A 56,411-nucleotide genomic window follows, 5' to 3' on the forward strand; every position below is an offset into this window, starting at 1 on the left:
GGCGAGGAGGCTGCGACCACCCGCTTGCGGTTGCCAAGCACGATCTCGGCATTGGTGCCGACGTCGACGATCAGCATCATCTCGTCCTGACGATGCGGGCCTTCCGACAGCGTCACGGCTGCGGCGTCGGCGCCGACATGGCCGGCAATGCAAGGCAGCATATAGAGGCGGGCGCCCTGGTTGAGCTTCAGGCCGATATCGGCGGCCTTGATGCGCACCGCGCCCGAGACGGCGAGTGCGAAGGGCGCGCCGCCGAGTTCGGTCGGATCGATGCCGAGGAACAGATGGTGCATGATCGGATTGCCGACAAAGACGGAATCCAGGATGTCGTTGCGCTGGACATTGCCTTCCGCGCAGACCTTGTCGACCAGGCCCGAGATCGCCTCGCGCACGGCGACCGTCATGCCTTCGCGGCCGTCCGGGTTCATCATCACATAGGAGACGCGGCTCATCAGATCCTCGCCGAAGCGGATCTGCGGGTTGGAGGTGCCTGACGAAGCGGCGACGCGGCCCGACAGCAACGACACCAGATGCATGGCGATGGTGGTCGAGCCGATGTCGCAGGCCAGTCCATAGGCCTCGTTCTTGAGGCCGGGCCAGAGTGCTATGACGCGGGCGATGTCGCTTTCGGCATCCTTGTGGATGGCCGCGGTCGCGGTCCAGTTACCCTTGCGCAGTATGCCTTGCACCTGCGGCATCAGGTAGAAGTCGAATTCGAGGTTTTTAAAGCCCCAATCCTTCATCAAGGCGATCTTGAGGCGGTCGAGATCGCCCAGCGGCTTGTGCATGTCGGGCTCTTCGATCTCGACATAGCACATGCGGATCGCCGAATCGCGGGCGATGACGCGCGTGTCGGCATCCTTGCGGATGGTCTGGGCGTTGATGACCGTGTCCTGCGGCACGTCGATGACGAGGTCGCCGCGAATCTGCGCCGAGCAGGACAGGCGCCGCCGCTCGGGCAGGCCGCGGACGCGCTCATAGCGCTCTTCCTTGGCGCCCTTGGGCGAGATGTGGTCGTTGGACGAGACGATCTTGTGCTTGGCGAAATTGCCTTCCTGCACTTCGATCTGGCAGCGACCGCAGGTGGCGCGGCCACCGCAGACGCTCTCGACATAGACGCCGAGCTGACGCGCGGCATCGAGCACCGGTGTGCCGACGGGAAACCGCCCGCGCTTGCCTGACGGCATGAACAGCACGAGCGGATCAGTAATGTTTGCAGGCGAGTTCATATTTTCATTACTCGACTAAGCCGGCACTGGGAAAAGATTTCACATATGCGAGGCTTGCCAGATAGGAAGCGATGAGCGGCAGCGGATACCATCGCAGCCAAAACATGGAGAAATTGTCCAGTCTTTGCCGGTCCAATGTCCTTGCGGGAATTGCCCCGAGCAGAAGTGGAAATGCGATCAGGACAAACATTAGAAAGGCAGTGGCGTAGATACACAGAACAAAATACCGGAGGTATTCATAACTCAGATAGCCGAAGGCATAGGACCCGGCCAAAAGCATAAATACGCTGCAAAAAGCCACTCGCAGAATTACCTGCCAGTTCGGCATTTCAGGCCTTGTGCGGTCTTGATCTGTCAAGAAAACCGTGTCCTGTCTCGCTCTATCCCCTGGCCATGCGGGCTTCACGGCCGCCGCGACGGCGACCGCCATTGCCATTGCCGCCGCCTTCGCCCGGAGCGTTAACCGCGGTGGGCGCTGCGACCGCCTGACCGCCTTCGGCCGGCTTGTAGTCCTTGTAGGTCCTGATCCAGTTGGTGCAGTTCTCGTCGGTGCCGTTGAGCACATTGGCGCCGCGCACGGCTTCCATTTCCTGCGGGCGCACCGGGTTCATGATCGCCGAGGTCATGCCGGCGCCGATCACCATCGGGATGAAGGCGGCGTTGATGCCGTGGCGGTGCGGCAGGCCGAACGAGATGTTGGACAGGCCGCAGGTGGTGTTGACCTTGAGCTCTTCACGCAGGCGGCGCAACAGCGCGAAGACCTGGCGGCCGGCATCGCCCAGCGCGCCGATCGGCATCACCAGTGGGTCGACGACGACGTCATGCGCGGGAATGCCGAAATCGGCGCAGCGCTGCACGATCTTTTTGGCGACGGCAAAGCGCACATCCGGATCCATCGAAATGCCGGTCTCGTCGTTGGAGATCGCGACGACCGGAACATTGTACTTCTTGACCAGCGGCAGGATGGCTTCGAGCTTTTCCTCTTCGCCGGTCACGGAGTTGACCAGCGGGCGGCCCTTGGCGACCCTGAGCGCTGCCTCGATGGCGGCGGTGACCGACGAGTCGATCGACAGCGGCAGGTCGACCAGGCCCTGGACGATCTCCAGCGTCTGCACCAGCAGGCCGGGTTCGGTTTCGTTCGGATTAACGGAGGTGACGCCGGCATTGACGTCGAGCATGGTGGCGCCGCAGGCGGCCTGTTCCAGCGCATCCTTGATGACTGTCTCGAAATTGCCGGCGATCATCTCGGCGGCCAGCTTCTTGCGGCCGGTCGGGTTGATGCGCTCGCCGATGACGCAGAAAGGCTGGTCGAAGCCGATGATGATCTCTCGTGTCGCCGAGGCGACGATGGTCCGGGTCATGAAGTCTCTCCGCCTGATATAAAGATTTCTTTATATCGTTGTCTGGTTTCATTCAAGCGAATGGCTGGCCGTCCGCGCTGTCAGTGCGCGGTCTTCACCATATCCACCTGCGTTTCGGTAATGTCGTCGTGCAGTATGCTCTCGAGCCGGTCGGCGACCATCTGATCGTCGTGGCGGATCTCACGTTTCCATGGCTGGCGGCCTTTCAGCACACCCAATTCATCGACGATCTCGGCGACATATTCCTCCTGGCGGTAGGCCATCACATGGATGCCGGAGACACCAGGAATTTCCTTCACCTCGTTGATGATGTCGGTGCAGAGCTGCTTGCCTTCCTTCTTCTGGTCCTGCGCACCTTCCAGCCGCTTGATGATGGCATCGGGAATATGGATGCCGGGCACGTTGGAGCGGATCCATTTGGCCGTCTTGGCCGAAGCCAGCGGGCCGACGCCGCACAGGATGAAAACTTTTTCCGTATGCCCCAAGTCCCGCGCCCTCTGCATGAAGGTTCTGAACATCGGCACGTCGAAGCAGTATTGCGTCTGCACGAACTGCGCGCCGGCGGCGATCTTTTTGCCGAGATGGATCGGGCGGAAATCGAAGGGTGGCGCGAAGGGGTTGACGGCGGCGCCGAGGAAAATTTGCGGCGGCGTCGTCAACTTGCGGCCGGACAGGAACTTGCCGTTGTCGCGCATAATGCGGCAGGTTTCCAGCAACGACATGGAATCGAGGTCGAAGACAGGCTTGGCGCCGGGCTGGTCGCCGGCCTGGACGCCGTCGCCGGTGAGGCACAGCATGTTGGCGACCCCCATGGCGGCACCGCCCAGCACGTCGCCCTGGATGGCGATGCGGTTCCTGTCGCGGCAGGCGATCTGCATGATCGGCGCGTAGCCCATGCGGGTGAGCAGCGCGCAAATGCCGACCGACGACATGTGGCAGTTGGCGCCGGAGGCATCGACGGCATTGATGGCGTCGACCCAGCCGTCGAAGATTTTCGCCCTGTTGTAGACGTCTTCGGGATCGGCGCTGTCGGGCGGGTTGAGCTCGGTGGTGACGGCGAATTCGCCGCGCCTCAGCACGCGCTCCAGCCGGCCACGTGAGGAGTGGCCGGGCAGGGGATCGAGCGGCAGATGGATGCCGGCCGGGTTTTCATCGCGCTGGCGGCCGATCACGCGGCCGCTCCAGTCTTGGCTTTGGCCGCTGCTTCACGGGCCGCTGCCGACTGGGCCGTCACCCGCAGCCAGGCCGAGGTTTCGCGCAGCGACTGGTCGACCGGCTTCTGCACGGTCAGGATCCTGTCGCCATGCTCCATGTTCCGCGAGCCTTCCCAGGCCTTAACCCAGACGCAAGGCATATCGGGCTCGACCTCGCAATTGCCGTTGGCGCGCACACCGCCGCAAGGGCCGTTGCGCAGCTGCTTGGGGCAGTTCATCGGGCACGACATGCCGGTCGAGGACAGGATGCACTGGCCGCACATGCGGCAGTCGAACATGAAGCCCTTGACGCGCCTTTCGACAAACTTGATCGGCGCCTCGACGCGCCCATAGCCGAGGCCTTTCCAAAGCGGATGAAGAAGCAGGAACATGTCGGCGAACCTGGAGTAGAACCATTCGAGCAATCGCGAGTGCCGAATGGACCACAGCCTGATGGCAAACGACCGCTGCACGCGCCGCTGCGGCGACACGTCGGCCGGCTTGTAGTCGGATTTCGGCGCTGCTTTCTTGACCTGAGTGGCCTGGGTAACCGGCTGGGTAACCCTTGGCCCCTCTTTGGCAGGAGTGGTTTCAGACATTTTCTTTCCCGCCCGCCTTGACCAGAGCGACCAGCCGCTCGCGGTCGTATTTCGCGTCGATGTCGCTGAATGCCTTCTCGACCTCGGCTTCGAGGTCGTCGCCGACCGGGATCGGATCGGCCTTGCGCCATTCGGCGAGGTAATCGTCGGTGCCGCCGGCGCCGGTGCGCATGGCGCACATATCGATCGCCTCGGTGAAGCGCAGCGGCAGTTCGCGCTTGGCGTTCTGCCGGCCCTTCTTGACGATGACCTGGGCGGGGATGTCGCGCCAATAGACGACAATCAGATCGGCCATGAATTCTCTCACTCCCTGTAGAGCGCCGTGCGTCCATGAGGGAAACGACGTTCCACCACTTTATCCAGCTGGTGTGAGCATTGCCGGATGCGCAGTGGGGCTGCTTGTTATGGGACGACGCGCGCGCATTCAAAAGCGACGCTATTGAGAGTCGCAAAAAGAAAGGCGAGATTCCGAGGGAAGGCTGGCTACCAAACCCGCTTGGTCAGGCCGGTCCAGAGATAGAACCAGATCGTCGGGTGGTACCATTGTTTCGAGGGCAGGTCCGGCTTGATCGTGGCCAACTTTCCGTCCAAGGCGTCGCGGACCGCCTCGACGCAGATGTCGCGCGAGAACGCCGCCTGGCGCAACGCATAGCTCGAAATCGTGTCGCCGGGCTCCGGCTTGCCGCGCGCCTGTTTCAACACGCCGCCGGTGTCAACGCCGGCGTCGACCAGATGCACGGTGGTGCCGAAATTCTGGAGATCGCCGGAGGCCAGCGCCCAGTAGCCGCCATTCATGCCGCGGTATTTGGGCGCGATGCCGGCGTGGTAGTTGAGCACCGGGCAGGGCATTTGCGCCAGCGTCTGCCGGGACAAAATCCGGCAGCCGGCGAGCAGCACCACGCCCGGGCGGATGTCGGCGACCGCCTGCAGGCAATCGGGCCCGTCGGCGGAGGAGACGTGGATGATCTTTTGTCCCGGCCTCGGCTCTGTCTGCAGTTTTTGCGCTGCGATCAGCCGCTCCGCGTGCCCGGCGAAGAAGCGTTTGCCGAGCCTGGTCAGCACCATCGTGCCAAGCTGGCCGATGGCCGAAAACAAGCCTTGGCGGCGCGCCCGGCCGAGCAGCAATTGTTTTTTGGATTCAGGGCTTTCGAGGATGACGCTGACAGGACCGAACTGGTCGGCGATGGCGTTGACGATGGCCCAGATGTGCGGCCCGCCTTCGGTGACGATGACGATCGCAGCACTTTTTTCAACCGCTGATGCCATGGCGCGCTTTCTTGCCGGCGCGCAACCATTTGCCGTGCGCTGCCCGGCTCAATTCTGTGCCGGGCGAGGTTAAATCTTGATGACCGCCCGGCCAGCGAGAGACCAACGGATCAGCGCTTGAACTCGATGATGTCAAGTTTCGATTCGTAGTAGGGCGCCGGGAATTCGATGCGCCATTCATTGGCGCTGGTGCGGAAGGCATAGCCGACCTGGTCGCTTTCCGGGCCGCTGCCATAGGGTTTTGGCTTGTTGTCATTGACATAGCCGGAGCCGAGATATATCGCGCGTTTTTCGCTATCGTCGAAGAAACGGCCCTTGGTGCGTTGCGAGCCGCTGACCTTTTCCAGCTGCCAGCCGGAGCCATCGTCCGTGACCTTGCACTTGAACCAGCCATAGATGACCAGCGGGCCGGTCAGGCCCACCTTGATGGTTCGGCATTGCCAGTTGCCGCTCAGGTCCTTGTCGGAAAAGGCCACTATCGGCTTTGCCAGCAGCGCGTCGAGTTGGCTGACCTCAGCCGGGTCTCCCGCTTTTGCCTCGGCCAGCGCCGCCTTTCGGGTCTCGCCATATTTGTCGAGGCGAACCTTGTCGGCAGGCGTGATGATCTTCTGCACCTCGCCGTCGGCGCGAGCGGGCAAGACGAGGCAGAGGAGGCCAAGGGCGGCGAGCAGGACGCGAGGGGTCATCGGTGGTATCCATGTTGGCGCGGCTGGAGCAGCCGATTCTATCTTCCAGTGCACACTTACCCATTCGCGGCGGCCTGTCATCCGTGCTTAAACAGCGGTATGTTCCGCGGGAGGTGCGCGTGGGGGTTACAATCCATTTTGAGGGACAACTGCGCGGAGAGGAACAATATGTTGCGCTGTTGCAGGAAGTTGAAGCGCTTGCCATCGCTCGAGACTGGCGATTTCGGCCGATAGACGAGGCCGAAATGGTTCTCAACCGGGTCATCGACGAACGCAGCGTTGACTATATCGGCCCGGTCTTGGGGATAGAATGCCTGCCGCATCCCAAGTCGGATCGCCTAAGGTTCGAGTTCGACAGGGACCTCTTCATGCAGCAATATTGCAAGACCCAGTTTGCGGGGTCGGAGGCGCATATCGAGATCATCGAGTTGCTTCGCAAAGTTGCTCCTTTTTTCGACAAGTTCGACGTCTTCGATGAAGGCGAGTACTGGGAACTGGGCGACCGCACAATTCTGCAGGTCAATCTCGACACAGTCGACGCTCTGCTTGCAGAGGCTTTGCGCAAGGATCCAACTGCAAGAGGGCCGATCCGGTTAGACAACGGCCGCGTTGTCGATTTCGTGTCGGATCCGCAACCGGAGAGCAAATAATCCGAAGTCGGGCGCCTAACGCAATTCTTCTGGATGTGCCGCCACCCGCGCCAATTCAGCCGTCAGGTCGCCATAGCCGGTCGAGCGGCGCTCATAGGCGAGGCCAAGCATCTTCGCGGCCTTCTCGGCGACTTTGTCGAGTTCCGGATCGTCGGTCTGGGCGATGTAGATCAGCTTCTGGTAGTTGCCGAAATAGTCCTTGATCAGCTCCGGGTGCTTGTCGAGGCCGAGCGGCTTCATGAAGAAGGCGTCGAACTGGCGGCACAGGAAATCGGTCATGTAGAACGACATCATGTCGTCGTCGGCGACCTTCGCATAGGCGTCCATGCCCTGGTAGAAGGCAAAGCAGTGCGGCCCGGCCATGCGCTCGACGCCGTGCTTCTCCAGGACCCGGTCGAGCATGCCGCCGGTACCGCAATCGGCATAGCCGACGAAGATGTTGCTATAGCCTTCCGCCTTGGCCTTTTCGATCGCCTTGTCCATCGCCGGTGCGATGCGGTCGGGGTAGAAATGGAACTCCGCCGGCAGGCAGGTCAGGTCGAGATGGTCGAGCTTGAGCTGCTCCTTGACGGCCAAAACTTCGCGCGCAATCATTCCACAGGCGATGACCAGCAGCCTGTCGTCTTGATTCGGTTTCGTTTTTTGCATTCTGGCCATGGAACCCGGTCGAAGCGGCCTTCGTTGCTGTGGGGCGAATCTATCGAGAGAGGGATAAACCGTCCATGAAACTGTTACGCGTTGCGCCGATTGCAATCCTTGCCTGCGTCCTGGCGCTTACGGCCTGTGCCAACACCGTCCGTGGTGTCGGCCGGGATATCAAATCGACTGCCAAAGCCGTCGACGACACCGTCACCAAACCCTGACGCAGCCATCCGTTCCAATAGCTGGGAACAAAAAAGCCGCGCTGCAAGGCGCGGCTTTCGATTGTGGGCCAGACGCCTTACGGAAGAGATCAGGCTGAAGCGCGCATATTATGCTTGCGCTTCATGAAGTCCTTCGCGGTCTCGACCGCCACAGCCGCGTCGCGGCAATAGGCATCGGCGCCGACGGCCTTGCCGAATTCCTCGTTGAGCGGCGCGCCGCCGACCAGGACGACATAGTCGTCGCGGATGCCCTTTTCCTTCATCGTGTCGATGACGACCTTCATGTAGGGCATGGTCGTGGTCAAAAGCGCCGACATGCCGATAATGTCGGGCTGGTGCTGCTCGATGGCGTCGAGGTATTTTTCCACCGCATTGTTGATGCCGAGATCGATGACGTCGAAGCCGGCGCCTTCCATCATCATGCCGACGAGGTTCTTGCCGATGTCGTGGATGTCGCCCTTGACGGTGCCGATCACCATCTTGCCCTGCTTCGGCGCGCCGGTGGCGGCCAGCAGCGGGCGCAGGATGAACATGCCGGCCTTCATGGCGTTGGCCGACAGCAGCACCTCGGGAACGAACAGGATGCCGTCGCGAAAGTCCTCGCCGACGATGCGCATGCCTTCGACCAGAGCTTCGGTCAGCACCTTGTAGGGCACCCAGCCGCGCTCGAGCAGGATGTTGGTGCCTTCCTCGATCTCTTCCTTCAGCCCGTCATAGAGATCGTCGTGCATCTGCTGCACCAACTCGTCGTCGGAAAGCTCGGAGAGGATGATCTCGTCGTCGGCCATTTTTCTCGGGCTCCTTGCCGCACGGGATGCGACCACGGCGGCTTAAAATAATCGCGTCAATACCTAACCCGGCGGGGGCAGGTATCCATAGCTGATTTGCGACTTCCCGCAAAAGGAAAGCGACCGCAAATCTATTGGAATTCTTGTCGATTTTGCGACAGGCGTTGGCGCTGGCGGGCCGTTTCGAATAGGGTGCATGGCTACGATCCGGGCGAGAAGCCGCCATACGCGGCCGCAAACGGTTTTTAGGGAAAAACGATCATGAGTGAAAACGCGTCAGTCGACCAGGAAGCGTCCAATGCGCGACGTGGACGTGCTGCCAGCGGCGGCGCGGCTGCAAGGCGGGCGGCGCGCTCGGGCGGCGGACCGGGCACCCAGCTCACCTATATCAAGCGCAAGATCAACATCTATGAGGTCCTCAACGAGGAAGGCCTGGCGATTATCGAAAACAACACCGATACGGTGCTGGAAGAGATCGGCATCATCTTTCGCGACGACGCCGAGGCGCTGCAGCTTTGGAAAGAGGCGGGCGCCGACGTCAAGGGCGAGCGCGTGCATTTTCCCAAGGGCCTCTGCCGCTCGCTGCTGAAGACCGCGCCGCCCATCTACACCCAGCATGCGCGCAACACCGAGCGTTCGGTGCAGATCGGCGGCAACGCCACGGTCTTCGCGCCGGTCTATGGTCCGCCCTTCGTGCGCGATCTCGACGGTGTCAGGCGCTACGCGACGATCGAGGATTTCCGGAATTTCGTGAAGCTCGCCTATATGGCGCCGTCGATTCACCATTCGGGCGGCACGGTGTGCGAGCCGGTCGACGTGCCGGTCAACAAACGCCATCTCGACATGATCTACAGCCACATCAAATATTCGGACAAACCGTTCATGGGTTCGGTGACGGCGCCAGAGCGGGCCGAAGACACCGTCGCCATGGCCAAGATCGTGTTCGGCGACGATTTCGTCGAAAACAACACCGTGCTGACCAGCCTGATCAACGCCAATTCGCCGATGGTGTTCGACGAAACCATGCTGGGCGCGCTGAAGGTTTATTCGCGTCACAACCAGGCTTGCATCGTCACGCCGTTCATCCTTGCCGGCGCGATGAGCCCGGTGACCGTTGCCGGCACGCTGACCCAGGTTCTGGCCGAGGTGCTGGCCGGCGCCTCTTTCACGCAGTTGATCCGCCCCGGCGCGCCGGTGCTGTTCGGCACCTTCGCCTCGTCGATCTCCATGCAGTCCGGTGCGCCGACCTTTGGCACGCCGGAGCCGTCGCTGGTTTCCTACGGCGCAGCACAGCTTGCCCGCCGGCTCGGCCTGCCGTTCCGCACCGGCGGATCGCTCTGCGCCTCCAAGGTTCCGGACGCGCAGGCCGCCTATGAGAGCGCCAACACGCTGAACTCGACCATTCTTGCCGGCACCAATTTCGTCCTGCATTCGGCAGGCTGGCTCGAAGGCGGACTGGCGTCCTGCTACGAGAAATTCATGATGGACATCGACCAGCTCGGCATGACGCAAAAGTTTTCCGAAGGCGTCGACCTCTCGGAAAACGGCCAGGCGATGGACGCCATCCGCCAGGTCGGCCCGGGCAGCCACTATCTCGGCTGCGACCACACGCAGGCGAATTTCCAGACCGCCTTCTATCGCTCCAGCATCGCCGATAACAATTCCTACGAGCAGTGGCTGGCCGAGGGGGAGAAAACAGCGCCGCAGCGCGCCAACGAACTCGCCCGCCGCTGGCTGGAGACCTACGAGGCGCCGTATCTCGATCCGGGCATCGACGACGGGCTGAAGGACTACATCGCGACGAAGAAGGCGTCGATGGCTGACGCCTTCACCTGAAAGGAGCCCGAGTCAGGCGGGGCTAAAGTCGCCAACATCATCCACAAGGAAGTCTGGCGGAGCGCTTTCTCCGACCCGGACAAGAAGGGATGATTGCGCGGCGCCGGGCTGACGAGATAGCGGCCGCGCTTTCCGCCGACGGCCTCATCCTGCGCGGCGGCTTCAATTTCGCAACAAGCGAAACGCCGCCGCATGGCCCTTCAGCCGCCCCTGCCAAATCCGTGCTATTGGTCGGGCAGGCGGGAGCGGCACCCTGGCCGCATTTCCTGCGCTGGCGCGACCGGCAACCGCAAACCATTGCTAATCCGCTCGACACATGGTCGCGCGAAGTGATCGGTGCGGTGGCGGAGAAATTCGGCGCGCGCGCCGTTTCGCCTTCGGACAGACCTTATCTGCCGTTCCAGCAATGGGCGATGCGAGCGGAGGGGCTGAGACCGTCGCCGCTGGGCATCCTGATGCATCCGCAGTACGGGCTCTGGCATGCCTATCGCGGCGCGTTGCTGTTCGAGGATGAGATCGCGCTTCCTGAACGTCGCGAAGCGATTCACCTTTGCGACGCCTGTGTCGCAAAACCTTGCCTGAAATCCTGTCCGGTTGATGCCTATTCGGTCGATGGTTTCGCCTATGAGTCCTGCCTGGCGCATGTGCGCGGGCAAAACGGCGAACCATGCCGCGGCGGCGGCTGCCTCGACCGCAACGCTTGTCCGTATGGCACGGCCCATCGCTATCCGCTTGAGGTTCAGGCCTTTCACATGACGGCGTTTGCTGGCCTGTAGCGGCGTTGAACGCCTGCACAAAGTGTTGAACGGGATTGTCAGGGAACGGCTTGCCCTGACAATGCCTGCTTATATGTATCGCACGACAATCAATGGGGCGAGCCATGGCGAAGCAGGACATTGAGATAGAGACCGGGGACGGCGTGGCGAAGGCGGGATTGTTCCGTTCGGCGACTGTTTCCCCGGTCAAGGCCGGTACCATTCTCTACATGGACGCCTTCGGTCCGCGACCGGCGCTCGACGCAATGGCGGAGCGGCTGGCGGGTGAGGGCTATGCGGTGCTGGTGCCGGATCTTTTCTATCGCAAAGCACCCTACGGGCCGTTCGAGCCCAAGACCGCTTTCGTCGTGGAGGAGACCAAGGTCGCGCTGACGGCGTTGGTCCACGGCACGACACAGGACATGACCATCCGCGACAGCAGGGCGTTCCTCGACACGCTTACCGCTGAAGGTGTCACCGGACCGGTCGGTGTCGTCGGTTACTGCATGGGCGGGGCGCGGGCCTTGAATGCGGCTGCAACCTATCCCGATCGCATCGTGGCGGCGGCAAGCTTCCATGGCGGCAATCTGGCCAGCGATGCCGCCGACAGGCCGCACCGCAAGGCTGCAATGATCAAGGCGCGGGTCTATGTCGGAACGTCTGGGGTGGACCGCAGCTTTCCGCCGGAGCAGTCGGCGCGACTGGCCGAGGCGCTGCGCGTGGCGGAAGTCGACCACGTCATCGAAAACTATGCCGGCATGGCGCATGGCTGGTGCGTGTCGGACCACAGCGTGTTCAACGCGGCCGGCGCCGAGCGCCACTGGAAGCGACTGACGACGCTGTTCGCCGAGACGCTGATCTAACGAGGCGTTGCCTGAAGTCGCAACGAACGGGTAGAGACTGCACGATTGGCGCGGCCTGTTAAAACAGCGCCAGTCGAGCGGGAACGAACAGCCTGATGCAATCCTATGATGTCGTGGTGATCGGCGCCGGTGCGGCCGGAATGATGTGCGCCATCGAGGCGGGCAAGCGCGGCCGCTCGGTCCTGGTGCTCGATCACGCGGCAAAGCCCGGCGAGAAGATCCGCATCTCCGGCGGTGGCCGCTGCAATTTCACCAACATCCACACCAGCCCGAAGAATTTCATCTCCGGCAATCCGCATTTCTGCATTTCGGCGCTCAGCCGCTACACGCAAGGCGACTTCATCGCGCTCGTCGAACGCCATGGCATTGCCTATCACGAGAAGACGCTGGGACAGCTGTTTTGCGACGGCTTGGCGCGCCAGGTCATCGACATGCTGGTTTCCGACATGCAGGATTGGGGTGTGGAACTGGCGTTGTCGACCGAGGTGAGGAACGTCAGCAAGACCGCGGACGGGTTTGTGCTGACGCTCTCCGCTGGCAGCGTCGCTTGCAGCTCGTTAGTCGTGGCTTGCGGGGGCAAGTCGATCCCCAAAATGGGCGCGTCCGGTTTCGGCTACGAGCTTGCGGCGCAATTCGGCCTTGCGGTGGTGGAAACACGGCCGGCGCTGGTGCCGCTTACCTTCGACGCAAGAACGCTGGAGCGGCTGGCGCCTTTGGCCGGCAATGCCGTCGATGCCGAAGTCGCCTGCGGCAAGACGCGGTTTTCAGAAGCGATGCTGTTTACGCATCGCGGCTTGAGCGGGCCTTCCATCCTGCAAATATCGTCCTATTGGCGCGAGGGCGACGAGATCCGCATCGCCATGCTGCCGGGGAGGGATGTGGCGGAACTGCTTCGCGCCGCCAGGCGCGTCAACGGCAGGCAAGCGGTGCAGACGGTGCTTGCAAACCATTTGCCGAAGCGCCTTGCGCAAGCAGTCGCCGAGCGCAGTGGGATCGATGGCAATCTCGCTGATTTGACAGACCTGCAAATGAAAACCGTCGAAGCCGCCGTCAACGACTGGCGCATCAAGCCGGCCGGCTCCGAGGGTTACCGCACGGCGGAAGTGACGCTTGGCGGTGTCGATACCAATGGGCTCGATCAGAAGACGATGCAGGCGAAATCCGTGCCGGGGCTGTTTTTCATCGGCGAAGTCGTCGATGTCACGGGCTGGCTGGGCGGCTATAATTTTCAGTGGGCTTGGTCGTCCGGCTGGGCCTCGGGCCAGGTGTGCTGATATTCAGGTGAGGCCGGCCTGCAAACGACGGCTTTCTGTGCTTCCGGTGCTCGCGTACCAAAAGTACGCTCCGCTCCGGTTCTCGAAATCCATCGTTTTCGGCTCGGCCTGACCTGAATCTCAGCGCACCTGTTGCGCGTGCATCCGTCGCCTCGGAAAAAAATCTTTCCATAACCCCAAGGATTGGCCATTAGCCTTCGTCCAACAGGCAAATGATGGCGATGATGCTGGATGAAAGCGAAGCCTCCGACGCCGAATTGATCGGGCGGGCGAAGGGCGGAGACAGGGGTGCCTTCGGCAAATTGCTGGAGCGGCACTACGACTTCGTTTATCGCGCCGCCTATCGCTGGTGCGGAAAGAAGGCCGATGCCGAAGACATCGCCCAGGAGGTCTGTGTCCGTCTCGGCAAGGCGATCCGCGACTACCGCGGCGGCGGCGCGTTCACGACATGGCTCTATTCCGTGACGCTGAACGCGGCGCGCGACATGATGCGCAAGACCACGCGCGAAAACGTCAAGACCGAGGCTTTCGGCGCCTACAGCATGATTTCGGGAGAGGCCTCGGCCGAGCCCGAAGATCCCTCTGAGGCGCTCTGGGCAGCGGTGCGGCAATTGCCGGACAAGCAGCGCGATGCAGTACTTCTGGTCTATGGCGAAGGGTTGAGCCATGCGGCCGCCGCCGAGGCGATGGCAATCTCGGAGACGACGGTTTCCTGGCACATCCATGAAGCGAAGAAACGGCTGAAGACGTTGATTCGTTCAGCCGGGGAAGTGTGACCATGGTCGACGACAACGAACTCAACAGGCTGCGCGACGCAGCAGTACCGGCGCCCGGGGAAAGCGCGAAGGCACGCGCCTTCGAAGCCGCCATGCGCGCCTATGATCAGGAAAATATTTCTGCCGTCACCCAAGGATCGGTCGGCGGGCTTCGTCTCACAGAGCGAGCACAAAAGCTCTGGAGCGAGATCATGCAAAAGAAACTCATCGCCACGCCAGCCATTGCCGGGCTCGTCGCCCTGCCGATCGCCGGATACGCCACCTTTCATATGCTGAGGGAACAGCCGTCGCCGTTCGGCAGCGACGAGAAGATCACTGAGACGCTGGCCGACAAGCCGGCAACCAATGGGCCGGCGATCAACGCGCCGGTAAAAGACAAGCAGGCGCCTGAAGGCGACAAGAAGGCCGACGCCGACGCGCGAAGCCGCGACACTACTACGACGCTTACGCCGCCCGCGCCGCCGAAGCCCGAATCGACCGTTGCTGTCGCCCCTGCGCAGCAGGATGCGCTGGGGCGCGGCGTGTTGGCCGAGCCTGCGCCAGTTGAGAGCCGCGAGTTTTCGCTTGACGGCACCGCTGCCCCGGCCGGCGGCGCGCGGGTCGACCGCATGGCCGGCGCGACCGAATCCAAGTACCTGGCGCAGCCCTCTACCATGCCGGCCGACCAGATTGCGCCGCAGGAGCCAAACCGCGACCGCGTCGAGGATTTCAAGACCAATCCGGTGCATGCAGCGCTTCAGGATCCGGTCTCGACCTTCTCGATCGACGTCGACACCGCTTCCTATTCCTTCGTCCGCGGCTCGCTGAAGCAGGGCTACCTGCCGCAGGCCGACACGGTGCGCGTCGAGGAGATGGTCAATTACTTCCCCTATGACTGGAAGGGGCCGGACTCGGCTTCGACGCCGTTCAATTCGACCGTCAGCGTCATGCCGACGCCGTGGAACGGGCACACCAAGCTGATGCACGTCGCCATCAAGGGCTTCGACATCAAGCCGGTCGAGCAGCCCAAGGCCAATCTGGTGTTCCTGATCGACGTCTCGGGTTCGATGGACGAGCCTGACAAGCTGCCACTGCTCAAGTCGGCTTTCCGGCTGCTGGTCAGCAAGCTCAAGGCGGACGACACCATCTCGATCGTCACCTATGCCGGTGACGCCGGCACCGTGCTGATGCCGACCAAGGTTACCGAGAAGGACAAGATCCTCAACGCCATCGACAATCTGTCGCCCGGCGGCTCGACGGCCGGCGAGGCGGGCATCAAGGAAGCCTACAGGCTTGCCCAGCAGTCCTTCGTCAAGGACGGCATCAACCGTGTGATGCTGGCCACGGACGGCGACTTCAATGTCGGCCAGACCGATGACGACGATCTGAAGCGGCTGATCGAGCAGGAGCGCAGGACCGGCGTGTTCCTGTCGGTATTCGGCTTCGGCCGCGGCAATCTGAACGACCAGATGATGCAGACCATCGCCCAGAACGGCAACGGCACCGCCGCCTATGTCGACACGCTGGCCGAGGCCGAGAAGGTTCTGGTCGAGGATGCCTCATCGACGCTGTTCACCATCGCCAAGGACGTCAAGATCCAGGTCGAGTTCAATCCGGACAAGGTCTCGGAGTACCGGCTGATCGGCTATGAAACCCGCGCCTTGAACCGCGAGGACTTCAACAATGACCGCGTCGATGCCGGCGATATCGGCTCCGGTCATTCGGTGACGGCCATCTACGAGATCACGCCGAAGGGCAGTGGCGGCGAGCAGATGGATCCGCTGCGCTACGGCCAGGCAACGGTCAACAATGGCGGCGTCGCCAATGCCGACGAATATGCATTCGTCAAGATCCGCTACAAGCTGCCGAACGAAGACGTCTCGAAGCTGATCACCACGCCGGTGACGTCGGCCAACGAGGTCCAGTCTTTCGACCAGGCCAGCACCGACCAGCGTTTCTCCATCGCTGTCGCCGCCTTCGGCCAGAAGCTGCGCGACGAGGATGCGACCGCGAAGTTCGGCTACGACAAGATCATGGAGATTGCCACCGCCGCCCGAGGAGCCGACCCGTTTGGGTACAGGTCCGAGTTCCTTTCGCTTGTGCGCCTTGCCTCGGCGCTCGGCGGTAACCGGTAGTGGCAATACAGCCGGTTCCTTTCAGACGGGGGTCGTTCTGATACGGGGAACCGGCTACGGGCGGGTGAGGCAGGCCGGCGGGGAAAACCCTGCCGGCCTTTTTTCGGATCGATTGATCCGAAGCGCACCGATGATCCGCCTGATCGTTAAATTGCGCGGCTTTTCCGGAACGTCATCGCAATGCCCTGCTATTATTGCATGGGGTCGGGACTGGGCTTGGGGAGCCGGGAATTGCAGATCATGAACATTGGAAACACGACGCCGGCGGTGAGACACACGCAGGCGTCGGGAACGCTGTCGCCAGAATCCAGGCGCATCATGGATGACGTCGACGCAGCCCGGAATACCGCAAAGTCGGCGCTGACCAATGACCGCTTTCGCGTCATGCTGGAGCAGATCGGCAATCCGCAGTCGTCGGGTGACCTGGTGACGATGAATGAAAGCGCCGACAGCACCGCCCTGGATTTCACGACGGCGCTATCGCGTTACGCTGAAAACAGCGAATAAGTTCGATATCAGGCCCGGCTGCGGCGGCGTTCGCGGCGGGCTTCGCTGGTCTCGGCGGTGTTTTCCGTCGCCACCTTGTTGCGCATCGGACCGATGCGCTCGATGATCCCCGCGACGGTCGGGCGTTCGGATTTGGTGTGCGCGTCGAGCGCTTTGCGCATGGCGGCAAGGTGCTGGAACGAGGTGCCGCAGCAGCCGCCGATGATCTTCGCGCCGCCATCCACCGCCAGCCGGACATAGTCGGCCATCAGCTCCGGCGTGCCGGAATAATGGATCTCGGTGCCACGAAATTCGGGAATGCCGCAATTGCCCTTGACGATCACCGTCGCTTCCGGCTTCGCCTCGGTCATGTCGAGCAGCGAGGCCAGGATGTCGGAGGCGCCGACACCGCAATTGGCGCCGACACCGAGCGGCGTCTCTGAAAGTCCGTCGGCGACGCCGTGGATATCCCTGGGCAGCAGGCCCATCATGGTGCGGCCGGCAGTGTCGAAGGAGCCGGTATAGGTGTAGGGCAGGCCGACGCGGATAGCGGCTTGCGCCGCGGCGCGGATCTCGTCCGGCGCCGACATGGTCTCGATCCAGGCGACTTCGGCGCCGCCTTCCTTCAAGCCTTCGATCTGTTCGGCGAAGGCCTCGACCGCCTCGTCATAGGTCATGGCGCCGAGCGGCACCAGCAACTCGCCGGTCGGCCCGACCGAGCCGGCGACGATGACTTTCCTGCCGGCCTTGTCGGCGACCGCCCGGGCAATCTCTGCGGCGCGCTTGTTCAGCGCATGCACGCGGTCCTGCGCATGGTGCAGCTTCAGCCGGTGGCGCGTGCCGCCGAACGAGTTGGTGAGAATGATATCGGCGCCAGCGTCGACGAAATTCTGGTGCAGGCTGGTGATGGTATCGGGCGCTGTCTCGTTCAGCAACTCCGGCGCTTCGCCGGCCTCCAGACCCATGGCGAACAAATTGGTGCCGGTGGCGCCATCGGCGAGCAGCACGCCCTTTTCGGCCAGCAGAGCATCGATGGGATTGTTCGCGGTCATCGGATCGACTTTCAGATATTTGAATGGAATAAGGATATAAAGAAGTCTTTATGTCCAGTCAATGTGTTTGCAACCTGCAATGCCGCGCGGCGCACCTTTCCGGGGCGTTGGCGATCAGGCAGAACCCGATGGAAATGACGCGCCGGCCAGATTGCGCGCGTAGGCGGCGGCCTCATGCGGGTTGATGTCGGCGGCCCGGATCAGATTGTCGAAATGCTGGGTCAGCGCCTGTACCGGCTGGGTGGCATTCAGCACGACATACATGTCGCCGACATAGATGGCGGCGCGGTAGGGACCGAAGATTGTCAGCGGGATCGAATAGCGCATGCGGCCGTCATAGAGGAACAGGCGGAAGGTGGGGTAGAGATCGTCAAGCAGCGTCGCCATATGGGCAAGCTGCTGGCGGCGATCAGCCTCGGGAAAGCGGTCCCAGACGCCCAGGCCGCGGGCGAAAATCTCCAGCGTGTGGCGCGGCATGCAGACTTCCATATCGGTCTCAGGGCGCCGGTTGTACTCGATGCGGTACTGCGTCTCGCTGGCCTGCGCCAGACGGCTGCGGTTGGTGATGTTGGCTTCGTAGTCGACCAGCTGGCGTGTGCGCAGGAGATCGGGAATGCCGGCCGGCACATAGCGGATCTTGGTGCCTGCGGCCTCGGCGAACCATTTGGCGAGCAGCGTGCGGTCGAAGCCGTCGGGCGCCTCTTCGATCTCCAGGCTTTCGCGGATTTCGCCGGTGACGCCTTCGTCCTGGGAGAGGCCGAGCAGCCAGTCCAGCGAGATCTTGAATTCGGCGGCGATGTTGAGCAGCGTTTCGGCGCGTGGCAGGCGCGTCGAGGCGCCGGACATCAGTTGCGACAGAGCCGACCGGTCGATGCCGACTGCTGAGGCGAAAGCCGACTGGTTGAGATCGGACCTTGTCAGGAGCAGCTTCAAGCGCTCCCGGAAGATTGCCGAAAGGTCCCGTTTGTCCACTGTTCGTTCTCCGCGCTCTCTTAGGAAAAATTTGCGCCCGATCCGTCGGATCAGCACTTCCAGCGTAAATGAATCCGTAGGGTTGTTTACAATGTATAACATCTGCGGTCGAAAATGCGCAATCGCAACATTTTGTACACTTTGTCTCGTTGAGCGGAATCGCTTCTCCTGACACTATGCTGTCAGGAACCAATTCCGGCGACTGAGGGACAGTGGTCGATAGCATGACAGGCAAGCGCATCAAGCGACGCGACGCAGCGGCCATCGAGTGGCCGACCGTGCTCCTCGCTTTCTTCTGTTACGGAATGTGGCTCGCTGCCGGGCTCCTGCTCTGGCCCTCTTATCCGATCCCGGCACTTCTTCTCCTCGGCTTCATCCTGGCCTTGCAGTCGTCGATCATGCACGAAGTGCTGCATGGCCATCCGACGCGCAGCGCGCTCATCAACGAAGCCTTCGTCTTCCTGCCGATCGGCCTGGTCTGGCCGTTCCGTCGCTTCAAGACGCTTCATTTGCGCCACCACGCCGACGAGCGCCTGACCGATCCCCTCGACGATCCCGAGAGCTATTACCAGGCGTTGTGGATGCATGACGATCTGCCGCCGACAATGAAATTCCTGCTCAAGATCAACAACACCATGGCCGGCCGTTTCTTCCTCGGCCCCTGGCTGTCCTGCATCGGTTTCTTCGTCGACGATGCCAAGCATGTGATTGCCGGCGACAAGGTGATCGGCAAGGCATGGCTGCTGCATGCGATCGGCCTCGCCATCGTAGTGCCGATCGTGCAGTTCGGCTTCGGCATTCCCGTATGGCTCTACATTCTGGTGCCGGTCTGGCTCGGCCAGTCGCTGATCGCGGTCCGGACTTTCGCCGAACATCAGTGGTCCGAGCACCCTGAAGGACGCACGGTGATCATCGAGCGCTCGCCGCTGTCGTTCCTGTTCCTCAACAACAATCTGCACTTCGTCCACCACAAGACGCCGACGGTTGCCTGGTACAGACTTCCAAAACTGTTTGCGGACCGCCGCGACGAGTGGCTGCGGATGAACAATGGCTACGCCTATCCGAACTATTTCGCACTGATCAAAGCCTACGCATTCAAGGCCAAGGAGCCGATCGTGCACCCGGTGCTGCGCCGCCAGGCGGAGCCGGGCAGGGCGTTCAAGCCGCGCATCAGGGCGCGCAGCATCAGCGGGCTTGGCAGCGCGCCAGTTCCGGCCGAGCCGCCGAAGGAATAATCCCCGGACTTCCCGAACCCGTGTCGGCCAATTCTGATTGGACGCCGCGTTTTTGCGATCCTTTCCCGAGCCATGATGATTGAGTGTCGGCATGAGTGATTTGGTTGCGGCATTGCCGATGTACGACTGGCCCGAAGTGCGCGGCGAGGTCGACGCGCAATGGGCAGCGTTGCGCGAGGCTTTTCGGCACAAGGGCGTCGATGCGCCGCAGACAATCGTGCGCCGCAATGGCGACCTGCCGCCGGTGCCGGGGGGTATCCAGGACGCCGAGGGCAGACTGATCGCGCCCAATCCGGCGACACTGCCGCCGAACGAACTCGACCATCATCAGCTTTGGCTCCATCCGGCGCTGCTGTTCGCGCAGACCTGCTGGGGGCCGATGGAACTTGGCCTGAACAAGCATGTGCAGGTGGTCGGCCAGCCGAGCTACGACGCTTACGAAGGCGGCCAGGGCGAACTCTATTCCAGCGCGCTGGTGATGCGCACGGCCGAGGGACCGGAAGTTCGCTCGCCCGCGGATGGCAAAGCCTTGCTGCCGCTCGATCTGATGCGTGGCAAGCGTTTTACCTACAACAGCCTCGATTCGATGTCGGGCATCATCGCGCTGACGCGCGACCTGCAGGCCGCCGGCGAAAGCCTGGATATCTTTTCCTCACGCAGCGAAAGCGGTGGCCATCGCCGCTCGATCATCGCGGTCGCCGAGGGCAAGGCGGATATAGCTGCCATCGACTGTGAGAGCTGGGCGCTGGCGCAGCGTTTCGAGCCTGCGGCAAACGCCGTGAAGGTCGTCGGCTGGACGGCAAGGCGCAAAGGCCTGCCCTACATCACCGCCAGGACGACGCCGGAAAAGACGCTCAAGGCTCTGCGCGAGGCGCTTGCCGGATCAGCCGAGCAGCCTCGCATCCAACGGGTAGGTTGAAAGCTGCTCGTTACCGGTCTCGGTGATCAGGATCTGTTCCTCGATCTTGACGCCCTCATGGCCGCCGAGACGACCGATATAGCTTTCCACGCACAGCACCATTCCCGGCTCCAGCACGCCATCGGGCGTGTCCGGCGTCCAGTCGCTGGCATGTGGCAGGGTTGGATACTCGTCGGCGAGGCCGACGCCGTGATAGAGCACGCCGTAGCGCGCCGGGAAGCAATCTCCCGGCGGCACCACGGAGCGTTCGACCAGGTCGCGGAAGGATATGCCGGGCTGCATCAATTGCGTGTTGTGGGCGATCTGGTCGGCGGCGATGTGGAAGAGGTCCCGTTGCTCGTTCGATGGTCTCGCATCGCCGCAAAGCCAGGTGCGGGAGAGATCGGCGCAGAAGCCGTAGGGACCGATCAGGTCGGTATCGAAGGCGACGAGGTCGCCTTCCTCGATCACACGCGATGAGCATTCCTGGAACCACGGATTGGTGCGCGGCCCCGAGGCAAGCAGCCGGGTTTCGATCCATTCGCCGCCGCGCGCAATGTTGCCGCGGTGGAGTTCGGCCCACAATTCGTTTTCGGAAATGCCCGGCGTCAGCGCCTTCTCCATTTCACCCATCGCCGCTTCGCAAGCGACGATTGCGCGGCGCATGGCGAGGATCTCGTCCGGCGATTTGATCAGCCGCGCATTTTCCATCACCGCTTCGCCATTGCCGATCGAAATGCCGAGCCGGGCGAGTTCCTCGACGCCTTCCGGGTTGATGTGGTCGACCGCAATGCGGCTGTTGCCGCCGCCATGCTCCTTGACCAGATCGGCGATGCCGGCCGCCCAGCGGCGGACTTTGTGCTCGGTCAGCTCGCCGCCATAGAGATACATCCACGACACTGCCGGCCGCACCTCGTCGACGACGCCGGAATGATCGGACAGATGCTCGCAGGAGAAATAGTCGAACAGCACCACGGGTCCCTCAGTGGCGACGAAGCAGTGGCGGGTCGGATTGTGCGCGACCCACAGCTGCATGTTGGTCGAATCGGTGGCGTAGCGGATGTTGACGGGGTCGTAGAGCAGCGCGCCGGCGTAGTTTCGGCGCCTCAGTTCGGCGCGGAGGCGCTCGAGCCGGTATTTGCGCATCGCGGCAAGATCGGGCGCGGCGATGCCTGCCGCTTGCCATTCGGCTTCAGCCAGCGCGCCATAGCCCAGCACATGCTGGTTCAGCGACGCCGCCTTCTGGCGCGATGTTTCGCGCAAGGCTTCGACGGAGCCGGGCTCGAACGGCATGATCTTGCGATGACGACCGAACCCTTGTTTCTCCACCCGACGCCTCCCTGCCGACTTACTGTGGCGCTGCGCCCGCGGCCGCTTTCTTCAGCCGCGTGACCGTCAGCGTGCGGGTGGGCGGCTCGCTGTCGAACAGCATCGGGACGACCAACTGCTGCGGCGAGCCGTCAGCGACATAGCCGGCCTCGCTCAAGGCCCGCAGGATGCCCTCGGGAGGTTCCTTGTCATTGGCCATCACGAGCACCGCCGGCTCGATCAGCAAATGGCCGAAGTCCGGCATCTCGTCGTCGAGCACGACCAGATCGGGATCGACAAGACGCAGATTTCCCACCCAGTGCCAGCTCGATATCGCCGTGCGAACCGGACCGTTTGCCGTCAGCTGGCCATAGAGCGACTGGTAGTCGACACGCACGATGCTGCCGCGGCTGTCGCCGCCATTGAGGTGCGTGTACCAGGTCACCGGCAGCACGAGGATGGCAAGCGTTGCGCCGACAAAGACGACGACGTCCTGCACCTTCCTTCCCTTGTCGCCTCTGGCATCCATCCGCAAGGCCAGCGCGACCGGCAGCAACACAAGAATGGGAAGCATCCAGCGATCGCGAAATTGCGTCGTCCCGCTCGCCAGGACGAGCACGATGGTCATCGCCAGGGCAAAAGCGATGGTGCGCCACACCAGTTTCTCGGTCCATGGCGCCGGTTGCAGAGCCGGCGCCGGCTTTTTCCATGCGATGAGCAAAGCCGCGACGAATATGCCGGCCGGCAACACGGCGAAATACAGGATAGCCTTGCCCAGTCCGCGCATTCCGTAGAATGCGGTTTGTATGGCGCTTTCTCCTCTGCCCATGCCGAAGCCGCCGCTGTGCGACAGCAACTGGTCGGTGTAGGTCAGGTTCCAGTAGAGCGTCGGCAGGCAAAGCAGCACCGCCACGACAAGGCTGATCGAAAACCGGCGGTTGAGGATGACGCCGCGCGTTTCGCGCAGCGACAGGGTGGACAGCATCAGCGCGCCGAGAAAGATCGCGTTGTTGTATTTCGACAGGATGGCGGCGGCCATCGCCACGCCAAACAGCACATAGGTGGCCAGCGAACGCCGCTGCACCAGTTCGACGAGCGCAAGAAACAGCACCGCTGAAAAACAGAAAGCGGCGATCGAGTGAGTGAGGGCGTGCTGCATCTCCCACACCATCTGCGGAAACAACAGCAGGCCGAACAATGCGGCGGCGCCAGCGCGGCTGGAATAGCCCAGGCGGCGGACAGCGATGAAAACCGACGCCAGCGCCGCTCCGATCAGCAGGTACTTCACGATCTTGAGCGCGAGGATGTTCGTTCCGACCACGGCGGCGACGAGGCGGGCAAGCCAGGTGTAGAGCGGCGGCTGCGAGCCGCCATAGCCAGCCCAGAGGTAGTGCATGTACATCAGCTGTTCGGAATCGTCGACGCCGACACCGGTTCCCACGACATGGGACAGCAGCGCCATCACCACGATCTGGACGACGCAATAGACCGCGACGCAGACCAGTGCGGCGTTGAAGGGACCGACCTTGCCTTCGCAGAGCCAGTCCGTCCATTTCTCTAGATACTGCAAGGGGATCGTCTTCTCATTGAGGGAAAATGCCTGCGGCCAACTGCCGAAGGCCCCTTACACGATCTCACGCTCCCTGTCGCCTTTTCAGGTCCGCATCTTCTCGCCGCTGGGGTCGAAGGGCGCCTCGACATTGATGCGCGCCGGACGCCGGTGGCCGAGGATCTCGATCTCGAACAGTCCGGCACTTTCGTCCTCGGCGAGTGCCGCCGGCACATAGCCCTGCGCCATCGACTTCTGCACATAGTGCGCATAACCGCCCGAGGTGACCCAGCCGACCACGCGCCAGTCGCGGTCGACGATGCCGCGCACGGCGGAAGCTCCTTCGGCAGCCTTTGAGCCACGCACGTCCTTGCCTGCCGTATCGAAGCGTGGCGCGCCATAGCCATGCGGCTTTTCCACCGTGCCATAGTCCTTGCCGACCTTGGCCCAGATCGGCTCGTCGCCCATGACATCGGCGTCGGCCGCATCGACGATGAAGGAGACACGGCGCAGTTTCGGCCCTTCCGCCTGTTCCTTGGCGGCGGCTTCGCGGCCGATGAAGTCGTTCTTCTCCAGCTTGATGAAACGGTCCATCGCGCCTTCGAACGGGCCGTAGATCGGGCGCAACTCGCGGTACCAGGTCGGGAAGTTCTTCTCCAGGCGCATGGAGAGCAAAGCGCGCATGCCGAAATCGACGAGGCCGAACTCCTCGCCGGCGTCCTTGATCGCCTTGTAGACCAGACGCTCATAGGCCGGCGCCATCCAGATTTCATAGCCGAGATCGCCGGTATAGGTGATGCGGTTGACCATGCAGGGCGCGCCGCCGACCGCCATTTCGCGGAAATCCATGAAGCGAAACGCCTTGGTCGAGATGTCGACATCGACCAGCTTCTGCAAGAGGTCGCGCGATTTCGGACCGGCGATCGACAGGCCGACGAGCGTCTGATCGAAGCGGTGGATGCGCACCGAACCATCCTTCGGCAGATGCTTCTCGAACCAGCGCATGTGGTACTTCTGCGCGGCGGACGAACCCCAGATCATAAATCTGTCTTCGCCTGCCTTGGCGATGGTGAAGTCGCCGATCAGCTTGCCGAATTCGTTGATCATCGGCGTCAGCACGATGCGGCCGATCTTCGGCATGCGGTTGGTCATCAGCCGGTTGAGGAAATCCTCAGCCGCAGGTCCCGACACTTCGTATTTGGCGAAGTTGGCGATTTCGGTGACGCCGACGCGTTCGCGCGTGGCGCGCACTTCCTCGCCGATAGGACCGAAATCGTTTGAGCGGTGGAAGGAGACGACGTCCTTCGGCTCCTTGCCCTTCGGCGCGAACCACAGCGGGGTCTCCAGGCCCCAGCTATCGCCCATGACGGCGTTGTTGGCGAGCATCGTGTCATAGAGCGGGGTGGTTTGTGCAGGGCGCGCAGCCGGCAGCTCTTCATTGGGGAAGCGGATGGAGAAGCGGCGCGAATAGTTTTCGCGCACCTTTGCGTTGGTGTAGCGCAGGCCGGCCCACTCGCCGAAGCGGGCGACATCCATGCCCCAGACGTCGAAGCCGGGATCGCCATGCACCATCCAGTTGGACAGCGCGAGGCCGACGCCGCCGCCCTGGCTGAAGCCGGCCATGACGGCGCAGGCGCACCAGAAATTGGTCAGGCCCTGCACCGGCCCGACCAGCGGATTTCCGTCGAGCGCGAAGGTGAAGGGGCCGTTGATGATCTGCTTGATGCCGGCTTTCTCGATGCCGGGGAAATGCTTGAAGCCGATCTCCAGCGACGGCGCGATGCGGTCGAGGTCGGGCGGCAGCAGTTCATGGCCGAAATCCCACGGCGTGTTGACCGGCGACCATGGCTTGCAGGCCTTTTCATAGGTGCCGAGCAGGATGCCGTTGCGCTCTTGTCGGGTGTAGATCTCGCCCTTGAAGTCAAGCACGCCGATCATCTCGCGGCCGGTCGATTTGTTGAACTCTTCGACCTCGGGCATCGGCTCGGTGAGCAGGTACATGTGCTCCATGGCCAGCACCGGCAGTTCGACGCCGACCATGCGGCCGATCTCGCGCGCCCACAGGCCGCCGCAGTTGACGACATGCTCGGCGTGGACGGTGCCCTGTTCGGTGACGACGTTCCAGGTGCCGTCAACTTCCTGCGTCAGTTCGACGACGCGGTTGCGCAGCACGATCTCGGCGCCCAGCTTCTTGGCCGCTTTGGAGTAGGCGATCGTCGTGCCGGAGGGATCGAGATGGCCTTCGACCGGATCCCACATGGCGCCGACGAAATTGGTCTCGTCCATCAGCGGGAACATCGCCTTGGCTTCGGAGGGCGTGATCAGTTCGGTGTCCATGCCGAGATAGCGGCCCTTGGCGTGGGCCAGGCGCAGAAAATCCATGCGCTCGGGCGTATCGGCCATCATCACGCCGCCGGTCAGATGCAGCGAGCAGGACTGGCCGGAGATTTCCTCGATCTCCTTGTAGAGCTGCACCGTATAGGCCTGCAGCTTGGCGACGTTGGGATCGCCGTTCAGCGTGTGGAAGCCGCCGGCTGCGTGCCAGGACGAGCCGGAGGTGAGCTCGGACCGCTCGATCAGCATGATGTCGGTCCAGCCGGCCTTGGCCAGGTGATAGAGCACCGAGCAGCCAACGACGCCGCCGCCAATGACAACCGCTTTTACATGAGATTTCATGAGAGATAGGTCCGTTTTTTAAGAGATTGAATCGAATGGGCGGGGCGTGAAAACAAAGCGGAGATCGGCCGCAGCGACGTTCTCGGCCAACCTGCCATCAAGCGCGGCAAGGATGGTTTCGCAGACGGAAGTGCGATGGTTCAGGACGTCATGGTTCCAAACACGCAGGATCGAATAGCCTTGCGCGCGCATGAAATCGTCACGGCGACAGTCATAGGAGCTGCCGGCGTGTTGATGGCCGTCGATTTCCACGACAAGCCATTTTTCGCGGCAGGCGAAGTCTGCAAAGTATGGTCGGATAGAGAACTGTCGCGTGAATTTGTAGCCGCCAAGTTTGCGGGCTTTCAACTCAAGCCAAAGCAGAGCTTCGGCCTGATTGTCACCTTGTCTAAGTTTTCTGGCTCGCAGGGTAGTGCCATTGTTGCGGCGACTGCGGGTTTGACCAGCGCCTTCCCCCACTCCGTCGCCGCTTCCCGGCGCCACCTCTCCCCCCTCCGGAGGGAGAGGAAGGGAGCCAGCCCGCATAACTTCGCGCCTTTCCTCTCCCCCGTCGATCGGGGGAGAGGTGTCGAGCGCAGCTCGACGGAGTGGGGGTCGACTGTTCATCAGATCCATACGAATAATCAGTTCATCAACAACATTGATCAAAAATCGGTCGGCGCGCCGCCTTCGGACGTGCGCTTTTCGACGAAGTCGTTGAGCTCTTCGCGGATCGCCGGGTCCATATAAGGTTCCTCGTAGGATGCCAGCCGCTCCTTCCAGACCTTGTTGGCCTTTTCCAGCGCGGTCGGCGATCCGGCTTCGGCCCAGGTCTCGAAATTGCGCCAGTCGGAGAGGATGGGCGAGTAGAAGGCTGTCTTGTAGCGGTCCTGCGTGTGCTGGGTGCCGAAGAAATGGCCGCCGGGGCCGACCGACTGGATGGCGTCGAAGCCGAGCGCTTCGTCGGACAGGTCGAGCGGGGTGAGGAACTCGGCCACCATCTGCAACAGGTCGATGTCCAGGATGGTCTTCTCGTAGGAACAGCGCAGGCCGCCTTCGAGCCAGCCGGCGCCGTGCATCATCAGATTGCCGCCGCCCTGGATGGCGCCCCACAGCGAGAACACGCTTTCATAGGCTGCCTGCGCGTCGACGGTGTTGGCGGCGCAGGTATTGGAGGTGCGGTAGGGGATCTTGTAACGGCGGGCAAGCTGGCCGCCGACAAGCTGCGCCTTCATATATTCAGGCGTGCCGAAGGCCGGCGAGCCTGACTTCATGTCGACATTCGAGGTGAAGCCGCCATAGCCAACCGGCGCGCCCTTTCTCACCATCTGGGCAAAGGCGATGCCGGACAGCGCCTCGGCATTTTGCTGCACCAGCGCACCGGCGATGGTCACCGGCGCCATCGCGCCGGACAGAGTGAAGGGCGTGATGACGACGACCTGACCCTTGCTCGACATCTGGATGATGCCTTCCATCATCGGCACATCCAGTTTCAGCGGCGAGTTGGTGTTGATGATGGTGAAGACGGACGGCTCTTCGAGCATCTGCTCATGGCTGATGCCGCGGGCGATCCTGGCGATCTCGATGCCGTCGACATTGCGCTCCTTGCCGAGCGAATAGATGTGGAACACCTTGTCGGTCAGCGTGGCGAGGTCGCGGATGCATTCGAGGTGGCGCACCGACGGGTGGATGTCGGTCGGCTCGACCGGATAGCCGCCGGTGCAGTTCAGGATGTTGTGCATCTGTGCCAGGCGCAGGAAGTTGCGGTAGTCCTGCTGGTTGCCCGGACGGCGGCCGCGATCGAGGTCGGAGCAGTTCGGTGCCGACGCCATCATCGACAGGATCACATTGTTGCCGCCGAAGCGCGCATTGTGCGCCGGGTTGCGGGCATGGAGCGTGAATTCCGACGGGCAGTTGGAGATGAGATCGAGGATCATGTCGCTGTCGAAGCGCACGCGCTCGCTGCCCTCGCGGACATCAGCGCCATTTTCCTTCATGATGCGGCGCGCTTCGTCATGCAGTACGTCGACGCCTATTTCCCTCAAGACGCGCAGCGAGGCGAGGTGGATCGATTCCAGCTCGTCGTCAGAGACCAGCTTGGTCGGCGTTAGCGGATTTCTCAGTTGCCGAAAAGCCGGCTGTTCGAAGGCGGCCGAGCCGCCGGCGCGCTTGCCCGCACGGCCACCGCGACGGGCACGGTCGGTTGCCAAAGGCGGTTCGGCTGGATGCAGGGCGGCGGTCATGATGGTCCTCGTACGATGCTGGTAGCGGGCGGCATAATGGACCGGCGGCTGTCCGACCATTGCGGAGGCGGCGACCACTAGGACGAGGGAAGCGACATGCCCGAACGGCAGTCCGATAGCTGACAACATTGCCGGGGATTGGCGGACAGGACGCGCCCACTGCGGCTCTTGGCGCAAGGGGATTTCAGGCGCGGCCCTTCCTTTCCCTAAATCGAACCGCTAGCTCAGTGGTTTGCCGCTGGATGGGCCGGCAATTCATGTGGAAGGCATCATGGCTGCGACCGGTTCGAGCGATGGCGAAGCAGGGACGCAATGGGCAGCGCTTGCCGGCGTAACTGCCGCCCTCGCGATGTTCGGTGCGGCGCAAGGGCTGAGCTCGCCGCTGTTTACGCTGCTGATGCAGAAGCAAGGCATGTCGCCGGCGCTGATCGGCTTGTCGGCAGCGATGATGCCGCTTGGTCTGATCCTTTCGGCCTCGTTCGTGCCGGCAGCCGTTCGGCTGGTCGGCGCGCGCAACCTGGCTGTGGGTTGCTCATTGATTGGGGCGCTGTGCTTCCTCGGCATCGGCTACCTGCAGGACTGGGTGGGCTGGTTCGTCATCCGCTTCATCATCGGTATCGTCATCAACCCGCTCTATATACTGGGCGAAGTATGGGCGCTGTCGCTGGCGCCGCCGTCGCGCCGCGGCAGGGTGATGGGGGCATTCAACACCGTGCTGGGCGCTGGCTATGCTGCGGGGCCTTTGGTCCTGACCGCGGTAGGGATATCGGGCTGGGTTCCTTTCCTGGTCGGCATGGCCGGCTTCATCCTGTGCGCCGCGATCCTTCGTGCTGTTTCGTCAAGCCTCGCCGGCTTCGAGGATGACTGCCAATTGCCCGGCGGCTTTTTCGGTTTCGCCAGGCTGGCGCCGGCGCTGTTGTTTGCCGTGCTGGTTTCGGCGGCGGTCCAGCAGGGCACCTACGCTTTGATGCCGGTCTTCGGTGCCGCCTATGGCCTGCCCGAAAGGACGCTGGCGGCCCTGGTGATGGCACTGTCGCTGGGAAACATCTTCCTGCAAATCCCGCTCGGCCTGCTGGCCGAGCGTTTCGGCGGGCGGGCGATGATCATCTTCTGTGCGTTGGCGACAACGACCTGCGCGGTTTTGCTGCCGTTGCTGATCACGACGCCGGCGATCTGGCTCGTCCTTCTCGTCATGGGCGCTGTCGGCTACGGCGTCTACACCATGGCGCTGGTGGAGCTCGGCAGCCGCTTCAGGGGAACCGTGCTGGTCGCCGGCAACGCCGCCTTCGCATTGATGTGGGGCGCCGGCGGCATTGTCGGCCCGCCTGGCGCCGGTGCCTTGATGCAGACCATCGGTCCGCTCGGTCTGCCGGTGGTGATCGCCGGCCTCGACGCGCTGCTGGTGAGCTTCGCGCTCTATCGATCGTTCAAGCGCCAAAACTCCTGACGGCCCAAAACTCCTGACAGGCCAAAAACTCCTGACAGGCCCAAAAACTCCTGACAGGCCTTGTCTGGAGCAAACGGTTTTTCCCAGGACGGGGGTTACCCGCGTCGGACAGAAAAGCTAGTCCTGAACCTGGTTTAGGTGCCAATGATGAACCTGGCGGAAGCTGACAACGAGAAGATGCAGTGGGCGGCGATCAGCGGCGTGATCGCGACCGTCTCGGTGTTCGCCATCGCGCAAGGCCTGTCCTATCCGCTGCTGAGCTTCATCCTGCAACGCCAAGGCGTTTCGCCGGCCATCATCGGGCTCTCGGCGGCAATGACGCCGATCGGCTTCATTGTCTCGTCGCCGCTGATCCCGGCACTGGCGCGCCGGTTCGGGGCAGGGCGCACCGCGCTTACCTGCGCGGCGCTTTCGGCTATTGTGCTTGCGCTGATCGGCTGGACGCAGAATGTCTATCTGTGGTTTCCTCTGCGCTTCTTGATCGGGGTGGTGACCAATCCGCTCTATGTCTTGAGCGAAATCTGGGTCATTGCACTGGCGCCGCCATCGCGCCGCGGTCGCGTCATGGGTGTCTATTCAACCATCATCTCGGCCGGCTTCGCTGCCGGGCCGCTCTGCCTGCTCGCTGTCGGCACCGTGGGATGGCCGCCATTCCTGGTGGGGATCGCCGCCTTCATCTTCTGCGGCGCCTGCCTGGCGCTGGTGCTGCCGCGACTGCCGAAGGTCGACGAAGCCGGGCACAGGGTTTCGGTCATGGGCTTCGTGCCACTGGCATGGCTACTGCTGTCGGCGGTGGTCGTTGCCGCCGGTTTCGAACAGGGCGTGCTGGCGCTGCTGCCGGTCTACGGCACGCACTATGGCATCGCGGAAGCGCGCATGTCGGCGCTGCTGTCGGTGATGATCGCAGGCAACATCGCCATGCAGGTGCCGCTCGGCTTGCTGGCGGAACGGCTGACGGCGCGGCTGGTGCGATTCATCTGCGTCGTGGTGACGGTGCTGGGCTGCGCCCTGTTGCCGCTGCTCATCGAGACGCCGCTGATCTGGCCTTGCGTCTTTATCTGGGGCGCGGTCTCCTATGGCATCTACACCATGTCGATCATCGAGCTCGGCGACCGCTTTACCGGCTCGGCGCTGGTCGCCGGCAATGCCGCCTTCTCCCTGATGTGGGGCGTCGGCGGCATCGTGGTGCCGCCGCTGGCGGGTGGCGTCATGGATGTGATCGGCGCCTCCGGCCTGCCGATCACGCTGGGCACGATTTGTCTGGCACTGGCTGTGGCCACGGTCCTGCGCCGGCGGATGGTTTGAGGCCGCATTCCCCCGATGACCTGACGTACCATCTTGAATAAAACCGCTTGCAACGCGATGTAGGCAGGGCTGCCCGCCACTAGCCTGGAGACCATGCGTGACCCAATCGACGACAAAACGCCAGACGGATGCCACCGTGGAGGACAAGTTCCTCTGGTTGGAGGACCGGACCAGCAAGGAATCGCTCGACTGGGTGCATCGCCAGAACGAGATCACCGTGGCCGAACTACAGGGCGATCCGTCCTACCAGGCGGCGTTCGAGACGGCGCTCGACCTGATGACGGCCGAAGACAACATCGCTGTGGGCGCCGCGCTCAACGGCCAAGTCTATAATTTCTGGCAGGACAAGACCAATGTGCTCGGCCTCTGGCGCCGCACGACGGTCGCCTCCTACAAGACCGAAAAGCCCGTGTGGGAGACGATCATCGACTTCGACGTGCTGTCGGCCAAGGAGGGGGTGAAGTGGGTGTTCAGCGGCGCCAGCCGCCTTTACCCCGATTTCAACCTTTGCCTGGTGGCGATGTCGCCGGATGGCGGCGATGCCAGCGAGATGCGGGAATTCGACATCGAGACCAAATCATTCATCGAGGGCGGCTTCCGCGCTCCGGCCTCGAAATCCGGTTTTTCCTGGCTGGACAAGGACACGGTCATTGTCTCGGCTGCCTTCGATGAAGACGACAAGACCCAGTCCGGCTATCCGCGCGTCGTCAAGCTGTGGAAGCGCGGTACCCGGTTGGAGGAGGCGACGCCGATCTTCGAGGCCGAGAAGCAGGATCTCGCGGCCGGCGCGGGGGTCGAGCATGATGGCGACAGGCAGTATTTGTTTCTGGCCCGCACGATCGCCTTCTTCTCCTCGCACAGTTTTCTGCGCCTGCCGTCGGGCGAAAACCGCCGCATCCCGTTGCCCGACGATGTCACCGACAGCACCCTGTTCAAGGGCCGGTTGGTGTTCGGGGTGCGCAGCCCATGGACGGCGCCGGGCGGCACTGAGTGCTTGCCGGACGGCCTCTATTCCTTCGATTTCGAACACTGGATCGACACCGGCGACCTGGGCCCTGTTGAAACCATGCTCGCGCCAGCGCACCGTGTTTCGGTCGCCGGCATTGCCCGCACTCAGGACCGGCTGTTCATCAATCTGATGGACAATGTGCGCGGCAAGGTCGTTGTCGCCGAGCGCAGCGGCGACCGCTGGTCGCTGAAGCCGGTGGCGCTGCCCGAGAACGGCAATGTCGGCATCGCGCATGCCGAGCATTTCGGTTCCAGCGTCTCCTTCTCCTTCACCGATTTCCTGACGCCGAGTTCGATCATCTGGTCGGATGATAACGGGGCGACGCTGGCCACCGTGAAATCGCAGCCGGCTCGGTTCGACGCCGCGCCGCTGGTCTCCGAACAGTTCGAGGCGCGCTCGAAGGACGGCACAATGGTCCCGTATTTCGTCGTCAGGCGGCGCGACCAGAAGGGTCCGGTGCCGACGCTGCTCTACGGCTATGGCGGCTTCGAAATACCGCTGCTGCCCGGCTATGCCGGCGTGCGCGGCAGGCTGTGGCTGGAAAAGGGCAACGCCTATGTGCAGGCCTGCATCCGCGGTGGCGGCGAGTTCGGGCCGGCCTGGCATCAGGCCGCGCTGAAGGGCAATCGCCAGACTGCCTTCGACGATTTCGCCGCGGTGGCGCAGGACGTCGTCAGGCGCGGCATAGCCACGGCTGCTTCCCTCGGCATCCAGGGCGGCTCGAATGGCGGCCTGCTTACCGGCGTTTCCCTGACGCAGCATCCCGAACTGTTCGGCGCCGTCATCATCGAGGTGCCGCTGCTCGACATGCTGCGCTACACCGAACTGCCGCCAGGCGCCTCGTGGATCGGCGAATATGGCGATCCGGCAAAACCGGAAGAAGCCAAGTGGCTCGCCGCCTATTCGCCGTACCATCATGTCTCGGCCGATGCCGTCTATCCCCCGGTGCTGCTCACGACATCGACCGCCGACGACCGCGTCCATCCCGGCCACGCCCGCAAGATGGCGGCGAAGCTGCAGGAAGCAGGTCACGGCAAGACGTTGTTCTTCGAGGAGACGGAAGGCGGCCATGGCGGTCGCGGCGACCGCCGGCCGCAAGCGGCGCAAACCGCCATGAAATACGTGTTCCTGCAAAGGGTATTGAGCGGCACCGCTTGAATTCCGGGCCTCGGGCGGCATAGACTGCCGCCATGGTCTACATGAGCACATCCGGCGCCTTCGGGGTCGCGGTGACACCGTCGCCGCGCACGCTGCGCGCCGAACTGCTCAGGCTGTGCGCCCGCATCGGCTATTCGCCGCCCGCCGTCCTCTGACGAAGTCGCCCCGGCAGCTTGCCGGTTTGATTCCAGAGGAAAGAGCAAACCCATGACTTACCAGAACTATTCGCTGAAGCAGCTTCAGCAGATTGATGCCGCGCATCATCTGCATCCCTTCACCGACCACAAGGAATTGCGCGAGACCGGCTCGCGCATCATCACCCACGCCAACGGCCCGTTCATCTACGATGCCGACGGCACCGAAATACTCGACGGCATGGCCGGGCTGTGGTGCGTCAATGTCGGCTATGGCCGCGACGAGCTGGCCGACGCCGCTTACGCGCAGATGAAGGAATTGCCCTACTACAATTCCTTCTTCAAATGCTCGACGCCGACGCCCGTGCTGCTGTCGAAGAAGCTGGCCGAGCTGGCGCCCAAGGGCATCGCCCAGGTTTTCTACGGCTCCTCCGGCTCGGAGGCCAACGACACGGCGCTGCGGCTCGTGCGCCACTATTGGGTGCTGGAAGGCAAGCCGGAGAAGAACCGCATCATCTCGCGCAAGTCGGCCTATCACGGCTCGACCGTCGCCGGGACGTCGCTGGGCGGCATGGATTTGATGCACAAGCAGCTCGGCGGGGCGGTTCCCAACATCGTCCATGTCATGATGCCCTATGCTTATGAGTTGGCGCTGCCTGGCGAAAGCGACCATGATTTCGGCCTGCGCGCGGCCAAGGCCGTCGAGGACGCCATCCTCGAAGCCGGTGCCGACAAGGTGGCGGCCTTCATCGGCGAGCCGGTGATGGGCGCGGGCGGGGTGAAAATACCGCCGATGAGCTATTGGCCGGAAGTGCAGCGCATCTGCCGCAAATACGATGTGCTTTTGATGCTGGACGAGGTCATCACCGGCTATGGCCGCACCGGCGAATGGTTTGCGGCGCAGACCTTCGGCGTCGAGGCCGACACCATCACCACGGCCAAGGCACTGACCTCGGGCTATCAGCCGCTGTCGGCGCTGCTGGTCGGCGACCGTATCGCGGCGACGCTGGTCGAAAAGGGCGGCGAATTCTACCACGGCTATACCTATTCGGGTCACCCGGTGGCCTGCGCGGTGGCGCTGAAGAATCTCGAGATCATGGAGCGAGAAGGCCTGGTCGACAGGGTCAGGAACGACACTGGACCTTACTTCGCCCAGGCGCTGCAGGAGCGCATTGCCGGCCACGAACTGGTCGGCGAGGTGCGATCGATCGGGCTGATGGGCGCGGTCGAGATCGTCAAGGACAAGGCGACCAAGGAGCGCTTCCTGCCGGCGGGCAGTGCCGCCGTCACCGTCCGCGACCACGCCATCGCGCAAGGCCTGATGCTGCGCGCCACCGGCGACACGATGATCCTGTCGCCGCCGCTGATCTGGACCCGCGCGACGATCGACATGGCTTGCGATCGCATCGCCAAAGCGCTGGATCTGGCGCAAGCGGATTTGCGCAAGAAGTAGATGGAACGACAGCCGGACGCCTTGCAATCAGGGCGCCCGGACTGTGCGCCTGCTTATCGTCAGGGTCGAAGGGGTCAGCGCACCGATCGTGCTGGTCAATGAAGACCATCAGGCAATTCCGAACGCTGCAATCGGAATATAATTCAGACCGAACAGTATAGGACTGCAAAACGCAAAAAACCGCGCTCCATCGGAACGCGGCTTTGCCAGATACGCATGGCATTTCGCCAACAATACACTTGCGAAACTTACGGGCTCCGGTACGCGAGACCTGATCCGGAGCGCCGGGCGGATGCGATGTGTCCGCCTCGCCATCCGTTATATAGGCACATCGTTACCGCCGGGTTATCGAGAGCTTAAGCAAATCTAAATTTGCAATTTTTCCGCGCAATAAAAATCGAGAAAAGCGCTGCCAAATTCGAAACTTATAGAGAACTGCCGCGAAGGAAATTTATGATGCCGGAAAAATCGTCGCCGCCATTTCCCTGGGCGTTGAACAGCGCATAAAGCTGGGCCGCTTCGGCCCCCATCGGCGTCACCGCGCCGGCGCTTTGGGCGGCTTCCTGCGCCAGTTTCAGGTCCTTCAGCATGAGTGCCGCGGCAAAGCCCGGTTTGTAGTCGCGGTTGGCGGGTGAGGCCGGCACGGGACCCGGCACCGGGCAGTAGGTGGTCAGCGACCAGCACTGGCCCGACGAGGTCGAGGCAACGTCGAACAGGGCCTGATGCGAGAGGCCGAGCTTTTCGGCCAGCACGAAGGCCTCTGCGACGCCGATCATCGAAATGCCGAGCATCATGTTGTTGCAGATTTTGGCTGCCTGACCGGCGCCGTCGTCACCGCAATGGACGATGCGGCCTGCCATCGGCTTCAGGACCGGTTCGGCCTTGGCGAAGGCATCCTTGGCGCCGCCGGCCATGAAGGTCAGCGTTCCCGCAGCAGCACCGCCGGTGCCGCCGGAGACGGGGGCGTCGATCGAATGCAGCCCGTGCTTCCTTGCTACGGCATGCGCCTTGCGGGCCGACTCGACATCGATGGTCGAGGAATCAATGAACAGGGCGCCTGGTTTGGCCTTGGGTGCGATGTCCTCGTAGACCGAGAGCACGTGCTTGCCGGCGGGAAGCATGGTGATCACGACATCGGCGTCCTTCACCGCCGCCACGGCATTCGCCATGACAATGACGCCATGCTCGCGGGCGACGGTGAGGTTTTCCGGCATCAGGTCAAAGCCGTGCACCGCGTGCCCCGCGTTGACGAGATTGGCAGCCATCGGGTTGCCCATATTGCCGAGACCAATGAAGGCGATGGTGGTCATAGCGGTGCTCCATGATGAGTAGGCAGTAGGCAGTAGGCAGTAGGCAGTAGGCAGTAGGCAGTAGGCAGTAGGCAGTAGGCAGTAGGCAGTAGGCAGTAGGCAGTAGGCAGTAGGCAGTAGGCAGTAGGCAGTAGGGCGACCTATTCGGGTGCGAGTTTGATAATAAGTTGGCGAAGCATCTTTCCGATGGCCTCGGCCGCCAGAAGCAGGTGCTCAGCTTGCCCATGCGTGGCAACGCCAATGCGTTGAGCGATTTGGAGGTGTGTCTCGAACTCCTTCAGCGAGCCTTGGGCTATCCTGAGAAATTGCTGATAGGAGCCTCGGTTGTCTCGGCCATAGCCTTCCGCGATGTTTGCAGGGATAGAGGTTGCTGAACGGCGGATTTGGCTGGTCAGCCCATACAATTCCTCTTTGGGCCATGTCTTGGTCAATGAGTAGGTGCTGACAGCCAGATCCATCGCCTGCTGCCATACGATAAGATCCTTGTACGAGTTGATCTTGCCGGTCATCCTTTGCCTACTGCCTACTGCCTACTGCCTACTGCCGTCCAATCAACGCCCGCGCGATGATGACGCGCATGATCTCGTTGGTGCCTTCGAGGATCTGGTGGACGCGCAGGTCGCGCACCAGTTTTTCGATACCGTAATCATGAAGATAGCCATAACCGCCATGCAGCTGCAGCGCCTCGTTGGCGACGTTGAAGCCGATGTCGGTGACGAAGCGCTTGGCCATGGCCGACCATTTGCCGGCATCCGACGCCTTGCGGTCGAGTTTCGAGGCGGCGGCGTAGAGAAAGATCCGCGCTGCCTGCAATTCGGTCTCCATGTCGGCCAACCTGAACTGCAGCGCCTGGAACTGGTTGATCTTCGAGCCGAAAGCCTTGCGCTCGGCGGTATAGGACAGCGCCTTGTCGAGCGCAGATTGCGCGCCGCCGAGCGAACAGGCAGCGATGTTGAGGCGGCCGCCGTCAAGGCCGGCCATGGCGATGCCGAAACCTGCGCCTTCCCCCGACAGCAGGTTTGCAGCCGGCACCTTGCAGTCCTCGAAGATCACCTGGCGGGTCGACTGCATGTGCCAGCCCATCTTGTGCTCGTTGGCGCCGAAGGAGAGGCCGGGCGCATCCTTCGGCACGACGAAGGTGGAAATGCCCTTCGGCCCGTCGGCGCCGGTGCGCGCCATGACAACATAGAGGTCGCTGTCGCCGGCCCCGGAGATGAACTGCTTGGCGCCGTTAAGCACATAGTCGTTGCCGCTCTTCACCGCGCGCGTCTTCAGCGCCGCGGCATCCGAGCCTGAGCCCGGCTCGGTCAGGCAGTAGCTCGCCAGCCATTCCATCGAGGTCAGCTTCGGCAGGAAGCGTTGGCGCTGCTCGTCGTCGCCGAAGCGGTCGATCATCGACGCCGCCATATTGTGGATCGAGATGAAGGAGGAAAACGCCGGATCGGCGTGCGACAGTGCCTCGAAGATCAGCACGGCGTCGAGCCGGCCGAGCGCCGAGCCGCCGACATCGTCCCTGACATAGATGCCGCCGAGGCCGAGCGGGCCGGTCTCGCGGATTACATCGGCGGGAAAGTGTCTTGCCCGGTCCCATTCGAGCGCATTGGGCGCAACGCGATCGGCGGCGAAGGCCTGTGCCATCTCCTGGATGGCGCGCTGTTCCTCGTTGAGCTCGAACTGGCTGGTGCTCGCATCGACCGCGGCGTCCATGGCGTGCTCCCTGTGTTCCCCAGCTGGGGTTGGCTTGCTGGCCTGTTGTTTTTGGCTTTGCGCGCCGCTCAATCTAGACCAATGATGCCGCCGCGCAACCCGGCTCGCCGCGCAGCCGCTGTGCATGAATGGATCAACGGAGCATTGCGTGCCGACATATTTCGACGAATTGCTCGACCGCTTCCATGCCTATCTCCGGGGCGTGGACAACGCGCTGGTGCGGGACGCCGTGACCCGGATCGGCTGGAATATGACGGCGCGCGTGCTCGAAGCGCATCCGCTGCCTTGCCTTGGTCTGCTCGACCGCATTGTCGAACTGGCGCCGCCGGACCCGCAGCCTCTGGTGCAACTGCTGGCGGAGCGTCGTGACGATCTGTGCTGGGGGCAGACCTACAACGCGAGCGATTTTGGTGAAGCGTTCTTGCAAAAATACGGCTGGCTGGAGGTGTTTGGCACGCGCGGCCATTTCGCCAATGAAGAGGTCGCGGCCGGATTGCTGATCCTGGGACCCGGCATCACCTATCCCGACCATCATCACATTGCCGAGGAGATCTACATTCCGCTGACCGGCGGCACCGAATGGCGCATGGGCGAGGGCGGCTTTCACATCCGCCAGGCGGGCGAAATTATCCATCACGCCTCCAATGTCAGCCATGCCATGCGCACCGGCAGCGAACCGTTGCTGGCGCTCTACATCTGGCGCGGCGGGCCGCTGTCGCAGAAGTCGACCGTTTCCGGCGCGCAGGGCAGGGGCTGAGCATGGCCAAGGCGATCATGCTGCAAGGCACGGGTTCGGATGTCGGCAAGACGGTGCTGGTGGCGGGGCTCTGCCGCGCGGCCAGGAATCGCGGGCTGAAAGTCAGGCCGTTCAAGCCGCAGAACATGTCGAACAATGCCGCCGTCGCCGACATTCCGGGCGACAACCGCCCCGGCGGCGGCGAGATTGGCCGTGGGCAATGGCTGCAAGCGCTGGCGTGTGGTGTTCAGCCGACCGTGCATATGAATCCGGTGCTGCTCAAACCCCAGAGCGATATCGGTTCGCAGGTGATCGTGCAGGGCAAGGTGTTCGGCGAGGCGCGAGCGCGCGACTACCAGACAATGAAAGCGGGGCTGATGGACGCCGTGCTGGAGTCCTGGACGAAGGTCGGTGAGGGCGCCGATCTGGTCGTCGTCGAGGGCGCCGGATCGCCGGCCGAAATCAACCTGCGCAGCCGCGACATCGCCAATATGGGCTTTGCCACGCGCGCCGACGTGCCGGTCATCCTGGTCGGCGACATCGACCGCGGTGGCGTCATCGCTTCGGTCGCCGGCACGCATCTGATCCTGCCGGAGGAAGACAGGCGCATGATCGTCGGCTACCTCATCAATAAGTTCCGCGGCGATGTCTCGCTGTTCGACGACGGCATCCGGTCGATCGAAAGCTTCACCGGCTGGCGCTGCTTTGGCGTCGTGCCGTGGCTGAAGGCGGCGGCGCGATTGCCTTCGGAGGATTCGGTCGTGCTCGAACGCCTGGCATCGGGCGAGAAGCGGGCGTTGAAGGTCGCCGTGCCGATGCTTGGCCGCATCGCCAATTTCGACGACCTCGACCCGCTCAAGGCCGAGCCGCAGGTCGAAGTGGTGTTCGTGCCGCCAGGGCAGCGCTTGCCGGAGGATGCCGGCCTGGTGGTCATTCCCGGTTCCAAATCGACGATCGGGGATCTCATGAAATTCCGCGAGAATGGCTGGGATCGCGATCTCCTCGCGCACCGCAAACGCGGCGGCCATATCGTCGGCATTTGCGGCGGTTTCCAGATGCTCGGCCGCCTGGTGCGCGATCCCGATGGCATCGAGGGCAGCGTCACCGAGGCGGAAGGTCTTGGTCTGCTCGACATCGAGACGGTGATGGAACCGGAAAAGACGGTGCGCAATGTCAGCGCGCGCTCGGTGCCGTTCGGCTTGGCGCTCGAGGGCTACGAAATCCATCTCGGCCGCACCACCGGGCCGGACATGGCGCGGCCGTCGGCTGTGATCAACGGCATCGACGACGGTGCCATTTCCGCCGATGGCAAGGTTTTTGGCAGCTATCTGCACGGCCTGTTTTCCGCCGACGCTTTCCGGGCGAGATTCCTGGAAAGCCTCGGCGTGAAAGGCGGCGGCGTCGACTATCGGGCGGACGTGGAAAACGCTCTGGACGAGATCGCAGCCGAACTGGAGCGCCATCTCGATTGCGATGCGATTTTTGGGTTAGCGAGGTAGGGCCGCCCATCGTTTCGTCATCCTCGGGTCTGCGCGTCCGCTTTGCTTCATGGTCATCCTTCCGCGCGGAAGAGCCTAACAGACCATGCATCCAAAGCAAAAGCGCCCGGCTTTGACCGGGCGCTTCGAATGCAGAAGTCGCGGGTGCCTAGGCGCCGCGCATCAGGCAGGCGGCGGCAAGCACGATGTATGCGATGAGGACAATCCACACCGCAGCCAGAGGAATGAACGCAAGAACGCCAAGCGCGGCGAGCACGCCGATGATGGCGATAACTAGGGATATGATGAAAACAAGCTGAGTGGGTGCACTAAGATTCATGTGTGGTCCCTCCAACATGATTCGTACAACGGCACTCTATCAGGCGTGAGGCTTATACACCAATCAGCTGGCGCAATGGGTTCGCCGGGTCGGCCAGCAGCTTCACCGCCAGCGACAGGCAGATGATCACCAGCAGCGGCTTGATCAGCCGGGCGCCGATGCGGATGGCAAGGCTGGCGCCGAGCCGGGCGCCGAGGAACTGGGCGACGCCCATCATCAGCCCGATCTTCCAGTAGACGACGCCGGCGACGGCAAAGACGATGAAGCCGCCAATGTTGGAGGCGAAATTGAGCAGCTTGGTGTGTGCCGTCGCCTTGAGCACGCCGAAGCCGGCAAGGCTGACGAAGGCCAGCATATAGAAGGAGCCGGCTCCCGGCCCGAACAGCCCGTCATAGAAGCCGACCAAAGGGGCGATGACCAGCCCGAACAGGAAGTGCGACAGGCGCTCGGCGCGGTCGACATCGTTCATGTTGGGTTTCACGGCGAAGTAGATCGCGATGGCGATCAAAAGCAGCGGCAGCAGCGCTCGCAGGAGATCACCCGGCACGAATGCCGCCAGCAAGGCGCCGACGGCACTGCCGGCAAGGGCCAGAAGCGCCGATGGCAGCTGTCGGCGCAGATCGACATGGCCATTCATGGCGTAGTGGATGGTCGCCGAAGCGGTGCCGAAAATGCCCTGCAGCTTGTTGGTTCCAAGTGCTGCGACCGGCGGGAAGCCGGCAAGCAGCAGGGCCGGGATGGTGATCAGCCCGCCGCCGCCGGCTATCGAATCGACAAAGCCGGCTGCAAAAGCGGCCAAGGCAAGCATGATGACGGTCTGGGTGGCGAGGTCGAGCATCGGGATTTTCTGAACATTCCGGCGGGAAAGGTGGTGCCGCGCCTTCTCATGGCCATCCGGTTTGCGCAAGGCCGATTCCGCGCTACGTCCATCCAAGCGCGTTGCGCTTGGATTTCCTGTGGTGCATGTCATTATCTCAGTACCGCTGCGCAGTTTTGGGTCATGTGCGCTGGGCGGGCTCGGGAAAGGGACACTGTTGGCGATGGCATTGCTCGACCAGATACGCTCGATCTTCGATGGTGACCCCGGCGTGCGCAAGGTTGCCGACGACCCTGTGCTGTCGGCGGAGCTCTTGATGCTGTTTCGCATGATCCTGGCCGACGGCTCGGTTTCGGAGAGCGAGATGGTCGCCTTCCGGCGCATCTGCAAGGACGCCTTCGGCATCCCGGAAACCAGCATCGACGCGGTCATCGAATATCTCAATGATTTCGGCTACGAGACCAACGGTTCGCAAGCCATTGCGCTGTTCCGCGATCTCGATGTCGAACGGCGCAAGTTGCTGGCGCTCCACATGGCGGAGATCGCCAAAGCCGATTCCAAACTGGCCGAGAGCGAAGTGCGGCTGTTGCGCCGCACGCTCGATTTGCTCGACATCAGCCCGGTCGATGTGGTGAAGCCGGAGGAGTGAGGCAGACCAGGGGCAACGGCCGCCCAGCCGGGTCCCCGCTGCTTCGCAGCGTCCCAGCGTTTGTGACCTTTCATCGTGCCACTGGCACGATGAATTCGCTGCGCGAACCGGTCACTTACCCCTGTTCCTGCATACGGTGAGCGATCGCCCGATGCAGATCGGGCGCAGCCGCGACCAGCGCCCTGGCCGCCTCCGACTGCGGATGATCGAGCACGTCACCGGTCTTGCCGCGCTCGACGATCCTGCCGTCATGCATGACCAGCACCTCATCGGTGATGGCGCGGGCGACGGTCAAATCGTGGGTGATGAAGAGATAGCCGATGCCGAGCTTCTGGTTGAGCTCTGCGAACAGGTCGAGGATCTGGGCGCGGATCGAGACGTCGAGCGCCGAGACCGGCTCGTCGGCGACGACCAGCTTCGGCCTAGTGATGATGGCGCGGGCGATCGACAGGCGCTGGCGCTGGCCGCCGGAAAACTCATGCGGATATTTGTCCATGTCGCTGGTGCCGAGGCCGACCTCGTGCAGCGCATGCGCCACCATCTCGCGCCGCTCAGCCGGTGTCGGCTTCGTCTCCAGTACATGCAGCGGCTCGGCGACCAGTTTTACGACCTTCTGGCGCGGGTCGAAAGAGCCGTAGGGATCCTGGAACACGACCTGCATGTCGCGCCGCGCGGCTTTGAGCTCCGCCTCGCTTTTGCCGGTTATGGTCTCGCCGCGAAAGCGGATCGTTCCCGATGTCGATTTGTCGAGCGCCAGGATCATGCGGGCAAGCGTTGACTTGCCGCAGCCGGAGCGGCCGACCAGCGCCACCGATTGGCCCGGCGCCAGCGACAAGGACACGTCGTCGACGGCGCGGATCGGAGCCGCTGACTTGAACAGGGAGGTGCGCCGGCCCGGATAGTCCCGTGTCACGCCTTCGACCTCAAGCAGCGGTTTGCCCTGGCCGGCGGCGTGAACCTTGGCGCGCGCGGGCACGTGCATGGAGGCCAGCGCCAGCTGGCGCGTGTAGGGATGCAGCTGTTCCGACAGCGTGCGTGCGGTGTCGCCGGCTTCCATCACCTCGCCATGGCGCAGAATGGTGATGCGGTCGGCCATTTCGGTGACGACCGCGAGATCGTGCGAGATCAACAGCAGGCCCATTCGGTTTTCGCTGACAAGGCCGCGCAAGAGGTCGAGGATCTGCGCCTGCAGCACCACGTCGAGCGCCGTGGTCGGCTCGTCGGCGATGAGCAGCTTGGGTTTCAATGCGCAGGCAATGGCGATGACGACGCGCTGGCGCTGGCCGCCCGACAGTTCGTGCGGATAGCGCGACAGCGGGAATTTGGCCTCCGGCAGGCCAACGCGGTCGAGCATTTTGCGCGCGCGGTCTTCGGCGTCGGCACGGCTTGCCCTAGTGTGCCAGCGTATGCCTTCGGCGACCTGCTCGCCGATGGTCTTGACGGGGTTGAGCGCCGTCATCGGCTCCTGGAACACCATGCCGATGTCGTCGCCGCGCAGCGCGCACATCTGGTCCTCGGTTGCGGCCAGAATATCGATGCCGTCGAAGGTCACGCGGCCGGTGGCGCGCGCCGCATGCGGCAGAAGCTGCATGATGGTCAGCGCCGTCATCGATTTGCCGGAACCGGATTCACCGACCAGGCCCATCACCTCGCCGGGCGCGACGGAGAGCTCGACCCCTTTCAGGATCGGCGTGTCGCCGACGGCCAGCGACAGGTTCTCGATCTGCAGCAGGCTCATCGCTGCCGCCGCGATTTCGGGTCGAGTATGTCGGCGATGCCGTCGCCGAGCAGATTGAGCCCAAGCACGGTGACGACAATGGCCATGCCGGGGAAGATGGCCATCCACGGCGCCACCACCATGCGCGTCTGAGCGTCGAACAGCATGCGGCCCCAGCTCGGCATTGGCGGCTGGGCGCCGAGGCCGACATAGGAGAGGCCGGCTTCGGCCAAAATGCCAAGCGCGAACTGGATGGTGCCTTGCACCAGAAGCAGCGTGGCGATGTTGGGCAGCACGTGCTCGGTTGTAATCTGCGCTTTGCTCTTGCCGGCGGCGCGGGCGGCGAGGATGAATTCGCGCGGCCAGATCGCCAGCGCGCCGGCGCGGGCGACGCGCGCAAACACCGGGATGTTGAAGATGCCGATGGCGATGATGGCGTTGATTGCGCCCGGTCCGAAGATGGCGGTGATCATGATCGCCGACAGCAGCGCCGGGAAGGCGAAGACGAGGTCGGTCAGCCGCATCAGCGCCTCGTCGACCAACCCGCCGCGCGCCGCGGCGAAGGCGCCGAGCGGCACGCCGACGCCCATGCCGATGCCGACCGCGACCAGCGCCACGGCAATCGAGTTGCGGGCGCCGACCATGATCATCGACAGGATGTCGCGGCCGAAATGATCGGTGCCGAACCAGTGCGCCGCAGAGGGCGCCAGCGTCTTGTCCGAGATCACCAGTTTGGTCACGTCGTAGGGCGTCCAGACGTAGGAGATGACCGCTATTGCAGCCACCAGCACCGTGATGGCGAAGCCGATGAGGAAGGAGCGGTTGCGGAAGGCCTTGGCCAGAATGCTGCCCAACGTCTCCTGCGGGATGTCGATGTGCAGCGTCATTGCCGGCCTCGAAGGCGCGGATCGACGATGGCGTAGGAGACGTCGACGACGAGGTTGACCGCAATGACGGCGACGACCAGCAGCATGACGATGCTTTCGACGACGATCAGGTCGCGCTGAGTGATCGCCTGGAACACCAGCCGTCCGAGGCCGGGGAGATAAAAGACGTTCTCGATGATGATGGTGCCGGCGAGCAGGAAGGCGAATTGCAGGCCCAGAATGGTCAGAACCGGGATCATCGCGTTGCGCAGCGCGTGCCGCCACAGCACGGCGCGATAGGGCAGGCCCTTGGCGCGGGCGGTGCGGATATAGTCCTCGTTCAGCACCTCGATCAGCGCCGAGCGGGCAACGCGCGCCAGGATCGCCGCCTGCGGCAGAGCGAGGGCGATGGCCGGCAGCAGCAGCGATTTCAGCGCCGGCCAGGCGCCGGCGCTCCAGCCGGGAAAGCCGCCGGCCGGCACCAGCCGCAGCCAGACGGCAAAGAGGTAGATCAGCATCAGCGCGAACCAGAAGTTCGGGATGGCGACGCCGAGCTGGGCGGCGCCCATGGCGATCGTATCACCGGCCCGCCCGCGCCGGCTGGCGGAATAGAGCCCGACCGGGATGGCAATGATGGTGGACAGCGCCAGCGCGATCAGCGCCAGCGGCAGGGAAACCGCCATGCGCTCGCGGACAAGGTCGATGACCGGCACTGAATAAGTGTAGGAGCGGCCGAAATCGAGGCTGAGCAGACCGCCGACCCAGTGGAGGTAGCGCAGGAGAAGCGGCGCGTTGAGGCCCATCTGGTTGCGCAGGAGTTCGACCTGCTCGGCGCTGGCGTTGAGGCCAAGCATCAGCCGCGCCGGATCGCCGGGCAGGATTTCGAGCACGGCGAAGACGACCATCGAGGCCAGGATCAAGGTTGCGATGGCGATTGCGAGGCGTTTGAGGAGGTAGGCGGTCATGGTGGAGGGGCGCCCGGTGCGGCTGCGCCTTGAAAGTCGAGTTCCCGCCCACCCCCCTCTGTCCTGCCGGACATCTCCCCCGCAAGGGGGGAGATCAGCAGGTTCTGTGTCGTCGACCAGCGTTCAACGTTCGCGATAGGCGAAAGCGGAGATGATAGCCCGATCTCCCCCCTTGCGGGGGAGATGCCCGGCAGGGCAGAGGGGGGTGTGACGGAGCGCAAACGCCGCCCTTTGGCCCGCCGCCTCAATCCGTCCACTTCACCTTGGTCAGATCATTCGCCTGGATCGGCGCATTCTCCCACAGGCCCTGCAGCTTGACGTCCCAGACGCCGACCTTCGGCAGTTCATAGAGGAACCCCACCACGGCGTCGTCGGCCAGGATCTTCTGTGCTTCGCCGAGCAGCGTGTTGCGCTTGGCGTCGTCGGAGGTGAGGTTCAGCTCGGCGATGATCTTGTCGAAGGCGGGGTTGTCGTAGTTGAAGTAGTAGTCCTTGCGCGAGTAGATATCGATGTCGTTGGGCTCGGTGTGGGAGACGATGGTCAGGTCGTAATCCTTCTTGGTGAACACCTGATCCAGCCACTGCGCCCATTCGACTGGAATGATTTCCAGGTCGATGCCGACATCGCGCAGCTGCGAGGCGATGATCTCGCCGCCAAGCCGTGCATAGGAAGGCGGCGGCAGCTTCAGCGTCGCCTTAATGCCGTTTTCGAAGCCGGCTTGCTTCAGCAGCTCCTTGGCCTTGTCGACATTGTGCGGGTACAGGCCGGTGAGGTCGACATAGGCCTTGCTGGCGGGCGACATGTGCGAGCCGATCGGCACGCCGAGGCCGGCCGAGGCGCCGTCGATGATCGCCTTGCGGTCGAGCGCGAAGGCAATTGCCTGCCGCACCTCGAGCTTGTCGAAAGGCGGCTTCTTGTTGTTGATCGCCAGAATGGTCTCGCCCTCAGTCGAGCCGATCACCACCTTGAAGCGCGGATCGTCCTTGACCTGCGCGACGCTGTCGGGATCGAAGAAAGGGAAAGCCTGGATGTCGCCGGAGAGCAGCGCCGGCACGGCGGCGGCGGCGTCGGGAACGATGCGGAACTCGGCCTTGTCGAGGAACACCGGGGCGCCCCAGTAAGTGTCCGATTTCACCAGCGTGATCGACGAGCCCTTGGCCCAGCTCTGGAATTTGAACGGGCCGGTGCCGATGGGCTTTTCCTTGTTGGTGTCGGCGCTCTCGGGCGCCACGATCACCGCGTCGCCCCAGCCCAGATTGTAGAGGAACGACCCCTGCGGGTTCTTCAGCGTCACCTTGACCGTCGTCGGATCGACGACTTCGACCGTATCGATGGAGGCGAACAGGGCTTTTTGCGCGTTGACCGAATTGTCGGCGCGGGCGCGGTCGAGCGAGAACTTCACGTCGCCGGCGTCGAAATCGCTGCCGTCATGGAATTTGACGCCGGTGTGCAGCTTGAAGGTGTAGACCTTGCCATCGTCGGAAATGGCCCAGCTCTCGGCAAGGTCGGGCAGCACTTCGCCATTCGGACCGATGCGGGTCAGGCCCTCGAAGACGTTGGCGTAGAGCACTTCGTCGATCGCCGCGGCAGCACCGGCGGTCGGATCGAGATGTGGCGGCTCGAGCGTAATGCCGATCACCAGGTCGGTGCGTGCGGCAAATGCCTGACTGCCGGCCAGTGCCAGCACCGCGGCGGCAAGAATGGTTTTCCACAATTTCATCGTGCAACTCCCAAATGCTCGAACCCTGGTGCGATAGAAGCGTGATTTCGAGGTGGAGTAAATTGCGTTTCGTGCTCCGCAGCGGCGCGGGGAGGAATGTTTTTTCAGCGAAGTCGATGGTTCAGTCCGCGGCCGTGCCCCTAAGCAGCACATTCAGCCCGATCGCCATCACCTTGGCCGACTCCACCATATCAGAGATACCGACCCATTCGTCGGGCCGGTGGGCGAGGTCCAAAATGCCCGGGCCATAGGCGATGCAATCATAGATGTGGCCGATGCGGGCGATGTGCTTCTGGTCGTAAGTGCCTGGTGAAATGACATAATCCGGCTCACGGTCGAAGATCGCCATGATGCCTTGCGCCACCGCCTTGACCACCGGCGCGTCGCGCTCGGTCATCAGCGGCAGCACCTCCATCAGGTCGCGAATCTCGTAGTCGAACTTTTTGCGCTCGCGCTTCAGCCGGTCGAGGATATCGGTCACCTCGCTCTTGACCGTGGCAAGGTCCTCCTCGAGCAGGAAGCGGCGGTCGATGGTCAGCCGGCAGGCGTCGGGCACGTTGGGTGAGGGCAGGCCGGGGCGGAAATCCTCGGTCTGGCCGCCATGGATCGAGTTGATGTTCATGGTCGAGCGCTTTGCGCCTTGGGGCACGACAGGCATGCGCGTCACCTTGCGGTCGAGCGCCGGAAACAGTTCATCCTCGAAGGCCTGCAGCACGGCGCCCATGTGGCGCACCGCATTGTCGCCGAGGAACGGCATCGAGCCATGCGCGATCTCGCCCTTGGTCTCGATCTCCGCCCACCAGACGCCGCGATGGCCAAGACAGATGCGGTCCTTGTTCAGCGGCTCCGGGATGATGACGTGGTCGACCTTGGGTTTCGAGAAATAGCCAAGCTTCGCCAGATGGGCGACGCCGCCGAAGCCGCCGGACTCCTCATCGACCGTGCCCGAAATTTCGATGGCGCCGGGAAAGTCGGGGAATACCTCCATGAAGGCTTCCGCCGCGATGATCGAGGCGGCCATGCCCCCTTTCATGTCGCAGGCGCCGCGGCCGTAGACCTTGCCGTCCTTCACCACCCCGGCAAAGGGATCGACGCTCCAGCCTTCGCCGGCTTCGACCACATCGATGTGCGAGTTGAAATGGACACAGGCTCCAGGCGAGCGGCCGTCGAAGCGGGCGACGACATTGACGCGGGGATAGCGGTCGGTGTCGCCGGGCGTGCCTTCGGCGCGGATGAATTCGGTTTCGAAGCCAAGCCTGCCTAGGCGCGCACCGATATATTCGGCGCAGGGGCGATAGGCTTCGCCAGGCGGGTTGATGGTCGGGAAGCGGATCAGGTCGGCGGTCAGTGCGACCAGGTCATCAACACGGGCGTCTATCGCTTTGAAGAGTCGTTTGTTCATTCCCGGATTTGAGCAGGCAAGGGGGTGGTTTTGCAAGCATCGCGCCACTGGCGCCGAAACTTCGTGTCGCAGCGGCAACTATGGCGGAAAATCGTTCAAATTCGCTGCTTTAGATTGGCGAATTTATCAAGGAGTGTGTGTTAGATCACTCACCTGTCGTTAAAAAGATGAAAAACCGCGTGATGACAGGGCAGGCAAGGGGCATCAAAGGGGTTTGATCTCATGACTAAAATCGTTCTCATGGCAGCTGCTTTTGCGGCGATGCTGTTCGGCACGTCCATCGAAAGCAGGGCTGCCTCGCTGGTGGCCAGCATCGACGTCTCGTCGCAGACCATGACCGTCAGCCAATACGGCCAGGTGCTTTATCGCTGGAGCGTGTCGACCGCCCGCAGTGGCTATTTCACGCCGCGCGGCACCTATCGGCCGCAACGCACGGCGCGGATGTGGTATTCGAAGAAATACCACATGTCGCCAATGCCTTACTCGGTGTTCTTCCACGGCGGCTACGCCATCCACGGCACCGGCGCGGTCAGGCAGCTAGGGCGTCCGGCATCGCATGGCTGCGTGCGGCTGCACACCGCCAATGCCGCGATGTTCTATGCGATGGTGCGCGAAGTCGGCTTCGGCAATACGCGGATCGTTGTGACGAACTGAGGCTTTCGACGACTTAAGATTGACGCTGCCCCTGGCCGGTGGCGTTGGCCTGTCCGCGCCGGCGGCGACGCCGGCCTGAGATTTCCCACCTTTTGTGGAACCACATCCACTGTCCCGGATCTTCGCGCACCCAGCGCTCGACCACGTCGGCGAGCAGTTGGGTGGTGGCCGCGACATCGACGCTGCCGCTTTCATTGCGCGGCAAGGTCAGCTTGTCCTCGATCTCGAGGCGGAAGCGGTTGCCTGGCAGCCGCACACATCGCGCCGGATAGACGTCGCAATCATAGTGACGGGCGAGCATGCCCAGAACCGGATTGCTCTGGCATGGGCGATTAAAGAAGATCGTCTCCAGTCCGCTGGAGAATTTCTGGTCGACCAAAACGCCGATATTGCCGCCTTTCTCCAGAATCGACGCCAACGCGAAGGAGGCGCCGGTCGAAGACGGCAGCAAGGCGCCCATGCTCGAACGCCGCGTCGAATGGATATAATCGGCGAGGTAAGGATTGTTCGGCGGACGAAACAGCGCCGTGATCTTCATGCCGAACGTCGCGGCAGCCACCGGCAGCAATTCAAAATTGCCGAGATGGCCGGTGAACAGGATATGCGGTTTGTCCTCGCCAGCTATCTGATGGAAATGGTCGGCGCCGCCAACTTCGACGCGGCCGGGCGTCGCTGCGTTCGGATCATAGTCGAAGAGCGCGTCAAGAAAGATGTATTCGGCGGCGAGCCGGGCCATGTTGCCCCACATGTCGGAGGCGATGGCCTCGATCTCGACATCGCTCTTTTCGGGATAGGCAAGGCGCAGATTGCTGATGGCGACGCGGTGGCGCCCGACGCGCGGACCGATGCGGCGTGCGGCGCGGTCGGCAAAATTGAGCGCGCTGTCGGCGGGCAAAAGGCGCAGCAGCGAAATGATCGTCATCGCCGCACGCGCCACCAGCCAGTGCTCCATCTGGCGCAGCCGCCTGCCATAGCGGAACATGAAGTCCCGGCGGGCTTTCTTGAACACCTTGCCGACCATGGTCCTAAGAAACGCGCAGGATGATCTTGCCGAACACGTCGCGGCCTTCCATGCGCTTCAGCGCGGCGTCGATGCCGTCGAAGCCGACCTCGGTGTCGATAACAGGTGCTACCTGTCCCGCCGCCATCTTCTGCATGGCGTTGGCCATGTTCTCCATGCGGCAGCCGAAGGACCCGAGCAGCTTCAGCTGCTGCTGGAACAGCTGCATCAGATTGATCTGGGTCGACACGCCGGAGGTCGAGCCGCAGGTAACGAGGCGGCCGCCGCGCTTGAGGCACAGCATCGAGGCGGCAAAGGTGTCGGCGCCGACATGTTCGAACACGACATCGACGCCCTTCTTCCTGGTAAGCTTGCGCACGACGCCTTCGAAACGGTCGTCGCGGTAGTTGATGATATGGTCGGCGCCGAGCGCCTTGGCCTTGTCGATCTTGTCGTTGGAGCCGACCGTGGTGATGATGGAGCAACCCATGCGCTTGGCCAGCTGGATCGCCGCCGAGCCGATGCCGGAGCCCCCGGCATGGATGAGGATGGTTTCGCCGGGCTGCAGCTTGGCATTGTCGAACAGCATGTGCTCGACGGTGCCGAAGGTGACGGGGGCGACGGCAGCGCCGACATCGGTCACGCCTGGAGGGGCCGGGACCAGCAGGCGCGCCGGCAGGTTGATCTTCTCCTGCGCAAAGCCGTCGAGATGGAAGCCGTGGACGCCCGAGACATGTTCGCAGAGATTGTCACGGCCTTCGCGGCAGGCGCGGCAAAGGCCGCAGGTGCGCGCGCCGTAGATCGACACCAATTGTCCGGGCAGCAGGCTGGAGACGCCGGGGCCGACAGCTTCGACCTCGCCGGAGGCTTCGGCGCCGACGACCAGCGGCAGCTTACGCTTGGCGAAGGCCATGCCACGCCAGCCCCAGACGTCGATATGGTTCAGCGCCACCGCCTTGATGCGCAGCGTGACTTCGCCCAATGTGGGGGGCGGCGGGGGCGGCAGGTCCACCGTTTCAAGACGGCGGTCCTCGATAAGTTGCAGTGCGCGCATGGAGCCTGTCAGTTCAGTCTGGCTGAAAAAAGTCGCTTAGACCGGTTCCCGCGCCATGACAAGGCAAGTGTTCTGGCCGCCGAAGCCGAACGAGTTCGACAGCACCGTGCCGACTTCGGCATTGCGCTTCTTGTTGGGCACCACGTCGAGCACGATTGCCGGGTCGGGATTGTCGTAGTTGATGGTCGGCGGAATGACGCTTTCGCGCATGGTCATCAGCGAAAACGCCGCTTCGACGGCGCCGGCCGCCGACAGCGTGTGGCCGATCATCGACTTGTTGGACGAGACCGGCATCGAGCCGATGCGATCGCCGAACACGGTCGACAGCGACAGATGCTCCATCTTGTCGTTTTCCGGCGTCGAGGTGCCGTGAGCGTTGACGTAGTCGATCTCGTCCTTGCTCAGGCCGGCATCCGCAAGGGCGGCGCGGACTGCTGCGATCGCCGGCGAACCGTCGGGCTTGGAACGGGTGCGATGGAAATCATCGGCCTTTTCACCGCAGCCGCGCAGGATGCCGAGAACGCTGGCGCCCCGGGCAAGGGCTGCCTCAAGCGATTCCAGCACCAGAGCGCCGGAGCCTTCCGCCAGCACAAAGCCGTCGCGGTCCTTGGAGAAGGGTTTTGACGCCTTTTCAGGGATGTCATTGTGGGTCGACAGCGCCGAGAGCAGCGAAAAGCGGATCAGCGCCTCGGCGGTTGCCGAACCGTCGGCGCCGATCGACAGCGCCCGGTCGCATTCGCCGCGGCGGATCGCTTCGACGCCGAGCTGGATGGCGGTGGCGCCCGAAGCGCAGGCCGTCGACAGCGTGATCGGCAGGCCGCGCGTGCCAAAGCGGTCGGCCAGCCGGTCGGCGATCGCGCCGAACTGCGTGCTTGCGAACGTATCTGTTTCCTTCAGCCCGCGCGCCACCCTGAGCAGCCTTTCGGCGCCGGCGCCTTTGCCGTCGGAATTGTAGAGCGCGAAGCGATCCTGCCAGTCGAGTTCGACCGGCGGCGAGGCGAGGAACAGAGGCCCGCCAAAATCAGAGGAATCGAGGCCGGATTCGGCCACCGCCTCATTCGCGGCGGTTTCGGCCAGTTCGTAGGTCAGCAGGCTGGCGCCTTTCGAGCTTGAGTCGAGGAAATCGACCATGCCGGAGATGCGGGTGTTGAGGTGGTCGACGGGAAAGCGGGTGATCGGGTGGATGCCCGATTTGCCGGAGGTCAGTGCCGCCCAGTTATCGGCCTTGCCGATGCCGAGCGACGTTACCACGCCGATGCCGGTGACGGCGACGATCGGCCTGCCCATGTGATCTCTGAGATTGGCCATCCGGAACCTCTTAACTTTGCAGCATGATCGCGCAGCGCTGCTTCAAGCAGCAGCGTTGACCAGAGCCATGCCCTCGAATTGGTGATAGCCGATCGCCGTTGCGATCACCGTTTCGGGAATGCCTTCGAACGGCTTCTCGGCCGCGGCGTCGAAAACGGGGTAGGCGGCCTTGCGGTCGACGGCCAGGGCGGCGAGGGCGACCGCGAATGGAAACTGCGCTTCCTTCATATGCCCGGTCAGCGTCGCGAAGCCGCGCGCCGATATCGCCGGATTGGCATCCAGCGCTGCCTTTTCGGCTGACGTTGCGGTATGCGCCCCGGATGCGCCCGACAGGGCCAGCAACTTGCCGTTCGGGAGAGCCGCCTGTTTGAGCAATGCCGCGATCTCGGCGTCAAGCTCGCCGCGCGAGCGCCGGGCGCGGCCTGAGATGACCGGTCCGAGCTCGGCATAGATTTTCCGCCCACGGCTTTGCGCGTGTTCGCGCTGCTCCAGCACCAGGAAGGCGCCACCGGAGCCGGAGACCAGGCCGCCGCCCTCGGCGCCCTGTCTCTGCCAGACCGGCTTCCATGGGCCGCGATGCAGATAACCGGCCAGCTCATAGCCGAGCAGCATGTCGGAATGTTCGGTCTGGAAGGCGCCGCCGACCAGTATGTGCGTCGACTGTCCGGAGCGGATGCGCGCGGCGGCGGTCTCGACGGCGGCGACGCCAGCACCTTCCTCGCCCATGAAGGTCCTCGACGACCCCGTCACCTTGTGGACGATGGAGATGTTGCCGGCGAGCAGATTGGAGAGCTGGGCCAGGAAAAGCGTCGGCCGCAATTCGGTGGTCAGTTTCTCGTTGAGCAGCACGTCGCGGTCGTTGCGGCTCTCGGACGCGGCGAGGATGGCGGCATCGACCGCCTCGTCCCGCTCGCCGCCGCCGGCGGCCACCACCATGTCCATCGTCGTGCAGAGATCGTCATTGCCCTTGATGCCGGCGTCGTCCAGCGCCATGCCGGCGGCATAGGTGCCCAGCCTCTGCCAGGTTTCCATCTGCCGCTGGTCGCCGCGCTTGGCGATCTGCAGGTTCCAGTCGATCTCCGGCAGGGGATGCACGGTGTAGGGCGCAAAGCGCGCGGCTTCGAGCACCGGCTGCAAGCCGGGCTGCGCCAGCTTCTGCCAGTGGGTATCCGGACCCTCTCCCAGCGAGGAGACAAGGCCGATACCGGTGATGACGACGTCGCGACGGCTGCTCATGAGCGGCTTTGTGGGTCAGGCGGCGCAGCCCGTCAAGGCCGCGCGCCAGCCGATATCAGGCGGTCTTGGCGGCGACCAGCGCGTCGATCTTGGCGCACAGGTTCTTCATGACGAAGTAATCGTCGGTCGAAGCCTTGCCGTCATTGACTTCCTGGGTCCACTTTTCCAGCGGCACCTTGATGCCGAATTCCTTGTCGATGGCAAAGACGATATCGAGGAAATCGAGACTGTCGATTCCGAGATCGTCGATCGTGTGGCTCTCGGGAGTGATGGTGTCGATATCGATCTCGCTGGTGTCGGCAATGATCTTGGCGACTTTGTCGAACGTGGTGGACAAGGGCTCTTCCTTCGGTTGCGGGCGGAATCTGTCCGCATCTGGTTTGGGCGCTGTCTAATCGGTTTTTTCCGGCAGGAAAAGGCCTGATGCGCCGGGCGCAGATGGGATGGCCCTCCCGTGAAGACAAGAAGGGCCGCCCGACAAGCCGGCGGCCCTCCCAGTTGACGTTACGTCAGCTTAGTTTTCACGGAGCTTGACCACTGGCTTTCTCAGAACGTGACGCGGCCGAGCACGCGCAAGCCATCGCCCTGCGGCTCGACCACCACCGCTTCGCCCTCGCGCGGCGAGACGCCGGTCAGCGCGACGATGTTTTCGAGATGCGTGACCATGACCAGATTGTCGGAACCGGTGTAGGCGCGGATTTCCTTCATCACCGCGTCGAGCTGCGCGGCCTTCTCGGTCGGATCGCTCCTCAGGAGGTCGAGAGGCGCAAAAAGCTCCGGCTCCGCCTCGAAGGCGATGCGGGCGGTGTCGAGGCAGCGGCAATAGCGGCTGGACAGCACCCGCTCGATGGGGGCGGCGCGGGCGCCGAACAGCGCGCCGATCTTGCTCGCCTGCTGCTTGCCGCGCGCCGATAGATTGACCTGGGTGGCGCAGTTGTCGATGTCGAAATTGGCGGGGTCGGTGGTGCCGGTGACCAGTGCGTGGCGAAGCAGCACGACATGGCCGCCGTCACGCAACAGCGCCCAGCCGGCGTCGGTCGCGTGGGCGACGGCGGGAACAGCAAGCAGGAACAGCGACAGCACAAATCGAATCATCGAAACCTTTCCGGGAGCCGGATGCCGCTCCGGTCATTCTGATATAGGGATCGGAAAGCCGGCACAAAGACAAGCGAAAGGCGAACCCTCGGTTCGCTTCACATTTTCGCCATTTGCTTCTTCGCCAGCTCGATCTTCTGATCGGTGAGCGGGATAGGGATGGTGTAGCCGGCTTCGGTGAAGCCCTGCTTGGCGTTCTCGAAGAATTCGATCGCCTTGAGATATTCCGGCTTGCCCGCGCCATAGCTGGCGCGGTTCCAGTGGACGTCGCCGATATTGTTCTGCTCGAAGGCCCACTGCAGCGGCTGACTTTCGCGCGTAAACACCTTCAGCGCCGCCGTGAACGCCGCTTCGGCGTCGTTGAGATATTTGTCGGTCCGCTGGAGATTGCCGAGGTTGAGCAGGCTCATACCGATGCCATTTTGAGCGTTGGCCCAGTCGACCGGCGCGGCCTCGATGGTGAGTATTTCGAGCGCGGCTCGCCGCGCCGCAATCGAATCCTGCAGGGTCTTGGCATCGCCATTGCCCATGCTCAACCAGTGCAGCGTCGAGCCAAGGCCGGCCTGGGCCATTGCCCATTGCCGCGGGTTCGTCTCGCGCTTGTACTCGCGCAACGCATTGCCGTAGGCGTCGACCGCCTCGCTGTAATGCTCGGGCTTGTCGGTGACGCCGCCGAGAAGCTGCAGCGTGTTGCCGAGATTGTAGTAGCTCATCGCCCAGTCCTGCGGGAACTTCCGCCTGACATAGACCTGCCGTGCCGCCTGGAAGGCTGCCGCCGACTGTTCCAGCTTGGCCGCATCACGCGTGCGCTGGCCCAGCGTCTGATAGATCGAGCCGAGATTGTTCTGGGCTGACGCCCAGTCCATCGGGAAGCGCTTGCGGGTAAACACCGTCAGAGCGTCGTCATAGGCAGCAGCAGCTTCTTCGAGCGTAGCCGTGCCCATATCGAAGCGGGCGATACCGCTCAGCGCATTGCCCAGGTTGAGGCGGCTGGTCGCCCAGGACACCGGGAAAGTCTCGCGGGTTCGCACTTCCAGCGCGGCGCGAAACGCGTCGGCCGCCTCGTTGATCTTCGCCTTGTCGTTGAGCTGGATGCCACGCGTTACAAGCGTGTTGCCGAGATTGTTCTCGACCATCGCCCATTCCACGGGTGCTTTCTCGCGTGTGTATTCCTCAAGCGCCAGCCGGTAGGCTGCTTCC

General features: G+C 63.1%; 54 protein-coding genes (2 of these 54 running past the window's edge). 20 read left to right on the plus strand and 34 right to left on the minus strand.

The window, feature by feature from the left end; translation table 11 throughout:
- The 8 genes from ACYG9Y_RS08095 to ACYG9Y_RS08130 form a co-directional block, all read right to left on the minus strand.
- Window positions 1-1,229, minus strand: partial view of an ASKHA domain-containing protein gene (locus ACYG9Y_RS08095; RefSeq protein WP_023739095.1) — the 5' portion only. 841 nt of this gene lie to the left of the window's left edge; only the first 1,229 of its 2,070 coding nucleotides appear in the window; it begins with the start codon at window positions 1,227-1,229; its stop codon lies off the left edge, out of view.
- 7 nt (window positions 1,230-1,236) lie between these two features.
- A complete protein-coding gene (locus ACYG9Y_RS08100; RefSeq protein WP_460221750.1) occupies window positions 1,237-1,587 on the minus strand; it encodes a hypothetical protein in 351 nt (116 codons plus the stop codon).
- A 22-nt stretch (window positions 1,588-1,609) separates the two neighbouring features.
- A complete protein-coding gene (locus tag ACYG9Y_RS08105) occupies window positions 1,610-2,590 on the minus strand; it encodes a methyltetrahydrofolate cobalamin methyltransferase (RefSeq protein WP_023739093.1) in 981 nt (326 codons plus the stop codon).
- Between the two features lie 80 nt (window positions 2,591-2,670).
- Window positions 2,671-3,762 carry a methylenetetrahydrofolate reductase gene (locus ACYG9Y_RS08110; RefSeq protein WP_460223110.1) on the minus strand — a complete coding sequence of 364 codons (1,092 nt, stop codon included), beginning with the start codon at window positions 3,760-3,762 and terminating at the stop codon, window positions 2,671-2,673.
- Entirely contained in the window at window positions 3,759-4,382 is a 624-nt protein-coding gene (locus ACYG9Y_RS08115; RefSeq protein WP_023739092.1) for a methylenetetrahydrofolate reductase C-terminal domain-containing protein, read from the minus strand. Before ACYG9Y_RS08115 ends, ACYG9Y_RS08110 begins: the two co-directional genes overlap by 4 nt.
- The gene (locus tag ACYG9Y_RS08120; protein ID WP_023670397.1) at window positions 4,375-4,677 is read right to left on the minus strand and encodes a virulence factor; all 303 of its coding nucleotides are present in this window, start codon (window positions 4,675-4,677) and stop codon (window positions 4,375-4,377) included. The genes ACYG9Y_RS08115 and ACYG9Y_RS08120 overlap by 8 nt, the downstream gene beginning before the upstream one ends.
- A gap of 188 nt (window positions 4,678-4,865) precedes the next feature.
- Complete coding sequence (locus tag ACYG9Y_RS08125; protein WP_023739091.1) at window positions 4,866-5,648, minus strand: formyl transferase; 783 nt, start codon at window positions 5,646-5,648, stop codon at window positions 4,866-4,868.
- A gap of 110 nt (window positions 5,649-5,758) precedes the next feature.
- A complete protein-coding gene (locus ACYG9Y_RS08130; RefSeq protein WP_023670399.1) occupies window positions 5,759-6,334 on the minus strand; it encodes a DUF4893 domain-containing protein in 576 nt (191 codons plus the stop codon).
- 11 nt (window positions 6,335-6,345) lie between these two features.
- On the opposite strand from ACYG9Y_RS08130, the gene ACYG9Y_RS08135 reads away from it, so the two are divergent.
- Window positions 6,346-6,984 (plus strand): hypothetical protein, encoded by a 639-nt coding sequence (locus ACYG9Y_RS08135; RefSeq protein WP_023739090.1) that lies wholly within the window; start codon window positions 6,346-6,348, stop codon window positions 6,982-6,984.
- Window positions 6,985-6,999: 15 nt separating this feature from the next.
- Here the strand turns inward: ACYG9Y_RS08135 and ACYG9Y_RS08140 are convergent, their stop codons facing one another.
- On the minus strand, window positions 7,000-7,641 hold the full coding sequence (locus ACYG9Y_RS08140) for a DUF1638 domain-containing protein (RefSeq protein WP_023733763.1): 642 nt from the start codon (window positions 7,639-7,641) through the stop codon (window positions 7,000-7,002).
- A gap of 65 nt (window positions 7,642-7,706) precedes the next feature.
- Between ACYG9Y_RS08140 and ACYG9Y_RS08145 the strand changes: the two genes are divergently transcribed.
- Window positions 7,707-7,847 carry an entericidin A/B family lipoprotein gene (locus ACYG9Y_RS08145; RefSeq protein ID WP_023670401.1) on the plus strand — a complete coding sequence of 47 codons (141 nt, stop codon included), beginning with the start codon at window positions 7,707-7,709 and terminating at the stop codon, window positions 7,845-7,847.
- Window positions 7,848-7,936: 89 nt separating this feature from the next.
- Here the strand turns inward: ACYG9Y_RS08145 and ACYG9Y_RS08150 are convergent, their stop codons facing one another.
- Window positions 7,937-8,635, minus strand: coding sequence for a corrinoid protein (locus ACYG9Y_RS08150; RefSeq protein ID WP_023670402.1), 699 nt, complete (start codon window positions 8,633-8,635; stop codon window positions 7,937-7,939).
- A gap of 261 nt (window positions 8,636-8,896) precedes the next feature.
- Between ACYG9Y_RS08150 and ACYG9Y_RS08155 the strand changes: the two genes are divergently transcribed.
- From ACYG9Y_RS08155 to ACYG9Y_RS08185, 7 genes are all read left to right on the plus strand, one after another.
- Window positions 8,897-10,471: a trimethylamine methyltransferase family protein gene (locus tag ACYG9Y_RS08155; protein WP_023739089.1), complete on the plus strand. Its 1,575-nt coding sequence runs from the start codon at window positions 8,897-8,899 to the stop codon at window positions 10,469-10,471.
- Window positions 10,472-10,560: 89 nt separating this feature from the next.
- Complete coding sequence (locus ACYG9Y_RS08160; RefSeq protein ID WP_023706084.1) at window positions 10,561-11,247, plus strand: 4Fe-4S dicluster domain-containing protein; 687 nt, start codon at window positions 10,561-10,563, stop codon at window positions 11,245-11,247.
- Window positions 11,248-11,351: 104 nt separating this feature from the next.
- On the plus strand, window positions 11,352-12,089 hold the full coding sequence (locus tag ACYG9Y_RS08165; protein ID WP_023706083.1) for a dienelactone hydrolase family protein: 738 nt from the start codon (window positions 11,352-11,354) through the stop codon (window positions 12,087-12,089).
- A 95-nt stretch (window positions 12,090-12,184) separates the two neighbouring features.
- The gene (locus tag ACYG9Y_RS08170; protein ID WP_023739088.1) at window positions 12,185-13,363 is read left to right on the plus strand and encodes a BaiN/RdsA family NAD(P)/FAD-dependent oxidoreductase; all 1,179 of its coding nucleotides are present in this window, start codon (window positions 12,185-12,187) and stop codon (window positions 13,361-13,363) included.
- 215 nt (window positions 13,364-13,578) lie between these two features.
- A complete protein-coding gene (locus ACYG9Y_RS08175) occupies window positions 13,579-14,139 on the plus strand; it encodes an RNA polymerase sigma factor (protein WP_023739087.1) in 561 nt (186 codons plus the stop codon).
- Window positions 14,140-14,141: 2 nt separating this feature from the next.
- Complete coding sequence (locus ACYG9Y_RS08180; protein ID WP_023739086.1) at window positions 14,142-16,253, plus strand: vWA domain-containing protein; 2,112 nt, start codon at window positions 14,142-14,144, stop codon at window positions 16,251-16,253.
- Window positions 16,254-16,493: 240 nt separating this feature from the next.
- Window positions 16,494-16,760, plus strand: a complete 267-nt coding sequence (locus ACYG9Y_RS08185; protein ID WP_023724232.1) for a hypothetical protein — start codon at window positions 16,494-16,496, stop codon at window positions 16,758-16,760.
- 8 nt (window positions 16,761-16,768) lie between these two features.
- Here ACYG9Y_RS08185 and bmt read toward each other — a convergent pair whose 3' ends face one another.
- The gene (bmt, locus tag ACYG9Y_RS08190) at window positions 16,769-17,791 is read right to left on the minus strand and encodes a betaine--homocysteine S-methyltransferase (protein ID WP_023681769.1); all 1,023 of its coding nucleotides are present in this window, start codon (window positions 17,789-17,791) and stop codon (window positions 16,769-16,771) included.
- A 114-nt stretch (window positions 17,792-17,905) separates the two neighbouring features.
- Window positions 17,906-18,763: a helix-turn-helix domain-containing protein gene (locus ACYG9Y_RS08195; protein WP_023681768.1), complete on the minus strand. Its 858-nt coding sequence runs from the start codon at window positions 18,761-18,763 to the stop codon at window positions 17,906-17,908.
- A 224-nt stretch (window positions 18,764-18,987) separates the two neighbouring features.
- Between ACYG9Y_RS08195 and ACYG9Y_RS08200 the strand changes: the two genes are divergently transcribed.
- Window positions 18,988-19,998: a fatty acid desaturase gene (locus ACYG9Y_RS08200; RefSeq protein ID WP_031200512.1), complete on the plus strand. Its 1,011-nt coding sequence runs from the start codon at window positions 18,988-18,990 to the stop codon at window positions 19,996-19,998.
- 91 nt (window positions 19,999-20,089) lie between these two features.
- Entirely contained in the window at window positions 20,090-20,917 is an 828-nt protein-coding gene (locus ACYG9Y_RS08205; RefSeq protein ID WP_023706079.1) for a phosphate/phosphite/phosphonate ABC transporter substrate-binding protein, read from the plus strand.
- Here ACYG9Y_RS08205 and ACYG9Y_RS08210 read toward each other — a convergent pair.
- The 5 genes from ACYG9Y_RS08210 to ACYG9Y_RS08230 form a co-directional block, all read right to left on the minus strand.
- Window positions 20,882-22,189, minus strand: a complete 1,308-nt coding sequence (locus tag ACYG9Y_RS08210) for a M24 family metallopeptidase (RefSeq protein WP_023706078.1) — start codon at window positions 22,187-22,189, stop codon at window positions 20,882-20,884. The two genes, ACYG9Y_RS08205 and ACYG9Y_RS08210, sit on opposite strands and share 36 nt — an antisense overlap.
- A gap of 55 nt (window positions 22,190-22,244) precedes the next feature.
- A complete protein-coding gene (locus ACYG9Y_RS08215; RefSeq protein ID WP_023739085.1) occupies window positions 22,245-23,774 on the minus strand; it encodes an ArnT family glycosyltransferase in 1,530 nt (509 codons plus the stop codon).
- A gap of 84 nt (window positions 23,775-23,858) precedes the next feature.
- Entirely contained in the window at window positions 23,859-26,429 is a 2,571-nt protein-coding gene (locus tag ACYG9Y_RS08220) for a GcvT family protein (protein ID WP_023739084.1), read from the minus strand.
- Window positions 26,430-26,447: 18 nt separating this feature from the next.
- Entirely contained in the window at window positions 26,448-26,912 is a 465-nt protein-coding gene (locus ACYG9Y_RS08225) for an endonuclease domain-containing protein (protein ID WP_156929759.1), read from the minus strand.
- A gap of 161 nt (window positions 26,913-27,073) precedes the next feature.
- Complete coding sequence (locus ACYG9Y_RS08230; protein WP_023739082.1) at window positions 27,074-28,651, minus strand: trimethylamine methyltransferase family protein; 1,578 nt, start codon at window positions 28,649-28,651, stop codon at window positions 27,074-27,076.
- Between the two features lie 271 nt (window positions 28,652-28,922).
- Here ACYG9Y_RS08230 and ACYG9Y_RS08235 point away from each other — a divergent pair, with 271 nt between their 5' ends.
- The 5 genes from ACYG9Y_RS08235 (at window position 28,923) to ACYG9Y_RS08255 (ending at window position 35,157) form a co-directional block, all read left to right on the plus strand.
- Window positions 28,923-30,098, plus strand: a complete 1,176-nt coding sequence (locus tag ACYG9Y_RS08235) for an MFS transporter (protein ID WP_023739081.1) — start codon at window positions 28,923-28,925, stop codon at window positions 30,096-30,098.
- A gap of 147 nt (window positions 30,099-30,245) precedes the next feature.
- Window positions 30,246-31,403: an MFS transporter gene (locus ACYG9Y_RS08240; protein ID WP_352445985.1), complete on the plus strand. Its 1,158-nt coding sequence runs from the start codon at window positions 30,246-30,248 to the stop codon at window positions 31,401-31,403.
- 97 nt (window positions 31,404-31,500) lie between these two features.
- Window positions 31,501-33,570 (plus strand): prolyl oligopeptidase family serine peptidase, encoded by a 2,070-nt coding sequence (locus tag ACYG9Y_RS08245; protein WP_023739080.1) that lies wholly within the window; start codon window positions 31,501-31,503, stop codon window positions 33,568-33,570.
- A 32-nt stretch (window positions 33,571-33,602) separates the two neighbouring features.
- Window positions 33,603-33,725, plus strand: a complete 123-nt coding sequence (locus ACYG9Y_RS08250; protein ID WP_023670422.1) for a hypothetical protein — start codon at window positions 33,603-33,605, stop codon at window positions 33,723-33,725.
- A gap of 52 nt (window positions 33,726-33,777) precedes the next feature.
- The gene (locus ACYG9Y_RS08255) at window positions 33,778-35,157 is read left to right on the plus strand and encodes an aspartate aminotransferase family protein (RefSeq protein WP_023739079.1); all 1,380 of its coding nucleotides are present in this window, start codon (window positions 33,778-33,780) and stop codon (window positions 35,155-35,157) included.
- Between the two features lie 425 nt (window positions 35,158-35,582).
- Here ACYG9Y_RS08255 and mmsB read toward each other — a convergent pair whose 3' ends face one another.
- The 3 genes from mmsB to ACYG9Y_RS08270 form a co-directional block, all read right to left on the minus strand.
- Window positions 35,583-36,467: a 3-hydroxyisobutyrate dehydrogenase gene (mmsB, locus tag ACYG9Y_RS08260; protein WP_023739078.1), complete on the minus strand. Its 885-nt coding sequence runs from the start codon at window positions 36,465-36,467 to the stop codon at window positions 35,583-35,585.
- Between the two features lie 140 nt (window positions 36,468-36,607).
- Window positions 36,608-36,976, minus strand: coding sequence for a four helix bundle protein (locus tag ACYG9Y_RS08265; RefSeq protein WP_023691031.1), 369 nt, complete (start codon window positions 36,974-36,976; stop codon window positions 36,608-36,610).
- A gap of 28 nt (window positions 36,977-37,004) precedes the next feature.
- On the minus strand, window positions 37,005-38,174 hold the full coding sequence (locus tag ACYG9Y_RS08270; protein WP_023739077.1) for an isobutyryl-CoA dehydrogenase: 1,170 nt from the start codon (window positions 38,172-38,174) through the stop codon (window positions 37,005-37,007).
- 148 nt (window positions 38,175-38,322) lie between these two features.
- Between ACYG9Y_RS08270 and ACYG9Y_RS08275 the strand changes: the two genes are divergently transcribed.
- Entirely contained in the window at window positions 38,323-38,931 is a 609-nt protein-coding gene (locus ACYG9Y_RS08275) for a dimethylsulfonioproprionate lyase family protein (protein WP_352459147.1), read from the plus strand.
- Window positions 38,932-38,933: 2 nt separating this feature from the next.
- The gene (locus ACYG9Y_RS08280) at window positions 38,934-40,409 is read left to right on the plus strand and encodes a cobyric acid synthase (RefSeq protein WP_352459146.1); all 1,476 of its coding nucleotides are present in this window, start codon (window positions 38,934-38,936) and stop codon (window positions 40,407-40,409) included.
- Window positions 40,410-40,557: 148 nt separating this feature from the next.
- Here the strand turns inward: ACYG9Y_RS08280 and ACYG9Y_RS08285 are convergent, their stop codons facing one another.
- Together ACYG9Y_RS08285 and ACYG9Y_RS08290 are read right to left on the minus strand one after the other, a co-directional pair.
- Complete coding sequence (locus tag ACYG9Y_RS08285) at window positions 40,558-40,728, minus strand: hypothetical protein (protein ID WP_023670429.1); 171 nt, start codon at window positions 40,726-40,728, stop codon at window positions 40,558-40,560.
- Between the two features lie 52 nt (window positions 40,729-40,780).
- Window positions 40,781-41,566: a TSUP family transporter gene (locus ACYG9Y_RS08290; RefSeq protein WP_023707858.1), complete on the minus strand. Its 786-nt coding sequence runs from the start codon at window positions 41,564-41,566 to the stop codon at window positions 40,781-40,783.
- Window positions 41,567-41,762: 196 nt separating this feature from the next.
- On the opposite strand from ACYG9Y_RS08290, the gene ACYG9Y_RS08295 reads away from it, so the two are divergent.
- Window positions 41,763-42,194 carry a TerB family tellurite resistance protein gene (locus tag ACYG9Y_RS08295; RefSeq protein ID WP_023688142.1) on the plus strand — a complete coding sequence of 144 codons (432 nt, stop codon included), beginning with the start codon at window positions 41,763-41,765 and terminating at the stop codon, window positions 42,192-42,194.
- A 115-nt stretch (window positions 42,195-42,309) separates the two neighbouring features.
- On the opposite strand, the gene ACYG9Y_RS08300 is transcribed toward ACYG9Y_RS08295, so the two are convergent.
- The 5 genes from ACYG9Y_RS08300 to ACYG9Y_RS08320 form a co-directional block, all read right to left on the minus strand.
- Entirely contained in the window at window positions 42,310-43,932 is a 1,623-nt protein-coding gene (locus ACYG9Y_RS08300) for an ABC transporter ATP-binding protein (protein WP_023670432.1), read from the minus strand.
- Window positions 43,929-44,798, minus strand: a complete 870-nt coding sequence (locus ACYG9Y_RS08305; RefSeq protein WP_023706066.1) for an ABC transporter permease — start codon at window positions 44,796-44,798, stop codon at window positions 43,929-43,931. Before ACYG9Y_RS08305 ends, ACYG9Y_RS08300 begins: the two co-directional genes overlap by 4 nt.
- Window positions 44,795-45,742 (minus strand): ABC transporter permease, encoded by a 948-nt coding sequence (locus ACYG9Y_RS08310; protein WP_023710755.1) that lies wholly within the window; start codon window positions 45,740-45,742, stop codon window positions 44,795-44,797. Before ACYG9Y_RS08310 ends, ACYG9Y_RS08305 begins: the two co-directional genes overlap by 4 nt.
- Before the next feature lie 244 nt (window positions 45,743-45,986).
- Window positions 45,987-47,462, minus strand: a complete 1,476-nt coding sequence (locus tag ACYG9Y_RS08315) for an ABC transporter substrate-binding protein (RefSeq protein WP_023706065.1) — start codon at window positions 47,460-47,462, stop codon at window positions 45,987-45,989.
- Window positions 47,463-47,583: 121 nt separating this feature from the next.
- The gene (locus ACYG9Y_RS08320) at window positions 47,584-48,864 is read right to left on the minus strand and encodes an acetylornithine deacetylase/succinyl-diaminopimelate desuccinylase family protein (RefSeq protein WP_023706064.1); all 1,281 of its coding nucleotides are present in this window, start codon (window positions 48,862-48,864) and stop codon (window positions 47,584-47,586) included.
- Between the two features lie 222 nt (window positions 48,865-49,086).
- Between ACYG9Y_RS08320 and ACYG9Y_RS08325 the strand changes: the two genes are divergently transcribed.
- A complete protein-coding gene (locus tag ACYG9Y_RS08325) occupies window positions 49,087-49,518 on the plus strand; it encodes a L,D-transpeptidase (RefSeq protein WP_023681747.1) in 432 nt (143 codons plus the stop codon).
- Window positions 49,519-49,531: 13 nt separating this feature from the next.
- Here ACYG9Y_RS08325 and ACYG9Y_RS08330 read toward each other — a convergent pair whose 3' ends face one another.
- From ACYG9Y_RS08330 to ACYG9Y_RS08360, 7 genes are all read right to left on the minus strand, one after another.
- Complete coding sequence (locus ACYG9Y_RS08330; RefSeq protein ID WP_031201580.1) at window positions 49,532-50,539, minus strand: lipid A biosynthesis lauroyl acyltransferase; 1,008 nt, start codon at window positions 50,537-50,539, stop codon at window positions 49,532-49,534.
- A gap of 4 nt (window positions 50,540-50,543) precedes the next feature.
- The gene (locus ACYG9Y_RS08335) at window positions 50,544-51,572 is read right to left on the minus strand and encodes a zinc-binding dehydrogenase (RefSeq protein WP_023696479.1); all 1,029 of its coding nucleotides are present in this window, start codon (window positions 51,570-51,572) and stop codon (window positions 50,544-50,546) included.
- A 36-nt stretch (window positions 51,573-51,608) separates the two neighbouring features.
- Window positions 51,609-52,880 (minus strand): beta-ketoacyl-ACP synthase, encoded by a 1,272-nt coding sequence (locus tag ACYG9Y_RS08340; RefSeq protein WP_023696480.1) that lies wholly within the window; start codon window positions 52,878-52,880, stop codon window positions 51,609-51,611.
- Between the two features lie 42 nt (window positions 52,881-52,922).
- Entirely contained in the window at window positions 52,923-54,116 is a 1,194-nt protein-coding gene (locus tag ACYG9Y_RS08345; protein WP_023696481.1) for a beta-ketoacyl-ACP synthase, read from the minus strand.
- 55 nt (window positions 54,117-54,171) lie between these two features.
- On the minus strand, window positions 54,172-54,453 hold the full coding sequence (locus tag ACYG9Y_RS08350; RefSeq protein ID WP_010909964.1) for an acyl carrier protein: 282 nt from the start codon (window positions 54,451-54,453) through the stop codon (window positions 54,172-54,174).
- Window positions 54,454-54,662: 209 nt separating this feature from the next.
- Window positions 54,663-55,211 (minus strand): histidine phosphatase family protein, encoded by a 549-nt coding sequence (locus ACYG9Y_RS08355; RefSeq protein WP_023691044.1) that lies wholly within the window; start codon window positions 55,209-55,211, stop codon window positions 54,663-54,665.
- A gap of 98 nt (window positions 55,212-55,309) precedes the next feature.
- Window positions 55,310-56,411, minus strand: partial view of a caspase family protein gene (locus ACYG9Y_RS08360; protein ID WP_023739074.1) — the 3' portion only. Its footprint extends 1,967 nt past the window's final position; the window shows 1,102 of its 3,069 coding nt (coding positions 1,968-3,069); its start codon lies beyond the right edge, outside the window; it ends in the stop codon at window positions 55,310-55,312.

Source organism: Mesorhizobium sp. W050 (assembly GCF_054719535.1).

Bases quoted from the DNA above. Each gene is read 5' to 3' on its own strand.
- ACYG9Y_RS08230 (WP_023739082.1), bottom strand. From the start codon at position 28,651: ATGACCGCCGCCCTGCATCCAGCCGAACCGCCTTTGGCAACCGACCGT.
- ACYG9Y_RS08250 (WP_023670422.1), top strand. From the start codon at position 33,603: ATGGTCTACATGAGCACATCCGGCGCCTTCGGGGTCGCGGTGACACCG.
- ACYG9Y_RS08180 (WP_023739086.1), top strand. From the start codon at position 14,142: ATGGTCGACGACAACGAACTCAACAGGCTGCGCGACGCAGCAGTACCG.
- ACYG9Y_RS08280 (WP_352459146.1), top strand. From the start codon at position 38,934: ATGGCCAAGGCGATCATGCTGCAAGGCACGGGTTCGGATGTCGGCAAG.
- ACYG9Y_RS08170 (WP_023739088.1), top strand. From the start codon at position 12,185: ATGCAATCCTATGATGTCGTGGTGATCGGCGCCGGTGCGGCCGGAATG.
- ACYG9Y_RS08285 (WP_023670429.1), bottom strand. From the start codon at position 40,728: ATGAATCTTAGTGCACCCACTCAGCTTGTTTTCATCATATCCCTAGTT.
- ACYG9Y_RS08165 (WP_023706083.1), top strand. From the start codon at position 11,352: ATGGCGAAGCAGGACATTGAGATAGAGACCGGGGACGGCGTGGCGAAG.
- ACYG9Y_RS08240 (WP_352445985.1), top strand. From the start codon at position 30,246: ATGAACCTGGCGGAAGCTGACAACGAGAAGATGCAGTGGGCGGCGATC.
- ACYG9Y_RS08315 (WP_023706065.1), bottom strand. From the start codon at position 47,462: ATGAAATTGTGGAAAACCATTCTTGCCGCCGCGGTGCTGGCACTGGCC.
- ACYG9Y_RS08340 (WP_023696480.1), bottom strand. From the start codon at position 52,880: ATGGCCAATCTCAGAGATCACATGGGCAGGCCGATCGTCGCCGTCACC.
- ACYG9Y_RS08135 (WP_023739090.1), top strand. From the start codon at position 6,346: ATGTTGGCGCGGCTGGAGCAGCCGATTCTATCTTCCAGTGCACACTTA.
- ACYG9Y_RS08140 (WP_023733763.1), bottom strand. From the start codon at position 7,641: ATGGCCAGAATGCAAAAAACGAAACCGAATCAAGACGACAGGCTGCTG.
- ACYG9Y_RS08205 (WP_023706079.1), top strand. From the start codon at position 20,090: ATGAGTGATTTGGTTGCGGCATTGCCGATGTACGACTGGCCCGAAGTG.
- ACYG9Y_RS08155 (WP_023739089.1), top strand. From the start codon at position 8,897: ATGAGTGAAAACGCGTCAGTCGACCAGGAAGCGTCCAATGCGCGACGT.
- ACYG9Y_RS08120 (WP_023670397.1), bottom strand. From the start codon at position 4,677: ATGGCCGATCTGATTGTCGTCTATTGGCGCGACATCCCCGCCCAGGTC.
- ACYG9Y_RS08320 (WP_023706064.1), bottom strand. From the start codon at position 48,864: ATGAACAAACGACTCTTCAAAGCGATAGACGCCCGTGTTGATGACCTG.
- ACYG9Y_RS08145 (WP_023670401.1), top strand. From the start codon at position 7,707: ATGAAACTGTTACGCGTTGCGCCGATTGCAATCCTTGCCTGCGTCCTG.
- ACYG9Y_RS08130 (WP_023670399.1), bottom strand. From the start codon at position 6,334: ATGACCCCTCGCGTCCTGCTCGCCGCCCTTGGCCTCCTCTGCCTCGTC.
- ACYG9Y_RS08300 (WP_023670432.1), bottom strand. From the start codon at position 43,932: ATGAGCCTGCTGCAGATCGAGAACCTGTCGCTGGCCGTCGGCGACACG.
- ACYG9Y_RS08310 (WP_023710755.1), bottom strand. From the start codon at position 45,742: ATGACCGCCTACCTCCTCAAACGCCTCGCAATCGCCATCGCAACCTTG.
- ACYG9Y_RS08305 (WP_023706066.1), bottom strand. From the start codon at position 44,798: ATGACGCTGCACATCGACATCCCGCAGGAGACGTTGGGCAGCATTCTG.
- ACYG9Y_RS08105 (WP_023739093.1), bottom strand. From the start codon at position 2,590: ATGACCCGGACCATCGTCGCCTCGGCGACACGAGAGATCATCATCGGC.
- ACYG9Y_RS08330 (WP_031201580.1), bottom strand. From the start codon at position 50,539: ATGGTCGGCAAGGTGTTCAAGAAAGCCCGCCGGGACTTCATGTTCCGC.
- ACYG9Y_RS08270 (WP_023739077.1), bottom strand. From the start codon at position 38,174: ATGGACGCCGCGGTCGATGCGAGCACCAGCCAGTTCGAGCTCAACGAG.
- ACYG9Y_RS08160 (WP_023706084.1), top strand. From the start codon at position 10,561: ATGATTGCGCGGCGCCGGGCTGACGAGATAGCGGCCGCGCTTTCCGCC.
- ACYG9Y_RS08200 (WP_031200512.1), top strand. From the start codon at position 18,988: ATGACAGGCAAGCGCATCAAGCGACGCGACGCAGCGGCCATCGAGTGG.
- mmsB (WP_023739078.1), bottom strand. From the start codon at position 36,467: ATGACCACCATCGCCTTCATTGGTCTCGGCAATATGGGCAACCCGATG.
- ACYG9Y_RS08265 (WP_023691031.1), bottom strand. From the start codon at position 36,976: ATGACCGGCAAGATCAACTCGTACAAGGATCTTATCGTATGGCAGCAG.
- ACYG9Y_RS08335 (WP_023696479.1), bottom strand. From the start codon at position 51,572: ATGCGCGCACTGCAACTTATCGAGGACCGCCGTCTTGAAACGGTGGAC.
- ACYG9Y_RS08150 (WP_023670402.1), bottom strand. From the start codon at position 8,635: ATGGCCGACGACGAGATCATCCTCTCCGAGCTTTCCGACGACGAGTTG.
- bmt (WP_023681769.1), bottom strand. From the start codon at position 17,791: ATGACCGCGAACAATCCCATCGATGCTCTGCTGGCCGAAAAGGGCGTG.
- ACYG9Y_RS08355 (WP_023691044.1), bottom strand. From the start codon at position 55,211: ATGATTCGATTTGTGCTGTCGCTGTTCCTGCTTGCTGTTCCCGCCGTC.
- ACYG9Y_RS08115 (WP_023739092.1), bottom strand. From the start codon at position 4,382: ATGTCTGAAACCACTCCTGCCAAAGAGGGGCCAAGGGTTACCCAGCCG.
- ACYG9Y_RS08175 (WP_023739087.1), top strand. From the start codon at position 13,579: ATGGCGATGATGCTGGATGAAAGCGAAGCCTCCGACGCCGAATTGATC.
- ACYG9Y_RS08345 (WP_023696481.1), bottom strand. From the start codon at position 54,116: ATGAGCAGCCGTCGCGACGTCGTCATCACCGGTATCGGCCTTGTCTCC.
- ACYG9Y_RS08220 (WP_023739084.1), bottom strand. From the start codon at position 26,429: ATGAAATCTCATGTAAAAGCGGTTGTCATTGGCGGCGGCGTCGTTGGC.
- ACYG9Y_RS08290 (WP_023707858.1), bottom strand. From the start codon at position 41,566: ATGCTCGACCTCGCCACCCAGACCGTCATCATGCTTGCCTTGGCCGCT.
- ACYG9Y_RS08235 (WP_023739081.1), top strand. From the start codon at position 28,923: ATGGCTGCGACCGGTTCGAGCGATGGCGAAGCAGGGACGCAATGGGCA.
- ACYG9Y_RS08255 (WP_023739079.1), top strand. From the start codon at position 33,778: ATGACTTACCAGAACTATTCGCTGAAGCAGCTTCAGCAGATTGATGCC.
- ACYG9Y_RS08325 (WP_023681747.1), top strand. From the start codon at position 49,087: ATGACTAAAATCGTTCTCATGGCAGCTGCTTTTGCGGCGATGCTGTTC.
- ACYG9Y_RS08125 (WP_023739091.1), bottom strand. From the start codon at position 5,648: ATGGCATCAGCGGTTGAAAAAAGTGCTGCGATCGTCATCGTCACCGAA.
- ACYG9Y_RS08210 (WP_023706078.1), bottom strand. From the start codon at position 22,189: ATGCCGTTCGAGCCCGGCTCCGTCGAAGCCTTGCGCGAAACATCGCGC.
- ACYG9Y_RS08185 (WP_023724232.1), top strand. From the start codon at position 16,494: ATGAACATTGGAAACACGACGCCGGCGGTGAGACACACGCAGGCGTCG.